Source organism: Enterobacter sp. BNK-29 (assembly GCF_048684785.1).
GTDB lineage: Bacteria > Pseudomonadota > Gammaproteobacteria > Enterobacterales > Enterobacteriaceae > Enterobacter > Enterobacter cloacae_M.
On sequence record NZ_JBLQTU010000001.1, the window covers coordinates 2,170,735 to 2,228,405 of the forward strand.

Here is a 57,671-nt window from a genome sequence, read left to right on the forward strand (position 1 = left end):
GGGCCTCCGGGGCAATTTGTACTGACCGGTGGCGTCTGACAGATAATGGCTTCGACCAGCACATTACCAAAACCTTCGCAGTCAGAACTTAACACTAAAAGGCGTGCCCCTTTAATCCAGGGATAGGGATTGGAATCGAACGGGCGGAAAACCGTTTTGTTTTCAATACCCAGCTCTTCTGCAAGCTGCTTGAGTTTGCGAATTTGAGCGTCAGATCCATTGCCCATCATGACCAGCGTGGTGTCAATTTTGCTCAGGGCGAACGCACGTAAGAGTCGGTCGTGGCGTTTGTGCTCATGGAAGCGGCCAACATGAATAATGTAATCCTTTCCCTGCATTTCGAAGGGCGCATCCGCCAGACGCTGAATTTCAGGAATATCGAAAGGATTATGGATAACCGCTTTGCGTCGAAGATTGAGCGCCAGCGTCTCGGAAAGATCTTTCAACACGGCGCCTGAGACGGCGACAACGTTGCGGTTTTCGTAGGTATGACGAATTTTAAGATGTTTAAACCAGCGCGAAAGTCCGCTGCGATGGCGAAGATAGGAAAACGAGAACATGCCGTGCACGCAGAACCAGACTTTGTCACGTTCCAGCGCGCGGCAATGCGCCACAATGCGGTCTGTCTTGTGCAGGTGAGAGAACACCACATCAAATTTGCCGCTGCGCTCAGCTCGCTCAATCGCCTGATCTAGCAGTTGGGCGCGGCGTGGGATCTCCGTGAGCTTTCGCCACGGTTTTTTACATGTGTCCTGAACAACCTGATAATCGATGCCTTCCGGGATGGCGTAGTCGCACACTTTCCGCAGAGAGAATAGAGAGACCTGATGCCCCATTTCTATTAACCCGCGGGAGAGTGTAAGAACCGTTTTTTCGGCTCCTCCACCGGGTAAACCATCAATAATCATTAGGATGCGCATTTTTAATCCAGTAATTTTTGATAAAGCGTAATAAGCTGACTTGATAGTTTTTCGGGAGTGGCGTCTTTTACACGTTCACGTGCCGCTCGTCCCATATTGTTATTTTTTTCCAGTGAAGGGATAGCGGCTACCGCTTCCTTCAATGTACTGATATCAAGTGCGTCACAATAAAATCCGTTCTGGCCTTGTTGAATAAATTCTGCACCACCGCAACTCTCTGAAGTAATGACGGGCAAGCCGCAGGCCATCGCTTCAAGAATGACGTTAGGAAAGGGATCATACAGCGTTGGCAACAGTAAACCATCGGATAGCTGATAAAAAGGCAGAGTTTCTTTTTGCATCCCCAGGAAACGGATTTGCCCCTCGCAGCCTAAAGAACGGGCGAGGTCGCGATAACGACGTTCTGCTTTATCTTGCCCAACCACAATCAGCCAGGCTGATGTTCCAGCGATAGCGCGTATGGCGCTGGCCAATCCTTTTCGTTCAAACCCTGAGCCAACAAAACAGAACACAACGGCATCGGCTGGCAAACCAAATTGTTGGCGCAAAATCGCACGCTGTGCCTCCTGGGCCGGAACGAAGCGGCTGGAATCAATAGAATTATAAATCACATGAATTTTCTTTGCGTCAATATCAAAGTCTTCAACGATTTCGCGTTTGATCATCTCCGCATTACAGATTACGGCTTTTAACTCAGGCGCCTGATACATTTCCCGTTCCGCACGCATCACATAGCGGTGATAGCGGTCATACATCAGCATTTGCGCGCGCCAGGCAGGTAAAATGCGCGCGCGCTGCAGCAGCCAGCGACGATGCACCCCATCACCCGCACGATAAATATCACACCCCGGGATGCGCTCATGGCTTTGAACAATATCAAACTGCTGTTGCTGCCATAGCGCGCGCGCGGCCTGTGCAAATCCGCGTTCTCGACTGATGCGGCCCCATTTTTGAGGGTTGCAAATGTGGATATGCCAGTCGTCTTGCTTCTCTCCCTGCCACTCGCGCGTGATGACGTTGAGCTCAAGGTTCTGATTGCTCAGTGCGGTGAGGGCGCGCGAAACGAAGCGTTCCGCTCCGCCATCAGGGCGATATTTTTGGCGAACAATGGCCAGACGATGGTGTTTCATGACAGGTATCTCCTTGCGGCGGAGACGACAGCATCAACGGGAATGGCGTCGAGATAGCGTTCTTTCGTTTTGGTATCAATGGCATCCGGATCGGGTAGCGGGCCGTAATCGCCGGCCCAGATCACTTCCCCTTTAACCTGCCACGGTGACCAGAACGTCAGTTTTGATGGACCAAACAATGCCACGCAGGGCGTTTGAAGCGCGGCGGCCATATGCATTGGAACGGAGTCAACGCCAATAAAAAGACACGCATGATCGATGAGTGAGGCCAGCTGGCGCAACGTTAGCTGGCCCGCCAGAGAGACGACCCCCGTCTTCGGCGAGGCGGCGAGAATGCGATCGATCATCGCCAGCTCTTTTTTATCCGGCCCCGCGGTGAGCACAACCGTATGGCCATCCTGCTGTAGTGCAGTAATGGTTTGCGCCATTTTGTCTTCGCTCCAGCATTTAAAGAACCAGCGGGACGTCGGCTGGATCACGATGTAGCGCTCGCCCACACCCGTCTGCGTCAGTCTTTGACGGGCATAATCCCAGTCTTCTGCGGCGTAGGCCATGGTGACGGCAGGCTGCGGCGCGACAGGTAATGGTGCCAGAATGGAGAGATTCTGTTCGACTGTATGCAGGGATTTGTGGCCGTCGACAGAGACCAGATCGGTATGACAAAAACGCCAGAATGCACTGTTGCGTTTGTTAAACGCGAATCCGAGGCGAACGGGTGCGCCGGTCAAACGGGTGACGATCGCGCTACGCCATTGATCGGCAAGGTTAATAACCAGATGATAATGCTGATTTCTTAACGCACACAGTAACTGCCACTCTTTTTGAAGATGCTTCAGCGTGCCTAGCTGCTTCCATTTACGATCGATTCCAAAAATTGTACCGATCGCCGGATGCGCGGCGAGCATATCGCGCGTTTCTTCATACAGCAGGACATCAATCTGCGCCTGCGGCCATTTTTGACGTAACGAATCAATGACGGGAGTGGTCAGCAACATGTCGCCATGATGGCGGAGTTTGATAAGTAAAATGCGCAAATCAGGTGTGTCAGGTAAGTTATTCATCATCATCTTATCGGCGTTGTACTGATGGCAATTCTAATAGACCTGATAGCGACTTGCACTCTTTCTCCATAATCTCAGTAATTTCCCAGGAAGGGTTTACTCACGCTTTGGAGAGTGCGTAACATAGCGCTAACTTTCCTGTCTTGCGGACTCATTATGAACAAACCAGCGTTTATCATCACAATTGATACTGAGGGCGATAATCTCTGGCAAAATCACCGCGTCATTAAAACGGAAAACGCGCGCTATCTGGCGCGGTTCCAGGCGCTTTGTGAGCGTTTCGGCTTTAAGCCCGTGTGGCTGACCAATTACGAGATGGCGATCGAGCCCGTTTTCATCGAATTCGCCAGGGACGCGATCGCCCGCGGTCAGGGCGAGGTGGGGATGCACCTTCACGCATGGAATAGCCCGCCGGAACACGATCTCACGGGAGATGACTGGCGCTGGCAGCCTTATCTGATTGAGTTTTCGGATGAGGTGATGCGCGAGAAAGTGCTGTTTATGACCCGCCTGCTGGAAGAGACATTCCAGACCAAAATGTTAAGCCACCGTGCCGGACGTTGGGCATTTGACAGTCGCTATGCAAAATTGCTCGTTGAACTAGGGTACCAGGTTGATTGCTCCGTGACGCCACGCGTGAACTGGCGCAATGCGAAAGGTGCTCCGCAGGGTAATGGCGGAACGGATTATCAGCATTTCCCCGACCACGCCTATTTCATGGATTTAGACAATATTTCCCGGGCAGGCAATAGCCCATTGCTCGAAGTTCCCATGAGCATCCAGTATAAACACCCGGCCTGGTTGAACACGATCAAACAGGGTTACGACAGGCTTCGCGGTAAATACCGCTCACCCTCGGTTAACTGGCTAAGACCGTCCGGTGGGAATGCGGCGCAGATGATTCAGGTTGCACAGCAATGCCTGTCTCAGGGAAGTGAGTACGTAGAGTTTATGCTTCATTCGTCGGAATTTATGCCTGGCGGAAGCCCCACGTTTAAAGATGAGGCGGCGATCGAAGGGTTGTATCGGGATTTAGAAATGCTCTTTAGCTGGTTGTCTGATAAGACGGTAGGAATGACGCTGGCGGAGTTTTATCAATACAAGAAAAAATAATGCCCGCGACGCGGGCATTATCATTAGCGTTGCCTGGTTTGCGAAAAAGGTGTACTCAGCGCAAACACGGTGACAAAGAAGATTAAGGCTTCTGAACTCAACAGTATGACGTCCGTCAGGCCATAGAGTAATAAAAGAAGCATGGTCGTCAGCAGCAGGCCATTCCTGTTTTTAAGTGCGTAAACGATCATCGATATATAGAAAAAGAATAATATCGCCAGCCCGGGGATCCCCTGCAGAGAATATTTTTCAATAAACTCATTATGTAGATGCACCCTGATATAATCGAGTGCGGATGCAAGATGTGGATGTCCATTTTTCACATATTGCTGTGTCCATACTTCGCGGTCTTCAACTGACTGCCCCAAAGGATGGGCAAGTCCGTTTTGAATACCAACACTCCACATAGAGAAACGTGCGCCGAGCGAGGTTGCATCATCACCTTTTTGGTAACTTTCGACTTCAACTTGTGTTTGTTGGATCTTAGGTAAAATTAATGGCTTGTAGCTAACGATAACAATGCCCGCCACAATACATAAGAAAATCAGCGTTGATTTAAGGTGTATTCTTTTGAAATGATAAAGCGTGAGTACAATCGCCAGGATCAAATATAGTCCCATTGCGGCACGCGTGCCCGTTAGAAGAATAACAAAATAAGATATTAAGATGATGAGTCCTGCGGCTACATACAGTTTTATATTTTTCTGTAGATAAAGGCTGTATACAAACGCCAGCGACAGTACAGAGTAAACATAGGCCGACACGGTCGCACGGTTTATGGCCATCTCAATACGTCCCATACCCTGTGATGCCTGCCATAAGCCATAGCCAGTGGCAAGTATAAACCCTGCGCCAGAGGCGTATAAGAAATATTTCTGAAAGGATATTTTGTCAATATAAGACTTAAACCGGTCAAGATAGAAAATGAGAATACTTGCCAGAATCAATTTTTTACTTGCACCAAGATAATCGCTATAAACGTTCAGACCTTCGCTATGGTATTCATACACCATGTACCAGCAAAGATTAAGTAACCCAATGAGCAAAATCGGTAGTGCGATAGAAAAAGGACGCACTGTGATTTTTTTATATTCGCACGCTAAGCCGATAATGCTGGCATAAATTGCAATATAGAAAAACTCTCGCTGCTTACCTGAACTCAGCAGCGCCAGCGCAAGCGAAATAAGGCTCAAAATCAGCGTCAGCTGATAAAGCCGCAGTTTTACTTTTTCCATAATGCCTCAATGACCCTTTTTTTGTAGCTGAAACGTACATCTCTGGAGAAGAAGAAAGAGAGAGAATAAAGTGCATTAACCCGCTGTTTAACCAGTTTGAGTTGCAGGTCAGTCAGATGCTGCCGATGGTTTCTGTAGATATCAAACCAGTGACAATTAACAAGATGCGTAAAAGAACGAGGGAACGTTTTTTCCATTTGCAATGTGCAATCAACCAGCGTAGCGATTTTACTGGCGTCGAGACGACTCGACAAACTATCGTTACGTTTGATGTAATAATAGTGTCCCTGACGCTGATAGACTATTTTACTCGCTTGCATCAGCATGCCGGGAAATACGGCGAAATCTTCATAGCAAACCATCGAAGGAATCGGGTTATTTACGTACAATTTCCGATGAATAAATTGACCGATGAGATGTGCCTGAAAATCTTTGTGCTGCAGGAACCGCTTTATTGCCTCATGTTGTGACAAAGCAACAGGAGCGAACCCCTGCCAGTCGGCTGTCATTTTTTTGGTGTCGCGAATTTCCAGCAGGCGCGTCAGGAGCATATCAGGGCGCTCTGTTTTGAGAAACGCCACGGCGTCCCTGATGCTGCCCGGTTTCATCCGATCATCGCTATCCAGCATGGTAATGTATTCACCTGAGGCCAGCGAGAGGGCACTGTTTCGAACATGACCTACGTTACGGTACTCAACGTATCGGGATTGCGCATTCGGAAGCGTTGGCAGCCACGCTTCAATAATATCCTGTGTTGAGTCATTGGAACTGTCGTTAAAGATAATGATCTCTACATCATCGCCCGCTCCTTCAATCGCGTTTTGCAGGCTTTCTAACGTAGTGTGAAGCGTATCTTTGGCGTTATGCGCGGCAATAATGATGCTTAGAAAAGCCATAATAATTAGTTTTCCTGAGCATCAAAGGAGTATGCAGTTGCGTTAATTGTTGGTAACTCGCAAATAAAATTTTTGAGGTCACGTAGCGCTTCGTCTGTTACAGAGAAGAGTTCTTCCCGGCTCTGTGAGAAGTAATATCGTGTTTCAAAAACATATGAGCAAATGTTGTCATCATTACCAATCAGCAATACGTTGCCCAGCGGACGTTGTTCATAGTGACAACAAGGCCCAAACAGCAATACCACTGGTACATCAACAGCATCAGCAATATAGACATTCCCCGAGTCAGACGCGATATAGCAATCCATTTTAGAAATGGCCCACGGCAGCTCTTCAAGCGAGATTTTGCCAATCAGGTTAATAAAGTTGGGCAGTTCACCATAAGCGCGGGTGATATCGTCCATCCACGATTGTTCATTCGGGGCGCCAAACACATAAAATTCGCAAGGCAGGTCGGCGAGACGATCGGCAATTTGCTTCCAGATGACCGGCGGAACGGTTTTCGCTTTATTTCCCGCGGCTACGCTGATGCCAATGCGGATCACGCCGGGTTTATCGAGGATTGCCGGATAGGTCGCCGGTTTGAAAAGCGGCTTTGTGGCGTGCTTTGGCGAGTCTTTCCAGGTTAAGGTGCGATCGGCCAGTTTGAGATAGTTCGTGACCGACAGCGTCTTTCTGCCGTGTTCAACAGTGCCGTCTGCCGTTGCATAGAAAATACCGTGATACCATCTGCGCGTGTAAGTGCTTAAAAACTGTTTATTTTTAGCGTTACATACGGAGGCGAAAAAAAGGTTCACGCTGTTGGGTTGCAGGAGATAGACATTGTCATAGCGGTTCATGATCCGGCAGGCAAAGACCAGCTTTCGCCACAGGTTACGCTTATGCTGCTCGATAAAAAAAATCTTATCGATCGTCTCATCATGCTTTGCCAGCGCACTCACGCTACGACTGATAAGCACGTCGCTTTTTTGCAGGTATGCCAGGAGGGGCGTTGCATTAACAAAATCGCCGATTTTTGCTGTCTGAATGACCAGGTTTTTACCTGTCTCTTTGCGGAACAGCTTCCGGATAAGCTTCACCGGAAAGAGTAAAATCAGCAGAAATACGTAACTCATGCGTTAGATATCCCTGTTGGAAAGCCAACGGCTGCCCTGTAAAAATGAAAAAATAGCATCTGCGCTGATATCCTTTGTTTGCTGGGTCGGGCTGACCATCTGATGCTGGTTTTTGCCGTAACCCCCGATCAATCCAGGATCGGTCGGACCAAAAATCGTAATATTCGGACGATCCAGCGCCGCGGTTAAATGGCTTAGACCTGTATCAACGGAAACAACAGCATTCGCTCCCGCCAGCTGCGCGGCAACCTGCGCCAGCGTGAGTTTCGGCAATACCTCGACCTGTGAAAAACCTGCTGCCAGACGCTCTGCACGCTGCCGCTCATGTTCGGCACCCCACGGGAGTTTAATATGGATGCCGGTGGGTTGCATTAGTTCAATCAGGCTTCGCCAGTGCGATTCCGGCCAGTGTTTATCGTCGCGCGTTGTGGCATGCAGGAAGACAAGATAAGGCTGAACACAGGGATCTGTATTGCGCAAAAAGTGCTGCGCAATGGCGTAGTCGCCCTGGGTTTCCGGTTTCGCGTAGCCCAGGCTTTTTGCAAACAGCTCGCGGGTACGTTCGACGGCGTGCTGTTGCTTTGCGATGTGGTGGCGACGATTATAGAACAGGCTCGCCAGCGGTTCGCGGGCGGTGTGCCAGTCCATGCCGTGCTTTACGCCGTGTGCCAGACGCGTCACCAGCGCAGCGCTTTTCACCAGCCCCTGGGCGTCGATGATAGCGTCGTAACGCTGCGCCTGCACCGCCTCACGGAAGGCCTTGCGTTCGGCTTTAATCGGCGCGGAGAACCACGCTTTGCGCCAGCGGCGAATCGCCACCGGTATCACGCGGTCAACCGCTTCATGCCAGGTGGGGATCTGCGCGAAGCCTTCTTCCACCACCCAGTCAAAACGAATGCCGGGAACGGCCCGCATGGCGTCCGTCAGTGACGGGAGCGTATGCAGAACATCGCCCATCGAAGAAGTTTTAACGATAAGTACCCGCATTCGTTATCCTTCTTCGCTCAACAGCAGTTCGTTAAGCTCTTCGAGAACGCGCTCTGGCGTAATGTCGATCAGGCTCTGATGGTAGCCTTCTGCGGCATCGCCCTTGCGAACTTTATGGTAGCCGGTGATCAGGCGAATGACGCGCGCTTTATGAGAAAGCGGGGGCGTGAAGTCCGGGCTACTTGGGCCATACAGCGCCACCAGCGGGCGGTTGAGCGCGGCAGCGACGTGCATCAGGCCCGAATCGTTACTGACCACGGCCTTACAGGCGGCGATCAGAATAACCGCCTGTTCAAGCTGCGTTTCTCCCGCCAGGTTGCGGCACCAGGCCTGCTGTTCATTACTGAGCGTAGCGAGAATTTCGTTGCCTGCCTCGTGGTCCTTTGCCGAACCGAACAGGACAATCTGGTAGCCTTCGTCAATCAGCTGTTTCGCCAGCTCCGCATAGTGGTAGTGCGGCCAGCGTTTTGCCGGGCCGAACTCGGCGCCAGGGCAGAAGCCAATCATCGGGCGTTCAGACGAAAGACCAAACGCGTTACAGGTCTGGGATTTTTCACCGTCGTTGACCTGAAGCTGTGGCCATAGCAGAGGCTGCGGCAGATCTTTCGCACTGCGCATCACGCCTTTGTCGTAGGCCAGCGCCACATAGCGCTCCACCATCAGCGGCCAGGCCTCTTTATCCAGCACCCGCGCATCGTTCAGCAGGCCGTAGCGCATTTCACCGCGCCAGCCGGTGCGATGTGGAATACCCGCAAAAAAGGGCACCAGGGCGGATTTAAAGGAGTTTGGCAGGACATACGCCCGATCGTAGCGCTTCTCGCGCAGGCTATGGCCGAGTTTACGGCGTTCGCCAATTTCCAGCGCCCCGTGGCCAAGCGGCATCGGGATCGCCTCGTTCACTTCCGGCATACGCGACAACAGCGGACGGCACCATGCGGGTGCCATCACGTCGATTATCGCCTGGGGATAACGCGCCTTGAGCGTGCGATAGAGACTTTGCGACATCATCATGTCGCCCACCCATGACGGGCCGATCACCAGAATCTTCATACTTACGCGTCGCGGTTCAGCCAGGCCATATATTCCGTTACGCCTTCGGCAACGGTCTTGAACGGCTTGTCGTAGCCTGCGGCGCGCAGGTTGGTCAGGTCAGCCTGGGTGAACGCCTGATAACGGCCTTTCAGCTTGTCAGGGAACGGAATGTACTCGATGCTGCCTTTTTTGTGATACGCCAGCGTTGCGTCAGCCACCGCCTGGAAGGACTCCGCGCGACCGGTACCCAGGTTGAAGATGCCGGATACGCCGTTTTCCCAGAACCACAGGTTCACTGCGGCAACGTCGCCCACGTAAACGAAGTCGCGCTTAAAGCCGTCGCTGCCTTCGAACAGTTTCGGGCTTTCGCCGTTATTCAGCTGGGTGTTCAGGTGGAACGCCACGCTCGCCATGCTGCCTTTGTGGCCTTCGCGCGGTCCGTAGACGTTGAAGTAGCGGAATCCGACAATCTGCGAGTTCGCTTCTGGCAGCACCTGACGCACGTACTCGTCGAACAGGAATTTGGAGTAACCGTAGACGTTCAGCGGCTGCTCGTACTCGCGGGACTCGATGAAGTCAGAGGTGCGACCGCCGTAGGTTGCCGCGGAAGAGGCATACAGGAACGGAATTTCACGCTCCAGGCAGTAGTGCAGGATCTCTTTGGAGTACTGATAGTTGTTGTCCATCATGTACTTACCGTCCCACTCGGTGGTGGAAGAGCACGCACCTTCGTGGAAGATGGCTTCGATCTCGCCGAACTCTTCGCCTGCCATAATCTGGATAAGGAAGTCTTCTTTATCCATGTAGTCAGCGATGTTCAGATCCACCAGGTTGACGAACTTGGTGCCGTCTTTCAGGTTGTCAACCACCAGGATGTCGGTGATGCCTTTGTCATTGAGAGCCTTAACAATATTGCTGCCGATAAAGCCCGCGCCGCCGGTAACGATGATCATAACTGTAACCTTTGAAGTGTGGAGCCCGGGGACAATCCCGGACGCTAATGTCTCTATCATATCATTAGTATGGCTGCCCTTCAGCCATTCACCTTCACAGCGCAGGGGTACGCGTGATTTATGCTGCAAAAACGACAAGAGATGACGTGTCATCTCGTCATGAACTATAGGTTTGGGTAATATGTCCCGAAATTTGCCGAGTCTGGAGAATTGCAATGCGTGGTGATTTTTACAAACAGTTAAACAGCGACCTCGACACCGCACGTGCGGAAGGGTTGTTCAAGGAAGAGCGTATTATCACGTCTGCCCAGCAGGCGGACATCACCGTTGCCGACGGCAGCCATGTGATCAACTTTTGTGCGAACAACTATTTAGGTCTTGCGAATCACCCTGAGCTGATTGCCGCTGCAAAAAACGGCATGGACACCCACGGTTTCGGCATGGCCTCCGTACGCTTTATCTGCGGTACGCAGGACAGCCACAAGCAGCTTGAGCAAAAGCTGGCGAGCTTCCTCGGAATGGAAGACGCGATTCTGTACTCCTCCTGCTTTGACGCCAACGGCGGTCTTTTTGAGACTCTGCTTGGCGCAGAAGATGCCATTATCTCCGACGCCCTGAACCACGCCTCCATCATCGACGGCGTACGCCTGTGTAAAGCGAAGCGTTTCCGCTACGCCAACAACGACATGGTCGAGCTGGAAGCGCGCCTGAAAGAGGCTCGTGAAGCGGGGGCTCGCCACGTGCTGATCGCCACCGACGGCGTGTTCTCCATGGATGGCGTGATCGCCAACCTGAAGGGCGTTTGCGACCTGGCGGATAAATACGACGCGCTGGTGATGGTCGATGACTCTCACGCGGTCGGTTTTGTCGGCGAAAACGGCCGCGGTTCCCACGAATACTGTGACGTGATGGGCCGCGTGGACATCATCACCGGTACGCTGGGCAAAGCGCTCGGCGGCGCGTCCGGCGGCTATACCGCCGCGCGTAAAGAGGTGGTCGAGTGGCTGCGCCAGCGCTCCCGCCCGTATCTGTTCTCCAACTCCCTGGCGCCGGCCATTGTTTCTGCCTCCATCAAAGTGCTGGAGATGGTGGAGTCCGGCGCTGAGCTTCGCGACCGCCTGTGGTCCAACGCCCGTCTGTTCCGCGAAAAAATGAGCGCCGCAGGGTTTACCCTGGCCGGTGCTGACCACGCGATCATTCCGGTGATGCTGGGCGATGCCGTCGTCGCGCAGCAATTTGCCCGCGAGCTGCAGAAAGAAGGGATTTACGTCACCGGGTTCTTCTTCCCGGTGGTGCCAAAAGGTCAGGCGCGTATCCGCACCCAGATGTCTGCGGCGCATACGCCTGAACAAATTGAACGTGCGGTGGAAGCCTTTACCCGCATCGGTAAACAGCTGGGCGTCATTGCCTGAGGACGTGTGATGAAAGCGTTATCCAAACTGAAAGCGGAAGAAGGGATTTGGATGACCGACGTGCCGGAGCCGGAAGTCGGTCATAACGATCTGCTGATCAAAATTCGTAAAACGGCTATCTGCGGTACTGACGTTCATATCTACAACTGGGACCAGTGGTCGCAGAAAACCATTCCGGTACCGATGGTTGTCGGTCACGAATATGTCGGTGAAGTGGTGGGTATCGGCCAGGAAGTGAAAGGCTTCCAAATTGGCGATCGCGTCTCCGGTGAAGGCCATATTACCTGCGGCCACTGCCGTAACTGCCGCGGCGGACGTACGCACCTGTGCCGTAATACCATTGGCGTGGGCGTAAACCGTCCGGGCTGCTTCGCGGAATACCTGGTGATCCCGGCGTTTAACGCGTTCAAAATCCCGGACAATATCTCTGACGATCTGGCCTCCATCTTCGACCCGTTCGGCAACGCGGTGCACACGGCGCTCTCCTTCGACCTGGTCGGTGAAGACGTGCTGGTCTCCGGCGCGGGCCCAATCGGCATTATGGCCGCTGCGGTGGCGAAGCACGTGGGCGCGCGCAACGTTGTGATCACCGACGTGAACGAATACCGTCTGTCGCTGGCGCGCAAAATGGGCGTCACCCGCGCGGTGGATGTTTCGAAAGAGAGCCTGACCGACGTGATGGAAGAGCTGGGCATGACCGAAGGTTTTGACGTGGGTCTGGAGATGTCCGGCGCGCCACCGGCGTTCCGGACCATGCTCGACACCATGAATCACGGTGGCCGTATCGCGATGCTGGGTATTCCGCCGTCAGACATGTCTATCGACTGGAACAAAGTCATCTTCAAGGGGCTGTTCATCAAGGGCATCTATGGCCGCGAGATGTTCGAGACCTGGTACAAGATGGCGGCGCTAATCCAGTCCGGTCTGGATCTGTCCCCGATTATTACTCACCGTTTCTCCATCGATGAGTTCCAGCAGGGCTTTGACGCGATGCGTTCCGGCCAGTCAGGAAAAGTGATCCTGAGCTGGGATAAGTAATCAAAAAGGGGCCTGAGGGATCCCCACAAAATAATGCTTGCATGGACGACCCCCTCTCCCTTGAGGGAGAGGGTTGGGGTGAGGGGGAACATACAGCTCTGGTGGTCATTCCGTTCACTTTATGTTCCTTGCTACTCTATGATTCTTGTATCGGTGAACGTGCCAGGGTGGCTCAGTCGCCACCACCCTGGCAACCCGGGCTCCCGGCGGTAAATCGCCGCTTCGCGGTGCCCTCAGCTTATTCCTTCAGGCTATCGGGTCGGGCATGAGCCTGCATCCATGCAGGCCACGCCCTCTCGGCGCATCCCTGCGCCTCGCCCCGGCCTTACGGAAACGCTTCGGCGATTTACAGCCGGACCAGGGCATCGCTTAAAGCCTGCAGTCATTATGAAAGCAGCTTTATTGCTTCTGCTTATAGATTTCTGGGGATTCCTCTGAGCCTGAGCCCCTTTTTTACTGATTCTTTTTCTCTTCGTCCGTCAGGTAACGCACCTTGCGGGTGTAGTCCTGGCCTTTGAACAGCAGTTTGTTATCCGGCGATTCAAGATACTTCTGCCATTCGGAGAGAGGGAAGCCGCCGTGCGCGCCAATCACCTCTTTCGGTACAACGGCTTCCTGACCACCGATCTTCTTGGAGACCGGCCAGTTCATCCAGTCGCCCAGGTTAACCGTTTTTAGATCCAGCATGTCCAGTAGCGCGGCGAGGGGTAATTGATCGGTCGGCGGCTGCGTGTCGTCCATCAGCTCCCAGGTATCCTGGAACAGCGTCAGCCACAGCGGGCAGATACGGCGCCAGGTTTTTTTTGTTGCCGCAAGAAACGCGCCGTTAACGTGATCGACCAGATACGGGCGCACCGTCTCTTTGTAATACGCCGGCACTTTCTCCGCTGGCGCACCGTCCAGCTTGGCAATCATTTTGCCCTGACGGAAGCTGGAGTAGATATGCATATCGGCCATGTTGATCTCGGGCATTTTCAGCAGGTTGAGATCGGAATCGATCATCAATACGCCTTCACCGCGCGCCTGCAGCGGGGCGTTAAGCTTCACCAGACGGCTGAGGTAGATTTGCTTATAGCGGTAACCTTCCTCACGAACCGGAAGGTTAAGCGTCACTACGCGTGTTTTCGGCGGCAGTACCCCAAAGGCGGATTCAGGCTGATCGCTGACGATGACGATTTCGCTCACCCCGGTGGCATAGCGTTCCGCGAAGGTGGCAGAGAGTAATGCTTCTTCGACGAAATCTGCGCCGGTACACGGAATCACAATAGAATCCACCGCAGCAAGCGCGCCCGTCACGGGCAGAGAGCTGTAAGGAATGTTGTGTCGCCCGGTGATATGACGATAGCGAGCATTAAGAAATTTAAACATAGTTATCTCGTTTGGTTAGTGCGCGCCAAGCACGGCTTCGACACCGCTGACATAGTTTTCGATGGCATAGTTATGACAGACGTTCTGGTATGCAGCCGCAGCCAGTCGAGCCCGCAGCTCCGCATCTGACCAGATATTGTCCAGATGCTGTGCAAGCTGTGAAACATCGCTCCAGGGGAATAGCAGCCCTGTCGAATCATGATCAATCAATTCCGCCGTGCCGGTCACCTGAGAGCCAATCACGGGGATATTGAGAAGCATCGCTTCCAGCACCACGCGCGGCAGTCCTTCGCTTTTTGAGGCGAGAATAAAGGCGTCAAACGTAGCGAGGTAATCAAAGGGGGTATTCTGAAAACCGGTGAAGATGACGCGGGATTCAATTCCCAGCGCTCGGGCCTGTTCCGCTAAAGCGCTGCGTTCGGCACCTTCGCCGACCAGCACCATTTTCCATTTCGCCTGGGGATGCTTCTGGCTGAACTGTGCCAGCGCCTCCAGCGTGTGGTGGTTTGCTTTGCGAGAAATTAACGACCCGATACTGCCGAACACAAACGTGTCGTCATCAATGTTCAGGCGCTGGCGCATCGCGCGTCGGTCAGGTAAAGGCTGGTGGATGTCGATGGCATTATTGACCGTCGTACACAGTTCGGGCCGGACGCCATGCTCAAGCAACACGCGTTCAACGCCGTGCGAGACGGCGATGATTTTTGTGGCATGGGCATTAACCAGCTTTACCAGCGGCGGGGTTAAAACAGGCTCAATGCGGCAGTGCTGGATCAACCTCGCCTGCAGGTTCGCCGCCGCCAGATAGCCTTCCTCATTTGAGCCCGGCTGGTTATTCATATAGAGCGTATCGAAACCGCCCTGCGTGAAAAGGGTTTCGATTTTGCTGACGTTAGGCCTGATGCGCCACATGATATCCACATAACGTGTAAATGCCTTGCGGGCGCCGCGTGAGAAAAACAGCAGGCTACGTCCCGCTTCCTTCAGCAATTTGGCCCAGACCGGCTGCTGGCGTTGAGGGATAACGATGAGTGGGATCCCGATGCCGTTGAGCACCTGGCCAATCGTCTCACCTTCAGCACGACTATAATCACTGTAAAAACAACAGGTAATATCGAATTTATCGCGATTAATTCGCTTCAGGAGCTCAAGCATACTGTTGGTGCCTCCCCCCATTCTTTACCCGTATCCAGGAGGAGAATTTTACTTTTGTGCGGCATGTCTGAATCCGTGTGCTACCCTTCAACTGACTGCATTATAAAGAATCTGTTGAAATAAAATAGATTTTTCTATTTTATTGCGCTTCAGGATTAGACAACATTTCAAGCGTGCTTATTTGAAAAGTGCGATTCAGGACTTTAATCGTCTCTACTCATTTATATAGTATTAATAATATTAATTTAGGCTGCTATTGAGATTGGGAAAATGTTTAAAATAACGGTCTGCTTATTAACGTTTAATTCTGAAAGATTATTACACGATGTTATCCCGCCTCTTTTGAAAATAGCGGATGAAATTGTCGTGGTCGATTCTGGCAGTACGGACAAAACACGATATATTTGTGAAAGCTTTGGACTGCAACCCGTCTATAAAAAATTTGGCTGGCATGGCGAGCAGATGAACTATGCCATATCCTTAGCCAGCCATGACTGGGTCCTGTGCATCGACAGCGACGAAATTCTTGACCAGGAAACGGTTAATGCCATTTTAACGTTAAAAGCAGACGATGAGCCAGACCCGGGAATGGCATGGCAAATATGCCGCCACTGGTTTGTTCTGGGTGAGGAAGTCCGGACGATTTATCCTGTTTCATCCCCTGATTATCCTGTGCGTCTTTTTAACCGTAACCAGTCCCGGTTTAATAACCGACCGGTAGACGATCAGGTCGAAGGCTTTCTACGTTGTGAACGTATTCCGGGTTATGTAAAACATGATACGTTTCCCACGCTGCATGAGCTTTTTAACAAATTAAATTGTTATACAACCCGCCTGGTTCAACATCAAAAAATACGGTCCTCTATTGGGCGCGGCGTAATCAGCGCCATCGGGGCTTTTTTCAAATGGTATCTGTTTAGCGGCGCCTGGCGTAAGGGCAAAGTGGGGGTGGCAACGGGACTGTATGCCACAGCCTATAGTTTTTTGAAGTATTTCAAATCCTGGTATCAGCATCAGGAAAAAAAAGAGCCCGTTGCTAACGAGCAGACGGACTCTCAGATTGCGAAATAAGCGTCAGGCTTTCTTACCCCATCCCTGCCACTGCTGCTGGACGTAATTCACCAGCGTACTGTTACTGATGCTGTCTCCGATGACGGAGAAGAAGCGGGTTGCATAGACCGGTTCAAGCGGTTGCTTAGGTACACAGCGCTTCACGCCGCGGAACGGATTACGCGGCGCTGTCGGGACAGGCTGCGCAGAATTTGGTTTAGAGGTATCCACCTGCGGCTCGTTCAGCAGATCGCTCGGACGCACCAGCGTGATATCGTCAGGCAAGGTCGGCAGCATCTGCTGCAGAACGCGAACGGTAGACGGGTGCGGATGACCGATGGCGATGGCTGAGCCATTGCGGCGGGCCAGCTGTACCGCTCGATTAAACTGCATGCGGATATCGGCTTCGTTCTGGGTATCATCCAGGAACACCTTGCGCTTAATCACCTTTACGCCCGTTCCCTGAGCGGCACGCATTGCCTGGCTGTTGCCGATGGTCATGCTGTCGAGGAAGTAGAGGTTGTAACGCTCCAGCGCCTGCATCACTTTGAGCATCCCGTACAGGCTTGATGTCATCGCGCTGCCCATATGGTTGTTCAGCCCTACGGCATATGGCACTTTGTTGTAGGCGTCGCGGATGATGCGCTCGATCTCCTCGCTGCTCATATCCGGGCGCAGGGTATCTTTTTCCAGCGGCTGCTTGCTGAGCGGGGCCATCGGCAGGTGGATCAGCACCTGATGACCGCTGCTGTGGGCTTTGGTCGCCATTTCGCGCGCGTGGGGCGCATTTGGAAGAACAGCGACAGAGATGGCCGACGGCATCGCCAGCACCTGATTTTCATAGTGTGGACGATAACCGAAGTCATCAATCACGATAGCGAGTTTACCTGCGTATACCGGTGCAGCCAGCGCCAGCGCGCTGACGACGGAGAAAACCATTCGACGAAATTGAAGCAAAACTTATCTTCCCAACCACGGCTGTGGATTGACCGCCTGACCCTGGCGACGAATTTCGAAATAGAGTGACGGGCGGCCCTGACCGCCACTGCTGCCCACAAGGGCGATGGGTTGGCCTGCGCGCACCTGAGTGCCGACGCTGACCAGCGCGCTCTGGTTGTAGCCGTAAAGGCTCATGTCGCCTTTACCGTGTTCGACCACCACCACCAGCCCGTAACCCTGCAGCCAGTCGGCCAGAATTACGCGGCCATCGGCGATGGCTTTTACTTCGCTACCTTCAGACGCACCGATAACTATCCCTTTCCAACGTAGCTCACCCTGCAGCTGTTCGCCATAGCGATGCAGAATTGAACCGCGAACGGGCCAGAAAGCCTGACCGCGAGGAGAACCCAAACCGCCGGTACGCGACATCAGGGAACGTTCGCTCTCGCTTGGCTTGTAGGTAGTGCCTTTGCGGGACGCTTCCTGCTGCTTGTCGCGAACAGCCTGCGCCTCGCGCGCCTCTTTTTCGGCGCGCGCTTTCGCCGCCGCTTCCGCACGGGCGATGCTGTTACGCAGTTTTGATTCGTTGGCGCGCATTTCGCTTAGCTGACTCTGACCTTCCTGAATGGAGGATTCAAGGCCGGAAAGGGTTTTCTTACGCTCGTTGCGAGCCTGCTCAAGCTTCGCCTGCTGGGCCTGCTGATCGTAGAGCAGCGTCTGCTGCTGGCTCTGCTTCTCTTCCAGCTCGGCTTTTTGCGTTGAGACCTCTTCGCGCGTCTGCTTCAGCTGCGCGATCGTCTCCTGACGCGCCTGGTTGAGATAGCCAAAGTAGGCCTGCAGGCGCTGGCCGCGCTGGCTCTCTTCGCCGCTGAGGATCAGCTGGAGTCCGGTATGTTCACCCTGACGGAATGCGGCATCAAGCTGTGCGGCAAGATTGCGCTCCTGCGCGTCACGCTGGCGCTCGAGTTTGGCAATCGACGCGTTCATCTCGTCGATCTGTTTATTCAACTGGGCGAGGGTGTTTTGCGTTTCACGGAGTTTACGCGTGGCGGCGGAGATCGCCTCTTCCTGCTGCTTAAGCTGGGCGAGGAGGGCGGAGCGTTGCTGTTGCTGCTGGCGTACCGCACGCTCTTTGGCGGCGATATCGGCCTGAATGGATTTCAGCTGGTCGCGGTCATCCGCGTGGGCGGATGCGGCGCACAGCAATACGCCAGCGCTGAGTGCGCTGGCGTAAAACAGAGGTCTGACTGATAACCTAAGCGGCTTCACGACCCATGTGATTGAAAAAATCGCCTTTCCCCTCATGGGGAGCGATTATTCCACGATGAACAGCGGCTTACCAGTCATCTCTTCAGGGATCGGCATACCCATCAGCGACAGCATGGTTGGCGCGATGTCAGAAAGCTTGCCGCCTTCCACTGCTTTCAGTGATTTATCACCCACATAAATCAGCGGAACAGGCAGGTTGGTATGGGCCGTGTGCGCCTGGCCGGTCGCCGGGTCGCGCATCTGTTCAGCGTTACCGTGGTCAGCGGTGATCAGCAGCTGGCCGCCAACGGATTCAACCGCTTTCGCTACCTGCTCAACGCAGTGGTCCAGCGCTTCAACCGCTTTCACTGCCGCTTCCATCACCCCGGTATGACCCACCATGTCGCCGTTCGGGTAGTTACAGATGATGGTGTCGTACTTACCGCTCTCGATGGCCGCAACCAGTTTTTCCGTCAATTCTGCAGAGCTCATTTCTGGCTGCAGATCGTAGGTAGCCACTTTCGGGGAGTTGATCAGAATGCGGTCTTCACCTTTGAACGGCTCTTCAACGCCACCGTTAAAGAAGAAGGTGACGTGTGCGTACTTCTCGGTTTCAGAGATACGCAGCTGCGTTTTGTCGTTCTTCGCCATCCACTCGCCAAAGGTGTTTGCCAGAGATGCTGGCGGATACGCGCAAGGCGCTTTGATGTCTGCGGCGTATTCAGTCAGCTGGATGAAGTCCAGTTTTACCACTTTCTTACGGGCAAAACCGTCGAAGTCGCTGTTGACGAAGGCACGGGTGATTTCACGCGCGCGGTCAGCGCGGAAGTTCATGAAGATCAGCACGTCACCATCTTCCATGGCGGCGTCGGCCTGGCCTTCAGCGCGGATCACGGACGCTTTCACGAATTCGTCGTTTTCATCACGTGCATAGGCCGCTTCCAGCGCTTCAACGGCGGTCGCGAACTGGAATTCACCTTTTGCCAGGGTCATCAGGTCATAGGCCTGTTCAACGCGATCCCAGCGGTTGTCGCGGTCCATGGCGTAGTAACGGCCAATGATGGACGCTACGCGGCCTTTACCCAGCGCGGCGAACTTCTCTTCGAAGGCTTGCAGAGAGCCTTTTGCGCTGCGTGGTGGCGTATCGCGACCGTCCAGGAAGGCGTGCAGATAGATTTTTTCCGCACCGCGCTCGGCGGCCAGTTTAACCATCGCCATGATGTGATCTTCGTGGCTGTGAACGCCGCCAGCAGAGAGCAGGCCCATGATGTGTACGGCCTTGCCAGCGGCAACGGCTTTATCGACCGCGCAAGACAGAGTTGGGTTGGAGAAGAAGGTGCGTTCTTTGATTTCAACGTCCAGACGCGTCAGATCCTGATACACAATACGCCCGGCGCCCAGGTTTACGTGACCGACTTCGGAGTTGCCCATCTGGCGGTCCGGCAGGCCCACTTCCAGGCCAGACGCGTCAATCAGCGTATGCGGACGTTTCGCCCACAGGGCATCCATGACCGGGGTTTTGGCGTTGAAAATAGCGTTATCCTGGCTATCTTCACGGTAGCCATAGCCATCCAGAATCACCAGTACCATAGGTTTTTTAGAAACCGACATTGCGACAACCTCATGCTCAAGAGTCAAAATTTGCGTAATTTTACTACAGCTGAATCGATCAAATAGCCGCAGAAGATCAAAGAAAGCGCAGGGGCAAGATGTTCATCAGACCATTTTGAGGCATTTTTTTAGGTGGCATGCCGCAGAAAATGGATTAGGTTATGGTCGCTGGCTGTATTTGCCAGAACGCACAGGTATACTCCTGTCCTGGTTTTTTTTATCACTTAGTCGGGAGTAGTTACCCTCCATGCAAGAAATTATGCAATTCGTTAGCCGCCATCCGGTTCTGAGCATCGCGTGGATTGGCCTGCTGGCTGCTGTGCTGTTCACCACATTTAAGAGCCTGACGTCTAAAATTAAGGTTATCACCCGTGGTGAAGCGACGCGTCTGATCAACAAAGAAGATGCCGTCGTGGTCGATCTGCGTCAGCGTGACGATTTCCGTAAAGGTCACATTGCGGGCGCAATCAACCTGCTGCCAGCTGAAATCAAAGCGAACAACGTCGGTGAGCTTGAGAAACACAAAGCCCAGCCGATTATCGTTGTCGATGCGACCGGCATGCAGGCACAGGAATCTGCCAGCGCGCTTCATAAAGCAGGCTTCGAAAACGTAACGGTGCTGAAAGAAGGTATTTCCGGCTGGAGCGGGGAAAATCTTCCTTTGGTACGCGGTAAATAAGGAGTTCAGTCATGGCCAATATTGAGATCTATACCAAAGCGACGTGCCCGTTTTGTCATCGTGCGAAAGCGCTGCTGAACAGCAAAGGCGTCACGTTCCAGGAACTGCCGATCGACGGTGACGCGATTAAACGCGAAGAGATGATCAAACGTAGTGGTCGCACGACGGTTCCGCAGATTTTTATTGATGCGCAGCACATTGGCGGCTGTGATGACTTGTATGCGCTCGACGCCCGTGGTGGACTCGATCCGCTGCTGAGCTAAGAGACTTTAGGACAATTAAAAAAGGTATTTCCATGTCAGAACAAAACAACACCGAAATGACTTTCCAGATCCAGCGTATCTACACCAAGGACGTCTCTTTCGAAGCGCCAAATGCGCCACATGTTTTCCAGAAAGATTGGCAGCCAGAGGTTAAACTTGATCTGGATACCGCATCTACCCAACTGGCAGATGACGTGTATGAAGTCGTGCTGCGTGTGACCGTTACCGCGTCCCTGGGCGAAGAAACTGCATTCCTGTGTGAAGTACAGCAGGGCGGCATCTTCTCTATCGGCGGTATCGAAGGCAACCAGATGGCGCATTGCCTGGGTGCGTACTGCCCGAACATTCTGTTCCCGTATGCGCGTGAATGCATCACCAGCCTGGTTTCTCGCGGTACATTCCCGCAACTGAACCTTGCGCCAGTTAACTTTGATGCGCTGTTCATGAACTATCTGCAGCAGCAAGCTGGCGAAGGTGCTGAACAACATCAGGATGCCTGATGAGCACTGTTAATGCGTCAATGACTGTGATCGGTGCCGGCTCATACGGCACCGCTCTTGCCATCACGCTGGCAAGAAATGGTCACGAAGTGGTTCTCTGGGGCCACGACCCAAAACATATCGCAACGCTGCAACGCGACCGTTGTAACGTGGCGTTTCTTCCGGACGTTCCGTTCCCCGACTCCCTGCACCTTGAAAGCGACCTTGCGACCGCGCTGGCGGCCAGCCGCAACATTCTGATTGTGGTTCCGAGCCATGTATTTGGCGACGTGCTCCGTCAGATTAAGCCGCTGATGCGCCCGGATGCGCGCATTGTCTGGGCGACAAAAGGTCTGGAAGCCGAAACCGGACGCCTGCTGCAGGACGTTGCCCGCGAAGCGTTGGGTGATGAGATCCCGCTGGCGGTCATCTCCGGCCCGACCTTTGCCAAAGAGCTGGCCGCTGGCCTGCCGACGGCGATTTCGCTGGCCTCCACCGATCAGGCCTTCTCCGACGATCTTCAACAGCTGCTGCACTGCGGCAAGAGCTTCCGCGTTTACAGCAACCCCGATTTTATCGGCGTGCAGCTGGGCGGTGCGGTGAAGAACGTGATTGCGATTGGCGCCGGGATGTCAGACGGCATTGGTTTTGGTGCCAATGCGCGTACGGCGCTGATCACCCGAGGGCTGACCGAAATGTCCCGCCTGGGCGAAGCGCTGGGTGCCGATCCGGCCACCTTTATGGGGATGGCTGGCCTGGGCGACCTGGTGCTGACCTGTACCGACAACCAGTCTCGTAACCGCCGTTTTGGCATGATGCTCGGACAGGGCAGCGATGTTAAAGGCGCGCAGGAGAAGATTGGTCAGGTGGTTGAAGGCTACCGCAATACCAAAGAAGTCCGCGAGTTGGCGCACCGTTTCGGTGTCGAAATGCCAATAACCGAGGAAATTTATCAGGTATTGTATTGCGGAAAAAATGCGCGCGAGGCAGCATTGACCTTATTAGGTCGTGCGCGCAAGGACGAGCGCAGCAGTAACTAGTCGGAATCGTTGTCACCTGAATGACCCAGCCAGCGCAGAACTGGCTGGTCATTAACTATCGTCTGGAGTAAGCAATGCCGTGTGAAGAACTGGATATCGTCTGGAACAATATTAAAGCCGAAGCCCGGGCGCTGGCCGACTGCGAGCCTATGCTGGCCAGTTTCTACCACGCGACGCTACTCAAGCACGAAAATCTCGGCAGCGCGCTGAGCTATATGCTCGCCAACAAGCTGGCTTCATCGATCATGCCAGCTATCGCCATTCGGGAAGTGGTGGAAGAGGCTTACGCTGCAGACCCGGAAATGATCGCCTCTGCCGCCTGCGATATTCAGGCCGTGCGTACGCGTGACCCGGCGGTCGATAAATATTCTACGCCGCTGCTGTACCTGAAAGGCTTCCACGCCCTGCAGGCATACCGCATCGGCCACTGGCTGTGGAATGAAGGCCGCCGCGCGCTGGCGATCTTCCTGCAAAACCAGGTTTCCGTGACGTTCCAGGTCGATATTCACCCGGCGGCAAAGATTGGCCGCGGGATCATGCTTGACCACGCCACCGGGATTGTCGTCGGGGAAACGGCGGTGATTGAAGATGACGTCTCGATCCTGCAGTCGGTTACCCTGGGCGGTACCGGTAAAACCAGCGGCGATCGCCATCCGAAAATCCGTGAAGGGGTGATGATTGGCGCGGGTGCCAAAATCCTCGGCAATATCGAAGTCGGGCGCGGTGCGAAGATCGGCGCAGGCTCCGTGGTGCTCCAGCCCGTGCCGCCGCATACCACCGCCGCTGGCGTACCGGCGCGCATCGTCGGTAAACCAGACAGCGATAAGCCGTCCATGGACATGGATCAGCACTTCAACGGCATTCACCATACGTTCGAGTATGGTGACGGCATTTAACTTCTGAGAATGGCGCCCGGATACCCCAGCTGGCGCCAGGCTTCATACACCACCACCGACACCGCGTTCGACAGGTTCATGCTGCGGCTGTCCGGCATCATCGGAATACGGATTTTCTGCTCGGCGGGCAGGGCATCCAGGATCGTGGCCGGCAGGCCGCGGGTTTCCGGGCCAAACATCAGATAGTCACCTGCCTGATAGCTCACGGCGCTATGCGCTGGCGTGCCTTTGGTGGTCAGGGCGAACATGCGCTGCGGCTTCTCTGCTTCCAGAAACGCGGCGTAATCGTGATGGCGAACGACGGCGGTAAATTCATGATAATCCAGCCCTGCGCGACGCAGACGTTTGTCGTCCCACGTAAAGCCCATCGGCTCAATGATATGCAGACGAAAACCGGTGTTAGCACACAGGCGGATAATATTGCCGGTATTCGGCGGAATTTCTGGTTCGAATAAAACGATGTTAAGCATGCTGCCCCCTTAATTGCGGGGGCAGAATAGCAGAAAAGAGAGGAACTACGCGACGCCGGGTTCCTGCGAGCGGCTGTACAGCATTTTGTAGACGGTTGCCGCAGCGGCGACCAGAGCGGGCACGCTGAGGATCATTAAAATACTGTCTGCCTGCCACTGCATAGAGAGAAGCTGGGCGCTGGTCATGGTTCCCGCCACGCCGCCAAAGCGGCCGATCCCCTGCATCCAGGCGATACCCGTCGCGCGGCACTCGGTAGGGTAAAAGGTGGCGGCCAGGGTTTGCATGCCCGATTGCGCGCCGTTCATCGCGATCCCCATCAGGAAAATCAGCCCGCCAAACAGGGCGATATGGTTATGCTCAATGCCAAGCAAAAGAATGAGGCCCATTGTCAGCACGAAACCACACGCGACCACTCTGTGCGCTTCCCAGCGATCCATCATCCAGCCCGCGAGCAGAATGCCCGCGGTGCCGCCGAAGGTGAACAGCGAGGTGAGCCAGGCAGATTCCGCCAGAGCATAGCCCATCCCCTGCATCAGCGTTGGCATCCAGCTCAGCAGGACGTAGTAAATCACCAGCCCCATAAAGTAGGTCACCCACAGCATCAGGGTGCCGGGCAGCCAGGGCATGGAAAAGAGCTGTGACACGCTCCCTTTTTTAGAGGCGACTTTCTCCTCCGCCAGGAAAAAGCCCGTGACGCTATCCAGCGTGCTGCGGGCGAACCGGCTGGCGATACGGCGGACCTGCATGACGTCTTTCCCGCGCTGCACCAGAAACTTCACGGACTCCGGTAAAAACAGCGCCAGCAGCAGCGTTAAAACCAGCGGCGCAATCGCCCCGGTCAGCAGCACGCTTCGCCAGCCGTGATGGGGGATAAGCCAGGAAGAGATCGCGCCGCCGCCCGCCGCACCCAGAGGAAAGCCGCAGTACATGGTATTAATCGCCATGGCGCGACAGCGCTGGGGGGCAAACTCGGAGATCAGCGTGATGGCGTTAGGCATTGCGGCGCCGAGCCCCAGGCCCGTCAGAAAGCGCCACAGCGTGAGCGTATTCAGACTTTGCGCCCAGGCCGTCCCCAGGCTCGCAAGGCCGAAGAACAGGCACGAAAAGACCAGCACGCGCTTGCGCCCCATCCGGTCCGATACCGGACCGGCAATCAGCGCGCCCAGCGATAGCCCCAGCAGCGCCGCGCTCAGCACCGGCCCCAGATCCTGTTTGTGTATCCCCCATTCTGCCGACAGCGTAGGCGCGATGTAACCCATCGCCGCCGTATCAAAACCATCGATCGCCAGAACCAGAAAGCCCAGCACAATGAGCAGCCAGTGAAACCCTGAAAAGGGACTCTCATCGATCACCTGCTGAATATCCACCTTACCTGAATACGCCATACGCTCCACTCCGATCTGATGTTGTTTTTGTGTTCTTGTATTTGCTTGTCTATACAATTGCGGACGGCAGGTGGATGTCAAATTTTCTCATCCAATATGTTATCTGGATGTTATTTTTGGCGTAAAAAAGCGCCCGAGGGGGAAATCGGGCGCGTGAGAAAGGTGTATTAACGGAGGAGAATTTACGCCGCGTTTCCCTGAGCAAGTGGCGCCAGCGCCGCCGGTAATTTGCTTAACTCCTGCACTAGGGAATCCTTACTGATTTCGCTAATCGTTCTTGCTCCTGTCAGCGTCATCGCCACCTTCATCTCTTTTTCGATCAGGTTGAGCAGATTCGCCACCCCTGCCTGGCCCGCCGTCGCCAGCGCATACAGATACGCGCGCCCCAGCAGCACGCTGTCGGCGCCCAGCGCAATCATGCGCACCACGTCCAGCCCGTTGCGGATGCCGCTGTCGGCCAGGATCGCAATATCGCCTTTCACCGCATCGGCGATGGCCGGCAGGGCGCGTGCGGAAGAGAGCACCCCGTCAAGCTGGCGTCCGCCGTGGTTAGAGACCACAATCCCGTCTGCGCCAAAGCGTACCGCGTCGCGGGCATCTTCCGGATCGAGGATCCCTTTGATCACCATCGGGCCGTCCCAGAATTCTCGGATCCACTCCAGGTCTTTCCACGAGATCGACGGATCGAAGTTGTTTGCCAGCCAGCCAATGTAATCCTCCAGCCCGGTCGGTTTACCGAGGTATGCCGAGATATTGCCCAGATCGTGCGGACGACCGTTCAGGCCGACATCCCACGCCCACTGCGGGTGAGTAACCGCCTGCCAGTAGCGGCGGAGCGCAGCATTCGGGCCGCTCATGCCGGAGTGGGCATCACGATAGCGCGCGCCGGGAGTCGGCATATCGACGGTAAAGACCAGCGTGGAGCAGCCCGCCGCTTTGGCGCGCTCGAGCGCGTTACGCATAAAGCCGCGATCGCGCAGGACGTACAGCTGGAACCACATCGGTCGCTTGATGGTCGGGGCGACCTCTTCAATCGGGCAGACGGACACGGTGGAAAGGGTAAACGGAATGCCTTTGGCATCCGCCGCAGCGGCGGCCTGCACTTCACCCCGGCGGGCATACATACCGCACAGGCCCACGGGCGCGAGCGCGACGGGCATGGAAAGCGTTTCGTTAAACAGTTTTGTCTCAAGGCTCAGGTCAGACATATTCTTCAGCACGCGCTGGCGCAGAGCCACCTCCGACAGATCTTCCACGTTGCGGCGCAGGGTGTATTCGGCATACGCCCCGCCGTCAATGTAGTGGAACAGGAACGGAGGCAAAATGCGCTGCGCCGCGGCGCGATAGTCACTGGCTGCTGAAATAATCATGCTTTGTTCTCCCTGGAAATATCACTGTCGCCAGGCAGACGGGTTATACGCGCCTGTCGGGCCTGGTCTTCATCGAATCGTTTAATGGTGGTGTGCACGAAACCGAGATGCGCCATCATCGCTTTGCGGGCGGCCTCGGCATCGCCGGCCAGAATGGCGTTGAGCACCGCCTCGTGCTGTTCAGTCAGTTGGGCAAACACCGGCGGAACCAGATACATGCGCTGGCGGCTCTGTTTAACGGAGGATTGCAGCAGGTCGAAGAACCCGCGCATGGTCTGGAGCAGCACCACGTTGTGCGACGCCTCGGCAATCGCCAGGTGAAAACGCACGTCCGCCTGGGAGGCGATGTCCGGGTCGCTGCTTTGCGTGGCCTCAAAGCAGGCGATGAGTTTCTCTTTGTCGGCGTCGGTTGCCCGCATGGCCGCGTGCCAGGCGGTACTGGTTTCGATGGCGTGGCGCGCTTCAAGGATGTCGAAGCTGTAGTCTGGGTCGTTCTCCATCAGCGTCTTCAGCGGCTGCACGATGTTTTGCTCGGACCAGTCGTCATGCTGCCAGCGTACAAAGGTGCCGCCGCCGCGACGGCTCACCAGCACCCCTTCGCTGACCAGCGTCGCCAGCGCCTCGCGCAGTGAATTGCGCGACACGCCAAGCTGGGCGGCGAGCTGGCGTTCGGCGGGCAACTTCATGCCCGCTTCAAGCTGTTGTTCTTCAATCAGCGCCCGCACGCGAGAGGCAATCTCGTCGGACAGGCGTCTGGGCATCACTATCATGGGATCATCCAGGTTAAGACATAGGCCTGCAGGGTGGTGATCACCCCGACCATGCAGGTGAATATCAGGCTGTGTTTCACGGTAAAGCGGAACAGATCCGACTCTTTACCGACCAGTCCCACCGCCGCACAGGCAATGGCGATGGATTGTGGAGAGATCATTTTCCCGGTCACGCCGCCGGTGGTATTCGCGGCCACCAGCAGGACGTCCGACACGCCAATCTGCTGGGCCGCCGTTGCCTGCAGCGCGGCAAACAGGGCGTTAGACGAGGTATCTGACCCGGTCAGGAACACCCCCAGCCAGCCGAGGAACGGCGAGAAGAAGGTGAAGGCGTGGCTGGTATGGGCCAGCGCCAGCGCCAGCGTCGATGACAGGCCGGAGTAGTTCGAGATAAACGCGAACGCCAGCACCATGCCGATGGAGTAAATCGGCAGCATCAGTTCTTTAATGGTCGCCGCAAAGGTCTGCACCGCGGCCGCAGGCTTCATGCGCAGCCACAACACGGAAAGAATAGCGGCAAACAGGATGGCGGTACCGGTGGCGGAGAACCAGTCGAATTTATAGACCGCGGCATACGGCGTGGCAGCGTGCACCACCGGCGGCATACGAGCGACCATCTTGTCGAGGAACGGTACGGAGATGTTAATCACCATGTCGTACAGCGCGCCGCCCGGGGCGAACAGGGCTTTAAACGGCGGAATGCTCCACAGGGTGACCGTTGCGGTCAGGAACAGGAACGGCGACCAGGCGCGGATCACCTGTCCTGCGGTATAGCCCGTACGGGCCAGGGTTTGATCGACCTGCGAGGCGCCCATGTCGGCGAAGCGGAAGATACGCACCGGCTGCCAGCGCTTCAGGAACAGCGTCAGACAGACCAGCGACACCAGCGAGGAGATGATGTCAGGCAGCTCCGGGCCGAGGAAGTTCGAGCTGAGGTATTGAGCGATAGCGAACGAACCGCCCGCTACCATCACCGCAGGCCAGGTCTCCTTCACGCCGCGCCAGCCGTCCATAATCGCCATGATCCAGAACAGGACGATAATGGTCAGGAAGGGCAGCTGGCGGCCGACCATCTGGCCGATCTCGAAGCTGTCCAGTCCGGTGACCTGTCCGGCCACCAGAATCGGAATGCCCATCGCGCCAAACGCAACCGGCGCGGTGTTCACAATCAGGCACAGGCCCGCGGCATAGAGCGGGTTAAAGCCCAGACCGACCAGCAGCGCGGCGGTGATCGCCACCGGTGCGCCAAAGCCTGCCGCGCCTTCCAGAAACGCCCCGAAGGAGAAGCCGACAATCAGCATCTGCAGGCGCTGGTCCGGCGTGATGGAAAGAATCGACGAGCGGATTATGTCGAACTGCCCGGTTTTCACCGAGATTTTATAGACAAACACCGCCGCTATGATGATCCACGCAATCGGCCACAGGCCGTAGAAAAAACCGTAGACGACGGAGGCCAGCGCGCGATCGACCGGCATTTTATAGAAGAACAGCGCCACCATCAGGGCGATAGCAACGGTATACGTCGCGGCGAGGTAGCCCTTCAGCTTGAGCTTAATCAGCGCAAAGAAGAAGAACAGGATCGGAAGCGATGCGATTAGGCTCGACAGCCAGATATTACCGGCCGGGTCGTAGTTTTGTTGCCAGAGGCTCATGCAGGTCTCCTGGGGACCAGACAGCCTGCGCTGCGGGTGAGTCTCCGCTCTACTCTGCGTCACAGGTTGTGTAAAAGTGGTCCTGCCAATGTTGTGTTGTAGGGTTAATGACAATGAATGGTTAACCAAATGTTATGGTCAGGCAATGAGTTTGTGAGCGGAAATAATGGAATTGTGAACCGGGGGAGGATTGATTGCGCTATTGGTTGGACCAATTCACGCGAAGGGGAAAAGAGTAGGCCGGGTAAGCGCAGCGCCACCCGGCATGAAATCAGAACGCGGTCTTACAAAAACCCGTCATCTCTTTCAGGCCCATTTCGCGGCCAAGCTCGGTCATCGGGTGTACCACCACCAGACCACGGACGCTTTTCTTCAGCTTGCCCATGTCGGCCTGTTCTTTTTTGGTGATCGCGCGGCGGTGCGGCATGTTCATCAGCTTCTGCGCTTCTTTGCTCAGCTTCTGGCCTTTCACTTCGCGCAGGCGCTCGATTTCTGTTTCCAGCGTGGCGGCTTCTTTTTCCAGCTCGGCGTACTTCTCGGCGGAATCAACCAGTGACAGGCCAGCCATCTGGTGGCGGATCAGATCCAGGCGGTCGCTCAGGCGTTTAATTTCGTTCTTTTCGACTTCTTTCATGACAAATAACTCTGAAAACGGGGAATTTACAGGGAAGGATACACCAATGTGAGCAGGCTTACTTCTGAAACGCTTTTTTTAAGCTGATTCGGGAAATCAGCTCAGTCAGGGAGAGAACCATCGTGGAACGGACAACCTGTTGATAACGCAGCTTTTGCATCGCGTAGAGCTCAGGGTCGCTGTTATCAAAATGGGGAGCAGGGGGCAGCGCGGTGACGCAGTGCAGCTCGCCGAAAGGCCCCAGGATCTCATCATCGGTAAAGGTGTACTCGTTACCGTCATGATTGAGCTCTTCGCGCAGCGCCATTAACAGCTCCGCATCTTCATACTCTTGTCGGTTGAGCACGCCAAGACCATAAATCAGCTTCAGACGCACGGATAGATCGCCCAGCGGTCCGTCTCCGTCCAGTAACGGTTCTACAGCATACTTTACCGCGTAGTCGTCTTTGCGAAACACCTGAAGCACCAGGATATTCACCGCCTCGGTTAACAGCTCGACGGCGGCAATCAGGAAGCTTCGTACGGTTTTGCCAGCATTCAGACGCTCAAGCACACGATTTTCAAAGGCCTGGGTTTGTTCCATTATTGCCTGCATATCTGACAATCTATTATCTGGGCGCAGGTTAACCTGCGCCGCACTGTGCATCATTTGGTTGCGTTGTATGCGTTAACCGCCTCCACAACCACGTCGCTGTTGGCGTCCAGACCGGAAATCTGCGCCAGCGCAGCCTGCGCGCCTTTGTCATCAATCAGCTGAGCCAGTTCCTGCGCCTGTGGGTCCTGCTCGCTGCGGTAGTGCATCGCGGCGGCAATGCCTTTCACCAGATTGGCGTGCGGCAGGCCGTATTCCAGCGTGCCCAGCAGCGGCTTAATCAGACGGTCGCCCGCGCTCAGTTTGCGCAGAGGCTGACGGCCCACGCGCTCAACGTCATCTTTCAGATACGGGTTTTCAAAGCGACCGAGGATTTTCTGGATGTATGCTGCGTGTTTATCAGCATCAAAACCGTAGCGTTTGATCAGCACCGCGCCGCTCTCTTCCATTGCCCCTTTTACCACCGCGCGGATCTTCTCATCGAGGATCGCATCACGAATGGTCTGATGACCGGCCAATTTTCCGAGGTACGCGGTTATAGCATGCCCGGTGTTCAGCGTGAAGAGTTTGCGTTCGACAAATGCCATCAGGTTATCGGTTAATTCCATTCCCGGAATGGTCGGCAGGGCGCCTTTAAACTGGGTTTTATCAACGATCCACTCGCTGAAGGTTTCCACGGTCACTTCCAGCGGATCGTTGGTGGCGGATTCAGACGGCGGAACGATGCGATCCACGGCGGAATCCACAAACCCGACGTGCGCTTCAACCCAGGCTTTGTCTTCGTCTGCTACAGCGTTGAGCACGTGGCCTTTCAGCTGCGTGGTGCCGCGCACCATGTTTTCACAGGCGATGATGTTCAGCGGGGTGTCGATGCCCTGCGCTTTACGTTTTGCCAGGCCTTTCGCAACCGCAGGGGCGATGCGCTCAAGAACGACCGGACCCACGGCCGTGGTGACCAGATCGACGCTGGCGATCAGGTCGATAACGTCTTCCCCGATGCTGCTGACCGCGTTGACGCCGGATACCGTCTCAACCTGCTCGTTTTCACCGACTACATGGACCTGATAGCTATGACGCGCATTCAGGGCATCCAGGACCACCTGATTCACATCGGCGAATGTCAGCGTAATGCCCGCGTCTGCCAGCAGTTTACCGATAAAACCACGACCGATGTTACCTGCGCCAAAATGTAATGCTTTCATAGTGTTAACCTTCATCAATGTTTTTACCCGAGAGGGCTGGGGTGAGGAACTTTTCCCCTCACCCTAGCCCTCTCCCCAGAGGGGAGAGGGAAGAGGACTTATTTGTTAAGAAGTGCCAGGACTTCTTCCACGCTGGTGGTGCTCGCCAGACGCGCAATGACAGATTCATCATCCAGCGCGTTGGTCAGGCTGGTAATCACCTGAATGTGCTCGTTGTTGCGAGCGGCGATACCAATCACCAGACGGGCGATGTCGTCTTCTTCTTCACCGAAGCGCACGCCCTGCGGATACTGACAGAATACGACGCCGGTTTTCAGGACGCGATCTTTCGCTTCAACCGTACCGTGCGGCACTGCGATGGATTCGCCCAGGTAGGTTGGCGTCAGTTTTTCGCGTTCCAGCATCGCGTCAACATATTCAGGCTGAACGTAGCCGCCTTTCACCAGCTGCTCGCCGGCAAAGCGAATCGCTTCTTCTTTGGTTGCCGCTGTGCGACCGAGGAAGATGTTTTCCGCACCCAGTTTGAACAGGTGGGCGTTGCTCTCGTCAAAGCTGTCCTGCAGGCTTGAGCGCACTTTCACTTCGTTGTCTTCGTGACGCTGCGCCGCAACCAGACGTTCGGTCAGACTGGTGTACAGGCCGCTGTCGAGGAAGTTAGTTAGCGAGATGTGCTGTGCCTGCGGTACCTGGCGCATGGCGCGTTCGGTCAGGTCGCGGTGCGTGATGACCAGGTCAACGTCCGGCGGCAGGCTGTTAATGGCGCTGTTGGTGACGGAGATGTTGGTCAGGCCCGCATCCTGCACTTTCTTACGCAGCACGCCTGCACCCATTGCGCTGGAACCCATACCGGCGTCACAAGCAACGATGATTTTACGCACGTGGCTCAGGTCGTTAGACACATCACCAGCCGCCAGCGGGGTCGCGCCTTTGGATTCGGCTTTCATGTCGTGCATACGACGGGTCGCCGCTTCGATATCGTCGTCTTCTTTCACTTTGCTGGTTTTCAGCAGGATAGAAGAGACCACGAAGGAGACCGCCATTGCCGCACAGATGGCCGCGATGTTCGCGAAGTACGCCCCTTTTGGCGTCATCGCCAGCACCGCCAGGATAGAACCCGGAGAAGCTGGAGACACCAGACCGCCGCCCAGCACGCTCAGGGTGAACACGCCGGTCATACCGCCAAGGATAACGGCCAGGATCAGACGTGGGTTCATCAGCACGTACGGGAAGTAAATTTCGTGGATACCGCCCAGGAAGTGAATGATTGCCGCACCGCCAGCAGACTGCTTAGCGCTGCCGCGACCAAAGAACATGTACGCCAGCAGAACGCCCATACCCGGACCCGGGTTAGCTTCAATCAGGAAGAAGATGGATTTGCCGAGATCGTGAGACTGCTGAATACCCAGCGGCGAGAAGATGCCGTGGTTGATGGCGTTGTTCAGGAACAGGATTTTCGCCGGTTCAACGAAGATAGACGCCAGCGGCAGCATGTCGTGCGCAACCATGAAGTTAACGCCCGCCGCCAGAATTTTGGACAGCACTTCAACCGCAGGGCCAATGCCGAGGAACGCCAGAATCGCGAGGATCATCCCGATGATGCCCGCAGAGAAGTTGTTCACCAGCATTTCGAAGCCGGATTTGATCTTACCATCAACCCAGACGTCGAATTTCTTAATCGCCCAGCCGCCAAGAGGACCGGCAATCATTGCACCGAGGAACATCGGCATATCCGCACCGACGATAACACCCATGGTCGTGATAGCGCCCACTACGCCACCACGGTCACCGCCCACCAGACGACCACCGGTGAAACCGATGAGCAGCGGCAGGAGATAGGTAATCATTGGGCCAACAAGTTTCGCCAGCGTTTCGTTAGGCAACCACCCTGTCGGAATGAACAATGCAGTGATGATACCCCACGCGATAAACGCGCCGATATTTGGCATCACCATGTTGCTGAGGAAACGACCAAAGCTTTGAACTTTGATCTTGAAATCGGATGACATAAAACACCCCTTCTTCTGTTTACGCTTAGGCTTGCGGCCCGAGGTTTATTGTTAATGAGGCGGCAGAGGTAGCCGGACCCTGTTCTGATGCTGTGAAATCTGGCACTGAATCGTTCAACTGTCCAGACAGCGAAAATTTGTGTGACGCATGTCACGTAAATGTAGGGGGTATGGATGTCAATGAGGTGATCCTGGTCACAAAAAAGGTGGGCAAAAAAAATACGATGGCGAGAAATGCGGCAAAAACCACCCTTTTATGTGACGGTTGTCACGCTTTGATTTTGTATGTTTGTTTCTGGATTGTGACTGATTTCACAAAATATTTTTATGCAGATTTCTCCGGCTGTGATCGCCGGCAAACTCTGCTTATCGATTCGGCGTCAGGATGGCATAGCGCGACACGTTAAGCTAAAAAACCACTTTTGATGTGTGGTATGGCGAAAAGTTTAAACGTGGATTACGCTCATATTGTAAGGTTAAGTATATTATTATTCAGGATATATTTTGACACGCTTATAAACTTGCATGGAGATATTATAAAAACCGATACTCCCCGGCTCTGAAATAACCAGCACACCTTATGTATTTCAAAATAAATTAATTAGGTTGCGTACTGTTTTATTAATTCAATGAGTTGCCGTTGTTTAAGTGAGGAGAATATGTTTCTCAACTATTTTGCGCTGGGCGTATTGATTTTTGTATTTCTGGTTCTGTTTTATGGAATCATCGCCATCCATGACATTCCTTATAATATGGCCAAAAAGCGTAACCATCCGCATGCCGATGCGATTCATACGGCAGGCTGGATTAGCCTGTTTACGCTCCATGCCATCTGGCCGTTCCTGTGGATATGGGCCACGCTGTACCGTGAAGATCGCGGCTGGGGGATGCAAAACCACATCACCAAGCCTGATGAGGTTCCGGGCATGGATGCGCTGGCCAAACGCGTGGCCGAATTAGAACAAAAGCTGGCAGCGGTACAGCCCGCTGCTGATAAAAACACGCTGGAGCGCTAATCATGGATCTGTTGATTATTTTGACCTATGTGGCATTTGCCTGGGTGATTTTTAAAATATTCCGCATTCCGGTAAACCAGTGGACCCTTGCCACCGCGACATTAGGCGGGGTGTTTATTGTTGCCGGACTTATTCTGTTAATGAACTATAACCATCCGTACACCTTTACGGCGCAAAAGGCGGTTATTTCTATTCCGATTACGCCGCAGGTTACCGGGGTGGTCAGTGAAGTGACCGATAAAAATAACCAGCTTATTAAAAAAGGCGAAGTGTTATTTAAACTGGATCCGGGCCGCTACCAGGCGCGCGTCGACAGACTCCAGGCCGACCTTGTGACCGCGACGCACAATATCGACAATCTGAAAGCGCAGCTTTCGGAAGCGGTCGCCAATACCACCCGCGTGTCGGCTGAACGCGATCGTCTGTTTAAAGATTATCAGCGCTACCTGAAAGGCAGCCAGGCAAAGGTGAATCCGTTTTCTGAAAGCGATATCGACAACGCGCGGCAAAATTATCTCGCACAGGATGCGATGGTGAAAGGCTCCGTTGCCGAACAGACGCAGATTCAAAGCCAGCTGGACAGCATGGTGAACGGCGAGCAGTCGCAGATTGCCTCCTTACGCGCGCAGCTTGCTGAAGCGAAATACAATCTGGATCAGACCGTGGTCCGTGCGCCAAGCGATGGTTACATCACCCAGGTGCTGATCCGTCCGGGGACGTACGCAGCCGCGCTGCCGCTGCGTCCGGTGATGGTCTTTATTCCTGAACAGAAGCGTCAGATCGTGGCCCAGTTCCGTCAGAACTCGCTGCTGCGCCTGAAGCCGGGCGATGAAGCGGAGGTGGTGTTTAACGCGCTGCCGGGCCAGGTGTTTACCGGTAAACTCACCAGTATTCTGCCGGTGGTGCCGGGAGGCTCCTATCAGGCGCAGGGCGCGCTGCAGTCGCTGACGGTGGTGCCGGGAACGGACGGCGTGTTGGGTACGATTGAGCTGGATCCGAATGCGGAAGTCGATGCGCTGCCAGACGGTATCTATGCCCAGGTGGCGGTCTACTCGGACCATTTCGCCCACGTCTCGGTGATGCGTAAAGTATTGCTGCGCATGACCAGCTGGATGCACTACCTCTACCTCGATCATTAATCCTTCCAGGGCAGGAATGCGACACGCGTACCTGCCCTTTTTTCATCGCTTGATCCATACTGACTTTTTTCCGGCATCAAGGATCAGGCAATGAAACTCATCGGTAGCTACACCAGTCCCTTCGTGCGAAAGATCTCGATTCTCCTGCTGGAGAAAGGGATTGAATTTGAATTCATCAATGAACAGCCCTACAACGCTAAAAACGGCGTCGCGCAGTACAACCCGCTGGGGAAAGTCCCGGCGCTGGTGACGGACGAGGGCGAATACTGGTTCGATTCCCCGATTATTGCGGAGTATATCGAGCTGCTGGGCGTTGCCCCGGCAATGCTGCCGGCTGACCCAAAAGCGGCGCTGGCCGTGAAGCAAATTGAAGCCCTGGCCGATGGCATTATGGATGCGGCGTTAACCTCCGTGCGTGAACAGGCAAGGCCCGCCGCCCAGCAGTCGGAAACGGAACTGTTACGCCAGCGGGAAAAAATCAGCCGCAGCCTGGACAGGTGCGAACAGCTTATCCGGGAGGGAAAGATTCAAACCGACAGCCTGAACCTGGCAACCATCGCTATCGCCTGCGCCATCGGCTATCTCAACTTCCGCCGGGTTTCCCCTGGCTGGTGCGTTGACCGTCCGCTGCTGGTGAAACTTGCAGACACGCTTTTTAGCCGCGAGAGCTTTGCCCGTACCGAACCGCCAAAGGCTTAAAGGCTTGACGCGGGTTATAACACTTCGGCGTCGGAGGCGGTACAATCCCTCCACATGTTAACTCCCTCTCCCGTCGGGAGGGGGGAAGATATTTACTCGCCAGGCGCCTTCATGACTACTCATCATTCGCTGTACAGCCAGATCCCCGCTACCGACCGTCTCCTTCGCGAGCCCCGCATTCATGCTGCCGTTGAGCGTTTTGGCCATACCGCGACGGTGGAGATATTACGCCTGCTTCAGGACGAAGCCCGATGCGCTATTCAGTCAGAAAACGCCTTGCCCGAATGGTGCGCGGCGTGGGAGCAGGAAGTTGAGCACCGGCTGGATGAGAAAGCGCAAAGCGCGTTACGCCCGGTGATTAACCTGACCGGTACCGTACTGCATACCAACCTGGGACGCGCGCAGCAGGCGGAAGAGGCGGTTGCTGCGGTTGTGCAGGCCATGCGGGCGCCCGTGACGCTGGAGTACGATCTGGACGGCGCCGGACGCGGGCATCGTGACCGGGCGCTGGCGGACCTGCTGTGCCATCTGACCGGCGCGGAAGATGCCTGCATTGTGAATAACAACGCCGCAGCGGTGCTGCTGATGCTGGCTGCCACCGCCAGCGGCAAAGAGGTGGTGGTTTCCCGCGGCGAGCTGGTGGAGATTGGCGGGGCGTTTCGTATTCCGGACGTGATGCGCCAGGCGGGCTGTACGCTGCATGAGGTGGGCACCACTAACCGTACCCATGCGAAAGATTATCGCGCGGCGGTGAATGAAAATACCGCCCTGCTGATGAAGGTTCACACCAGCAATTATCATATTGAAGGCTTCACCAAAACGGTTGAAGAGGGCGAGCTGGCGGCGATTGGCCGCGAACTGAATATTCCGGTGATTGCCGATCTTGGCAGCGGCTCGCTGGTGGATCTGAGCCTTTACGGGCTGCCGAAAGAGCCGATGCCGCAAGAGATGATTGCGGCGGGCGTCAGCCTGGTCAGCTTTTCCGGCGACAAGCTGCTTGGCGGGCCGCAGGCCGGGATTATCGTCGGCAAGCGCGAGCTGATTGCGCAGCTGCAGCAGCATCCGCTTAAGCGCGCCCTGCGAGCCGATAAAATGACGCTTGCCGCGCTGGAGGCGACGCTGCGTCTTTATCTCCATCCGGAGAAACTGGCCGACCGCCTGCCCACGCTGCGTCTGTTAACCCGCGATGCCGCTTCGATTCGCGCCCAGGCCGAATTACTGCTGCCGCGCATTGCCCCGCACTATCCCGATTTTGATGTTCGCATTGAACCCTGCCAGTCGCAGATTGGCAGCGGTTCGCTGCCGGTGGACAGGCTGCCGAGTGAAGCGCTCACGTTCACCCCGCGTGACGGGCGCGGCAGCCACCTTGAAGCCCTGTCGTCGCGCTGGCGTGGCCTGCCCGCGCCGGTTATCGGGCGGATTTACGATGGCCGAATGTGGCTGGATCTGCGCTGCCTTGAAGATGAAGAGCGATTTCTGGAGATGTTGTTGAAATGATTATTGCCACCGCCGGTCACGTCGACCACGGAAAAACCACGCTACTGCAGGCGATTACCGGCATAAACGCCGACCGCCTGCCGGAAGAGAAAAAGCGCGGCATGACCATCGATCTGGGCTATGCCTACTGGCCCCAGCCTGACGGTCGCGTACTGGGTTTTATTGATGTTCCGGGGCATGAAAAGTTTCTGTCCAACATGCTGGCGGGCGTGGGGGGCATCGATCATGCCCTGCTGGTGGTGGCCTGCGATGATGGCGTCATGGCGCAAACCCGTGAGCACCTGGCGATCCTGCAGCTGACCGGCAACCCGCAGCTGACCGTGGCGCTGACCAAAGCCGATCGCGTGGATGACGCACGCGTCAGCGAAGTGCGCGAAACGGTACAGGCGACCTTGCAGGAGTATGGTTTTGCCGATGCTCCGCTTTTTGTCACCGTGGCGACAGAAGGGCGCGGTATCGATGAACTTCGCCACCACTTACGGCAGCTTTCGTCGCGTGACCATGCCAGCCACCACCGCTTTCGTCTGGCGATTGACCGGGCGTTTACCGTCAAAGGCGCGGGGCTGGTGGTGACCGGTACGGCGCTGAGCGGTGAAGTGAACGTAGGTGATACGCTCTGGCTGACGGGCGTTAACAAGCCGATGCGCGTGCGTGGCTTACATGCGCAAAACCAGCCCGCAGAGCGCGCTCATGCCGGGCAGCGGATCGCGCTGAACATTGCCGGGGATGCGGAAAAAGAGCAGCTTAACCGCGGCGACTGGCTGCTGGCCGATGCCCCACCAGAGCCGTCTGAACGCGTCATTGTCTCCCTGCAGACAAACGTGCCCCTGACCCAATGGCAGCCGCTGCATATTCACCATGCGGCGAGCCATATCACCGGGCGCGTGTCGCTGCTGGAAAACGACCTTGCCGAACTGGTATTCGATTCTCCGCTCTGGCTTGCAGACAACGATCGTCTGGTACTGCGTGATATTTCCGCGCGGGAAACGCTGGCCGGGGCACGGGTGGTCGCGCTGAATCCACCGCGACGCGGCAAGCGTAAACCTGAATATCTGCAGTGGCTGGCTGCTCTGGCGCAGGCCAGCGATGATAACGCCGCGCTGCGGGTGCATCTTGAGCGCGGTGCGGTGAGCCTGCGTGATTTTGCATGGGCACGCCAGCTGAGCGAGGAAGGGTTACGCCTGCTGGCCCAGCAGCCGGGCTTTATTCAGGCTGGAAACAGTCTGCTAAACGCCCCGGTTGCCGCACACTGGCAGCGTAAGATACTGAGCACGCTCGCAACGTACCATGAACAGCATCAGGATGAGCCTGGCCCGGGCCGTGAGCGTCTGCGGCGCATGGCGCTGCCGATGGAAGACGATGCGCTGGTGCTGCTGCTGATTGAAAACATGCGCGAAAGCGGGGCGATCAAAAGCCACCACGGCTGGCTGCATCTGCCGGATCACAAGGCCGGGTTTACCGCAGAGCAAGAAGCGGTATGGCAAAAAGTGGCCTCGCTGTTTGGCGATGAGCCATGGTGGGTTCGCGATCTGGCCCGCGAAACGAATACCGACGAGCAGGTGATGCGTCAGGTATTGCGCCATGCGGCGCAGCAGGGGCTGATAGTCGCGATCGTGAAGGATCGTTATTACCGTAACGATCGCATTGTGGCGTTTGCGAACCTGATCCGCGAGCTGGATCAGGAGCGAGGCTCTACCTGCGCAGCCGATTTCCGCGACCGGCTGAACGTGGGCCGCAAGCTGGCGATTCAGATCCTGGAGTATTTCAACCGCATCGGCTTTACCCGCCGTCGCGGTAACGATCATTTATTGCGCGATTCGTTATTATTTCCTGAAACTCCGTGACCCCCGTCGTAAAGCCGTTACCGGTTGGCGAGAAAATCGCCAGCCGGAACTACCCTTGATGTACACCAACAGCAAGGAGACGGTCATGACAAACAATCCTCCCTCATCGCGTATCCAGCCCGGCGAGTATGGTTTTCCCCTCAAGCTGAAGCCTCGTTATGACAACTTTATTGGCGGCGACTGGGTAGCTCCCGTCGACGGCGAATACTATTCCAACCTGACCCCCGTAACCGGCCAGCCGCTGTGCGAAATAGCCAGCTCCGGCAGGCGTGATATCGATCTGGCGCTGGATGCGGCGCACAAAGCGAAAGATAAATGGGGCCATACCTCCGTTCAGGACCGCGCGGCTATTTTGTTCAAAATCGCTGACCGGATGGAGCAGAATCTGGAGCTGCTGGCGACGGCGGAAACCTGGGATAACGGTAAGCCGATCCGGGAAACGATGGCGGCAGACGTGCCGCTGGCCATCGACCACTTCCGCTATTTTGCCTCCTGCATTCGCGCTCAGGAGGGTGGAATAAGCGAGGTAGACAGCGACACCGTGGCGTATCATTTCCACGAACCGCTGGGCGTCGTCGGGCAAATCATTCCGTGGAACTTCCCGCTGCTGATGGCGAGCTGGAAAATGGCGCCCGCGCTGGCGGCCGGCAACTGCATTGTGCTGAAACCGGCGCGTCTGACCCCGCTCTCGGTGCTGCTGCTGATGGAAATCGTTGGCGATCTTCTGCCGCCGGGCGTGATTAACGTGGTCAACGGTGCGGGCGGTGAGATAGGGGAATATCTGGCTACCTCGAAACGGATCGCTAAAGTGGCGTTTACCGGGTCGACGGAAGTGGGCCAGCAGATTATGCAGTACGCCACGCAGAACATCATTCCCGTGACCCTGGAGCTGGGCGGGAAATCCCCGAACATCTTCTTCGCGGACGTGATGGAGGAAGAGGATGCCTTCTTCGATAAAGCCCTGGAAGGGTTTGCGCTGTTTGCGTTTAACCAGGGCGAAGTCTGCACCTGCCCAAGCCGCGCGCTGGTGCAGGAGTCCATCTATGAGCGCTTTATGGAGCGGGCCATTCGCCGCGTCGAATCTATCCGCAGCGGTAACCCGCTCGATAACGTCACGCAGATGGGGGCGCAGGTCTCGCACGGACAGTTGGAAACCATCCTCAACTACATCGATATCGGCAAGAAAGAGGGGGCGGATATTCTGACCGGCGGTCGCCGTAAGGTGCTCGGTGGGGATCTGCAGGAAGGATATTACCTGGAGCCAACGATCCTGTTCGGTCAGAACAACATGCGCGTCTTCCAGGAGGAAATTTTCGGACCGGTACTGGCCGTGACCACCTTCAAAACGATGGAGGAGGCGCTGGAGATTGCCAACGACACACCGTATGGCCTGGGAGCGGGCGTCTGGAGCCGCAACGGTAATCTGGCCTATAAAATGGGTAGAGGCATTCAGGCCGGTCGCGTCTGGACCAACTGCTACCACGCCTATCCTGCCCACGCGGCATTTGGCGGTTATAAGCAATCGGGCATTGGGCGTGAAACCCACAAGATGATGCTGGAGCATTATCAGCAAACGAAATGTTTGCTGGTCAGCTACTCCGATAAACCGCTGGGGCTGTTCTAATCGCCCAGCTCAGGCCGTCCATGGGCGGCCTGAGCTATTTGCTGGCGCAGGCAGTTCAGAACGCCATCCAGAACGTATTGCACGCGCCAGGGCTGGTATTCGCGTTTGCGGAAGATGGCCGTTAGATCGAGCCACCACTCTTCCTGATGCGGGAAGCAGGGAACCAGCATCCCTTGCGTTAATTCTTTTTTCAGACTCTCTTTTGGCGCAAAAACAATCCCAAGATTATTTCTTGCCAGCTCCAGGGCCGTCTGCGTATTGTCGCAAATATAATTACCGGTCACCCGGTAGTCATGCACGCTATCACTGCCGTGCACGCGGAAACGCCAGATATTTGCATCATCGACCAGCATGGAGTCAATGAGAATACAGGAATGATTAATTAAATCTTCAGGTCCCTTTAAGGGATGCTTATTTAAATAATCAACGGTTGCAAATGCCGTAACGGAATATTTTGTTAACACGCTGGCAACCAGACTTTCGTCTTTTGGTTGCGCATAGGTAATTAAAACGTCGCAGTCATCCGGAAAGGAAACGCCTTCTGAAAATTCATTCCGGTCGAGGTTGTAGGTTTTCAGGGAGATGCGGATGTCACCGATATCTTCTATCTGATGGATCACGTGGCGCGCGAGATAGGTTACGATACCTGTAGGGGCATAGATCGTGACCTTTCCACGCTTCTCATGCTTATAATCAGCAATAAAATTAACGAGTTGACTGTTCCTGTCCAGCGTGGTATTCACGTAAGGGAGTAACGCTTCACCAAACTGGGTCAGGGCCAGCTGGCGCGTGGTGCGCTCAAAAACCTTGAGTCCAACCCGCGTTTCAAAATCAGACAGATATTTACTGACGTTGGCCTGCGCCATGCCCAGCAGGGCGGCGGCATCGCCAATGCTGTGGGTTGCTGCGATGACGGATATAATTTTTAATTCGCGTGGTTTTAGCTGTAATTTATTCATCATGCGCACTCATCTATATGATTTTATATATAATATTATATAAACCGCAGCGTTGCATTGGCAAATTTGTAACCATTATTATGCGCCTCGCTTGTTTGGCATTTTATGGATTACATGTAATGACTATTAAATACAATTTACTCATCGCTGCCACGTTATTTGCAACATCCTCAGCAATGGCCGGTGACTTTTCACTAGGAGCGGGGGCTGTATTTAATGAGTCTCCTTACAAAGGCTATAACGAAAATACTACCGCAGTACCGTTAATTAGCTACGAAGGCGATCGTTTTTATGTTCGCCAGACCACGGGTGGATGGATCCTGTGGAAAGATGCAAAAAATGAACTCAGCCTGACCGCATCGTGGATGCCGCTGCATTTCGATCCAGATGACAACGACGACCATCAGATGAAACAGCTTGATGAGCGTAAAGCCTCTGCTTTCCTCGGCGGCGCGTACTACCGCCACGAAAGCTGGGGTTCTCTGAAAGTGGCGATCTCTGGTGATGCCACGGATGAAAGCGGCGGTATGATCGGCGAGGTTTCTTACTTCCGTCCAATCAGGATGGAACGCCTGACCCTGACGCCCTCTGTCGGTATTTTCTATAGCGACGAAAGCTATAACGACTACTACTACGGCGTATCCGGCAGCGAGTCTCGCCGCTCAGGTCTGGATGAATACACCGCCGGTGACAGCTGGACGCCATACGTTGGCCTGGCGGCCAAATATCAGTTAACCCAGAAGCTGTATCTCAACGCCAGCGCGGTCTACACCGTATTGCCTGACGACGTGAAGAACAGCCCGATGATCGACCGCGACGACAGCTTCGCGCTGATGACCGGCCTGACCTGGCGTTTCTGATGCGTTAAAGCCGGGTGGCGGCTTCGCCTTACCCGGCCTACATGGACTGCCATCGCAGTTTTACGTAGGCCCGAGCAAGCGAAGCGCCGCCGGGCATATTTGAGAGTACCAATCTCCCGTTTTCCCTTACCGTCATGACTTCCTCATTAATATTCCTGATACGCTAATGCGATCTGCGCCATCAATAAAGGTGTGCATCATGTGTATCATTCTTAAAGAAAATCAAACCGGGCACTCTCGCCCGTATTTGGCGACGGGCGGGAATTAAGCACGGATATCAGGAGTCGTTATGTTTTATCCGGCTTACATTCATTCTGATTCAGACGGTAGCGCCAGCGGCTATCTCAAAAGAACTGGATTTTAACGTGCGCGAGGCGTAACAGATGAACCGATTTATCGTGGCGGATGCGGAAAAATGCATTGGGTGCCGCACCTGCGAAGTGGCCTGCGCGGTGTCGCATCAGGGCGCCGTCTCTGCTAATGCCTTTTCGCCCCGCCTTCGGGTGGTTAAGGGGGACAACTACACAACGGCAGTGGGTTGCCATCAGTGCGAGGACGCGCCGTGTGCTAACGTCTGCCCAACCCATGCCATCAGTCGTACGGCGGGAGCCTGGCTCGTTGAGCAGACGCGCTGCATTGGGTGCAAAAGCTGTATGGTGGCGTGTCCGTTCGGGACGATGCAGGTGCGCCTGGAGGGAAGTAGGGCGCAGGCGCTGAAATGTGATTTATGCCTGCATCGCGAAGGCGGACCGGCCTGCGTGGAGGCCTGTCCAACCCACGCGTTGCGATGCGTTGATCCTGCCAGACTACGCGCCGAACGGCTGCATAATCTGGCGTAAGAACTTACTGACCGTCTTCGCGCCAGGCTTTTTCAATTTCTTCGGCGAGAATTTTAACACCCGCTTCGATTTTTTCCGGATCGGGCACGTAGTTCATGCGCATGCACTGGTGTGTATGCGGCCACGGCTTATCCAGCCCCGGGAAGAAATAATCGCCCGGTACCATCAGCACGCCGCGCTTTTTCAGGCGCTGGTAGAGCAGTTCGGTGGTGATAGGCAAATCCTTAAACCACAGCCACAGGAAAATCGCCCCTTCAGGCTTGTGGATCAGGCAGCGTTCTTCCGGCAAGTAGCGGCGAAGTATCGCAATCGTCTCCTGTACGCGCTGGTAATAGAATGGCTTAATCACGTCATTGGACAGACGCAGCAGGTCATTGCGCTTAATCATTTCGCACATCATCGCCGGGCCAATGCCGCCCGGTGAAAGGCTGATAATGCCGTTCATATTGGTAATGGCGGTGATGATTTTCTCGTTGGCGATGATGATACCGCAGCGGCTGCCCGGCAGACCCAGCTTAGAGAGGCTCATGCACAGGACAATGTTCGGGTTCCACAGCGGACGTGCTTCGCTGAAGATAATGCCCGGGAACGGCACGCCGTAGGCGTTATCGATCACCAGCGGAATGCCGTGCTGATTCGCGAGAGCATCCAGCTTCATCAGTTCGTCGTCGGTGATCACGTTGCCCGTTGGGTTAGTCGGGCGCGATACGCAGATCATGCCCGTCTCTTCACCAATATGCAGGTGTTCAAAATCGACGTGATATTTGAACTGGCCTTCCGGCAGCAGCTCGATGTTCGGGCGCGCGGAGACGAACAGATCCTCTTCCAGGCCGGAATCGGCGTAGCCGATATACTCCGGCGCCAGCGGGAACAGCACTTTTTTGGTGGTGCCGTCGGCGCGACGCCCTGCGAACAGGTTAAACAAGTAGAAAAACGCGCTCTGGCTACCGTTTGTCAGTGCAATATTCTGTGGTTCGATATCCCAACCCAGCTCGTCACGCAGCATTTCGGCGAGGAGTGCCAGCAGTTCAGTTTTCCCCTGCGGGCCGTCGTAATTGCAAAGCGCATCGGTTGCTTTGCCGCTTTCCAGCATCTGAGCGAGCAGCGTCTGGAAATAGGTATTCATCTCCGGAATTTGAGCCGGGTTTCCGCCGCCGAGCATGATTGCGCCCGGTGTGCGCAGCCCGTCGTTGAGGTCCTCCATCAGGCGAGTAATGCCTGAATGGCGGGTAAATTTGTCGCCGAAAAGTGAAAACGTCATAGCAGGTGATCTGTCGAGCTTATTTTGAAAGTGGGTAACCATAACGCTAGCACCGTGCTGGTGCAAATCGGGTGATGTGGTCGGATTTGTTGTTTTGTATGGCGGAATTGGATTTATACAGTGAATAGTTCTGGTGGATTTTCCCTCACCCCGACCCACTCCCAAAAGGGAGAGGGGGAAAAGACGGCGCCGTGCGGTTCCCTCTCCTCTGCGGGGAAGAGGTTTGGGGTGAGGAGGAGAATTATTGATTACCTGCCCATACCACCATCACCTTATCGCCCTTGTGCTCGCGCACGAAGCCATATCCCTCTTTCAGCGACAATGTGGTTTGCTTGCCTTCACCGATCGCCGGATGGCGGGCGCGGAACTGACCCAGCGTCTGCCAGTGGGCGACGGTTAGGGCCTGCTTGCCCGTGACGTCCTGCCAGTTCATATCTGATCGGGTGCCCTGTAATGGGTCAGAACCTGTCGGCCCGAACGGACGCTCGGATTCATCCCCGTAATAGATTTGTACGCTGCCCGGTGCTAACAGAAGCAGCTCCGCAGCTCGCTGGCCCCCTTCGCGGAACAGACGCGTATCGTGTGATGAGAGATAGCTCAGCACGTTGAAGCTTTGCAGCTTCTCCGCCATCTGCTGCCAGGTGAGATCCATATCTGCCAGACAATCCACTGCTTTTGCCGCCTGCTCCTGATAGTCAAAGTTGATCATCGCATCAAAACCGTGGCGGTAATAATCGCTTTGCATCACCCCGTGGCCCCAGGATTCCCCGGTCATCCAGAAGGGTGCGTTGTCGAGCTTTTTGTCCGGATTCGCCCCTTTCCAGGCCGCCAGCGCCTGGCTTGCCTGGTCTTTCAGCTGTTGCCAGGCCGCAAGCTCAACGTGTTTCGCCGTATCCACCCGGAAACCGTCGATGCCGTAGTCACTGACCCACTGGCTCAGCCAGTGGGTCAGATAATCGCGCGGGGTATATCCGGGGATGGCCTTCGCGTGGGTGTCGGGCTTGTGTTGGTAAAAGTTAGGCAATCCGGAAGGCGTCGTGGATTCCGTTTTCAGATCCGGCAGAAATGCCAGCGACATGGTCAAATCGTCGAAGCCAGGGTTGTCGTAATCGCCGATGTCCGTGCGGATCCATTTCTTGCCCCACCATTTTTCCCATGCGGCTTTGTCGCTAAAGTTGATGTAGTCGTTAAAGCTGTGCCAGCTTTGGCCCGCGCCCGGCTTCCAGTCCGTCCAGCGTTCTCCCAGCGTCTTTTTCAGTTCATCACCCTGAAGGTACAGGGCACCAAACTGAAATTCCTGCATGTCTGCCAGCGTGGCATAGCCAACGTGGTTCATAACGATATCAAACAGAACGCGGATCCCGCGCTTGTGCGCTTCGTCGACAAGATGGCGTAAATCATCTTCGGTGCCCATGTTGGCGTCGAGCTTGGTCCAGTCCTGGGTGTAGTAGCCGTGATAGGCGTAGTGAGGGAAATCTCCTTTGGTGCCACCGCCTACCCAGCCGTGGATCTGCTCAAGCGGGGAGCTTATCCAGAGTGCGTTGACGCCCAGTTGCTGCAGGTAGTCGAGCTTGCCGGCGAGTCCCTTGAGATCCCCGCCGTGGAAGGTGCCAATCTCCTGCATACCGTCTTTATGGCGACCGTAGCTGTTGTCGTTGCCCGGGTCACCATTCACATAACGGTCGGTCAGAACAAAATAGACGGTGGCGTTTTGCCAGCTAAACGGCGCAGGCTTGTCGGTTTCGGCGCGCTCAAGCAGCAGCAGGCCGTTACTGTTGGCGGCTGGCTGCAGGGTGATTTTTCCATTCTGCACCGTCGCCGTCTGTTTACTGTAGTAGTCGCGCACCACGGAGCCTTCCGGGAAGGTACTGCTGACGTCCAGCGTCAGCGGTTTGCCGTCCCACTTCGGACACTGGCGAATGACGTTTGCAACCGGCTGTTCTGCGGCACTCTGAATCGTCAGCATGAGGGTGGGCGTGCCGGAGCGGGTATCAATCCGCATCTGGTAGTCACCGTCGCGGAAAAGGCGCCACTGCGGCGGCGTGCCGTCACAGGGCTTGAGCGACAGCATCTCATTGAGTTTTATCGCATCTGCAGGCTGCCAGCACGTCTTGTCAAAACTCAGCGTCAGAGGACGCGTACCCTTCGCAAGCTTTGCCTGGCTGGTGAAGACACCGGTGCCTTCGGCGCTAAATGCGTTAAACCCCGGCGATGACCAGTCGGCATGCGCCAGTGCGGGTAACATCAGAAAGGCTAATGCGGTACGTTTCATTCCTTTTTCCTGTCGCGGCATTTTTGACCAGTGTGCCATCAGGCGGGGTGCTGAAACTCATCCCCTGTCGCTTTCTGCCAGGAGGATGCGTGAGGATGAGTGATCTCGCGCAAAATTAGGCAGTTATCTGCGATAGCGCACACAGTTTTTGTGGAATGATGTTTTTATGAGCAAGTTTCAGGTGACATAGTTTCGGAATTGGACTATTTCTATACGTGCTCTTGAAGTCTATTTTTGATATGATTTGAGATTCCGCTCTCAAATTTGTGAAAAAATAAGGTGTTGGGATGATTACATCCGACCAGGAGACCTAATGATATCGACTCCCATTCGACGATATGGGGCTGCGATACTCATGTTACTCACCACGGCATTTTCGGGTGAGGTGCTTGCGAAGACGCACACGGATACAACGAGTAAGAAAGCCCACGTAATAAAGACGACAAGTAGTAAGGTTAGCAGTAAACAAGAGTATTCTCGCAATAGTGCAAAGAGTAGTTCACTTCCTGATTTGCGAAAATACCCTTCCGGAACACCAAGGAAAAAAGCGTTTCTCCGGACGGTAATGCCTTACATCACGAGTCAAAATGCCGCGATTACTGCGGATCGTAACTGGCTGATTTCCAAACAGTACGATAGCCGCTGGTCGCCGTCAGAGCGCGCGCGTCTGAAAGATATCACGAAGCGCTACAAGCTGAGCTGGAACGGTAACACCCGTCGTGTGCCGTGGAATGCTCTCCTTGAGCGTGTAGATATCATCCCGGGCAGCATGGTTGCTACCATGGCTGCTGCCGAAAGCGGCTGGGGTACTTCTAAGCTTGCGCGTAGCAACAACAACCTTTTCGGCATGAAATGTGTGAAAGGTCGTTGTAATAATGCCCCTGGCAAGGTGAAAGGCTATTCGCAGTTTGAATCTGTGAAAGATTCCGTCAGCGCCTATGTGGTGAATCTGAACACGCACCCGGCCTACTCATCGTTCCGTAAATCACGCGCTCAGCTGCGTAAAGCGGACCAGGAAGTGACGGCCAGTACGATGATCCACAAGCTGAAAGGTTATTCGACAAAGGGACAGAGCTATAACAACTATCTGTTCGCCATGTACCAGGATAACCAGCGCTTAATCGCCGCCCATATGTAATCTAAAAAAACGCCTTCCACTGGAAGGCGTTTTCTTTTCTATATCAGCACCTCGCTGTGGCGATCCCGATACTCCTTCGGCGTGGTGTCATACTCTTTGCGGAACACCGAATAGAAGTATTGCAGAGACGGATAACCGCACATCTGCGAGATTTCGTTGATCGACAGTGACGTAGAAATGAGCAGGCTGCGTGCTTTCTCCAGCTTTTCAGCATGGATGACGGCATGAATGGTTTCGCCTACCTCTTCTTTAAAACGCTTCTCCAGATTCGAACGCGAAATGCCCACCGAATCCAGCACCTGATCGACCTTAATCCCTTTGCAGGCGTGGTTGCGAATGTAGTGCATGGCCTGAATGACGGCCGGGTCGCTTAAGGAGCGATAATCGGTTGAGCGACGTTCCACCACGCGGACAGGAGGCACGAGCAAACGCTGAAGCGGCAGAGATTCTTTATCGAGCAGACGATGCAGCAGCTTCGCCGCCTGATAGCCCATCTGACGCGTGCCCTGAGCAACGGAGGAGAGCGCCACGCGAGACAGATAGCGGGTCAGTTCTTCGTTATCTATGCCAATCACGCACAGCTTTTCGGGCACCGGAATGTGTAAGTGTTCGCAGACCTGCAGCACGTGCCGCGCGCGCGCGTCCGTCACGGCGATAATACCGGTTTGCGGCGGCAGCGTTTGCAGCCAGTCCGCCAGGCGGTTTTGCGCGTGCTGCCAGTTTTCCGGCGCGGTTTCCAGCCCCTGATAGACCACGCCGCGATACTTCTCCTGCGCGACCAGCTGGCAAAACGCGTGTTCTCGCTCAACGGCCCAGCGCTTGCCGCTGGTGGCCGGTAACCCATAAAACGCGAAGCGATGGACGCCTTTCTCTTTTAAATGGAGAAAGGCAGCCTCGACCAGGGCATGGTTATCGGTGGCAATATAGTGGACCGGCGGATAGTGTTCGGGCGCATGATAGGAGCCGCCGACGCCCACTATCGGGACATCGACGTCGGTCAGCAGCTGCTCGATGACGGGATCGTCATAGTCGGCAATGACGCCATCGCCCAGCCAGTCTTTGATGTTCTCCAGACGGGTGCGAAAATCTTCTTCAATAAAAATATCCCATTCGGATTGCGACGCCTGCAAATATTCACCAACACCTTCCACCACCTGACGGTCGTAGGCCTTATTGGCATTGAATAACAACGTAATGCGGTGACGCTTTTCAAACATGGCTCACTTCCCAATTAAGTCACAATACGGTTATCAGGCCCGTCGCTTGGTGGCCGAGTCCATCCAGACTGCCAGTAAAAGAATGGCCCCCTTGACGATATACTGCCAAAACGTCGGGACGTCCATCATACTCATCCCGTTATCCAACGACGCCATGATAAATGCCCCCATGACCGCGCCCGCCACGCTACCGATACCCCCAGCGAGGCTAGTACCGCCAATGACGCAGGCGGCGATAGCATCCAGCTCGGCGATGTTACCGGCGGAGGGAGAACCGGCGCCCAGACGCGAGCTGAGGATCAGCCCGGCGATAGCGACCATCAGGCCGTTAATGGCGAAGACCGCCAGCTTGGTACGTTCGACATTGATACCCGAGAGGCGGGCAGCTTCAAGGTTGCCGCCAATGGCATAAATACGGCGGCCAAATGCGGTGCGCGTCGCCATAAACATACCGGCCAGCAGTAAAAGCGCCAGCAGCAGGACGGGTGTCGGGACACCGCGATAGTCGTTTAAAAGCCAGATGGCGCCCAGCACAATGACCGCCGTGAGCGCCTGACGCCCCACCACCGAAGTTGACGCCGGAGAAGCCAGCCCCAGCGCCTGACGACGCATGCGTCCACGCCACTGCCACGCGACAAACCCCAGCAACCCCACCACACCGATGGTAAAGCCCACGCTATCCGAGAGGTAACTCTGACCAATCTGCGACATGGCTGCACTGGTCGGGGAGACGGTGGTGCCGTTAGTGATGCCGATTAAGATCCCGCGGAAGGCCAGCATCCCCGCCAGAGTGACAATGAACGATGGCACCTTACGGTAGGCAACCCACCAGCCGTTCCAGGCACCCAGAACCAGACCCAGCACCAGCGTGACCGCCACGGTCAGCGGCAGCGGCCAGCCGAGCCAGACGTCGAAAATCGCCGCCACGCCGCCGAGGAGCCCCATCATCGACCCGACCGACAGGTCGATCTCCGCGGAGATAATCACGAACACCATGCCCACGGCTAGAATGCCGGTGATGGCGGTCTGGCGGAGCAGGTTGGAGACGTTACGCGCGCTTAAGTACGAGCCATCGGTCATCCAGGTAAAGAACAGCATGATGACGATAATGGCCGCGATCATCACGAAAACCTGCAGGTTAAGCGCTTTTAGCCCCGCGAACGCACCGGGCGTCGGAACAGCGACTTTGATATCAGACGGATTGCTTTTCGACATGACGTTCGCTCCTTAAAGCGGCTTCCATCACCTGCTCCTGCGTCAGGTTCTGGTTAATCAGGTTGGCTTTCAGTTTTCCCTCGTGCATGACCAGCACGCGGTCGCTCAGGCCGAGCACTTCGGGTAACTCAGACGAAATGACAATGACGGCAATCCCTTGCTGTACAAGCTGATTAATCAGTTTGTAGATTTCATACTTGGCACCGATATCAATCCCGCGCGTCGGCTCATCAAGGATTAATATGCGTGGATTGAGAAGCAGGCAGCGCGCCAGAATCGCCTTCTGCTGGTTTCCCCCGCTCAGGCGGCCTATCGCCAGCTCCGGCGAGGAGGTTTTGACCTTCAGCCGGGCAAGCGACTGGAGGATGCACTGCTGCTCGGCGGCGTCGTCCAGGCTGCTCAGCGCGCCGGAGAATCGATCGAGTGCCGCAAGCGTAATGTTTTTACCCACTGCCATCACCGGTACGATGCCGTCTTTCTTACGATCTTCCGGCACCATGGCAATGCCGTGGGCAATCGCCTGCTGGCAGTTGTCGATTTTCACCGGCTGGCCGTCGATATAAACCGTGCCCTCCCAGCGCCCCGGCCACACGCCAAACAGGCACTGTACGGCTTCGGTGCGCCCGGCACCGACGAGGCCGGCAATCCCAAGAATTTCACCGCTGTGAAGAGAAAACGAGACGTTATTGACGCGCTTGATGTGGCGGTTAACGGGGTGCCACGCGGTCAGGTTTTCCACGCGCAGCACTTCATCACCCATGGCGTGAGGCTCATTCGGGTAGAGCGCCGTCAGCTCGCGGCCCACCATCATGGTGATGATGTCATCTTCACTCATGCCTGCGGCTTCACGCGTGCCGATGTGCTGCCCGTCACGGATCACGCAGATGGTGTCCGAAATGGCTTTGACCTCGTTCAGCTTGTGCGAAATGTAGATACAGGCGATGCCGTGGTTTTGCAGATCGCGGATGATGTTGAGCAGAACCGCGGTTTCCTGTTCGGTAAGCGAGGCCGTGGGCTCATCAAGGATCAGCAGCCTGACCTGTTTATTAAGCGCTTTCGCTATTTCGACCAGCTGCTGTTGACCCAGGCCCAGATCCCCCACGCGGGTATCCGGTGAAATGTTGAGGCTCACCTGCGCCAGCAGCTTTTCGCAGCGGAGCGTCATGGTGTCGTAATCCAGCACGCCGCGGTGGGAAATTTCGGCCCCGAGGAAGATGTTCTCCAGCACGGTGAGATGCTTCACCAGCGCCAGCTCCTGGTGGATGATGGCGATGCCTTTGCGTTCGGTATCGCGGATGTGTGTCGCCTGAATCACTTCGCCGGCAAAGACGATTTCGCCTTCGTAGCTGCCGTGTGGGTAGATCCCGCACAGCACTTTCATCAGCGTCGACTTGCCCGAACCGTTCTCGCCGCACATCGAAACCACTTCGCCGGGGTTCAACCGGAGGCTGACGTTGTCGACGGCTTTCACCGTGCCGAAGCGCTTGGTGATGCTTTTCATTTCAAGTAAATAGGGCATAACCGCTCCACATAACCCGAGGGAAGAACAGTACAACGTGATGCGCCCCCGCAGAGCAGGGGCTGCGCCGGATTACAGTTCGCTCTTCTTGTGGAAACCGTCTTTAACCACGGTGGCGTCAATGTTATCTTTATTGACTTCAATCGGCGTGAGCAGGCGAGCCGGAACGTCTTTCAGGCCGTTATTCAGCGTTGCGTCTGCTTTAGGTTGTTTGCCATTGCCCAGCTCCACGGCGATTTCCGCCGCCGTATTGGCCAGCTGGGTAATCGGTTTGTAGACCGTCATGGTTTGGGTGCCTGCGATAATGCGTTTTACGCCAGCGAGATCGGCATCCTGTCCTGAAATGGCGACTTTTCCGGCCAGCCCCTGTGCGCTCAGGGCCTGGATAGCACCGCCTGCAGTGGCATCGTTGGAGGCCACAACCGCATCAATTTTGTTGTTGTTGGCCGTCAGCGCGTTTTCCATAATTTTCAGCGCGTTTTCTGGCAGCCAGCCGTCGGCCCACTGATCGCCAACCACTTTAATTTTCCCGTTATCGATGTACGGCTTAAGGACTTTCATTTGCCCCTCGCGGAACAGTTTGGCGTTGTTATCTACCGGAGATCCGCCCATCAGAAAATAATTGCCCTGAGGCACTTTGTCGATCAGGCTTTGCGCCTGTAATTCCCCGACTTTTTCATTGTCGAACGAAATATAATAATCAATATCCGCATTATTAATCATGCGGTCATAGGCCAGGACTTTTATGCCTTCCTGTTTGGCTTCTTTCACCACGTTACTTAATACCTGGCCGTTATAGGGGATAATGACCAGAACATCGACGCCACGGTTGATCATATTCTCGATCTGCGACATTTGTGTTTCTTCATTGCCGTTAGCCGACTGAACAAACACGCTGGCGCCGAGGGATTCTGCTTTCTTCACAAAAATATCGCGATCTTTTTGCCAGCGCTCCAGGCGGAGGTCGTCAATCGCCATGCCAATTTTGACCTCTTTGGCATGTCCTGCAAAGCTTGCAAGGAGGAGCGTAGCGCAGAGCGTTAGAGTCAGGTTCTTTATCTTCATAATTATTAGGCCTTTTTGTAGGGGTATGTGTTGCTGAGATAAAAGAAACATTCACTGCTGAGACGCAGCAAATTTTTAACGCGGAAAGGCGGGCTGGCAATTACAGATTTTTATCTTCTCATTATGATATTTGGTTTATTTCTGAATTTATGACCGCGATCGGATTTTAAAATACGTAACGTCTTAATTACATTTGATTCTGGAATACGCGCCGAAAAAGAGTTTGTCTGCGCATTATTTTGCGAGCCAGCGCACAGTTGTGCATTCTCTCAATAGCAGTGTGAAATAACGTAATTGAGCAACCCAAAATGTCTATTCACTATTACTCCTGTATCAACGACTCGCCGCATACCCTGATTATGGAGCTCAATATGCAAGCTTATTTCGACCAACTCGATCGTGTTCGTTACGAAGGCCCAAAAACGACCAATCCTTTAGCATTTCGTCACTACAACCCGGATGAGCTGGTGCTGGGTAAGCGCATGGAAGATCATCTGCGCTTTGCCGCCTGTTACTGGCATACCTTCTGCTGGAACGGAGCCGATATGTTCGGCGTGGGTTCCTTTGACCGCCCGTGGCAGCAGCCGGGTGAGGCCATTGAGCTGGCAAAGCGCAAAGCCGATGTGGCGTTTGAGTTCTTCCACAAGCTGAACGTGCCGTACTACTGCTTCCATGACGTGGACGTGTCGCCGGAAGGGGCGTCGCTGAAAGAGTATCTGAACAATTTTGCGCAGATGGTGGATGTACTGGCGGCGAAACAGCAGCAAAGCGGCGTGAAGCTGCTCTGGGGCACGGCAAACTGCTTCACCAACCCACGCTACGGCGCGGGCGCGGCAACCAATCCGGATCCGGAAGTGTTTAGCTGGGCAGCCACGCAGGTGGTGACGGCAATGAACGCTACGCATCAGCTGGGTGGCGAGAACTATGTCCTGTGGGGTGGCCGTGAAGGTTATGAAACGCTGCTGAACACCGACCTGCGTCAGGAGCGCGAGCAGATTGGCCGCTTTATGCAGATGGTTGTCGACCATAAGCACAAAATCGGCTTCCGCGGCACGCTGCTGATCGAGCCGAAACCGCAGGAACCGACCAAGCACCAGTATGACTACGACGTGGCGACGGTGTATGGCTTCCTGAAGCAGTTCGGTCTGGAAAAAGAGATCAAAGTGAACATTGAAGCCAACCACGCCACGCTGGCGGGCCACTCTTTCCATCACGAGATCGCGTCTGCCATTGCGCTGGGCATTTTCGGCTCTGTCGATGCGAACCGTGGCGATGCACAGCTGGGCTGGGACACCGATCAGTTCCCGAACAGCGTGGAAGAGAATGCCCTGGTGATGTACGAGATCGTCAAAGCGGGCGGTTTCACCACCGGCGGCCTGAACTTTGACGCCAAGGTACGTCGTCAGAGCACCGACAAATACGACCTGTTCTACGGCCACATTGGCGCGATGGACACCATGGCGCTGGCGCTGAAAGTGGCCGCGCGCATGATTGAAGACGGCGAACTGGATAAGCGCGTGGCGAAGCGTTACAGCGGCTGGAACAGTGAGCTGGGCCAGCAAATCTTGAAAGGTCAGTTATCGCTGGCGGAAATTGCGAAGTACGCTGAACAACAGCAGCTGGCGCCGCAGCACCAGAGCGGGCACCAGGAACTGCTGGAAAATCTCGTAAACCACTATCTGTTTGATAAGTGATTGAGCTGAAGATGCACGTAGGCCCGGTAAGCGTTAGCGCCACCGGGCATTTCTGTTAAAGGAGTCACCGTAATGTATATCGGGATCGATCTTGGCACATCGGGTGTGAAAGCTATCCTGTTGAGCGAGCAGGGCGACGTGTTAGCAACGCAGACGGAAACGCTGCAGGTTTCACGTCCGCATTCGCTGTGGTCGGAACAGGATCCGGAACAGTGGTGGCAGGCGACGGATCGCGCAATCAAAGCCTTAGGTGAGCAGCACAGCCTTCGTGACGTGAAAGCGCTGGGAATTGCCGGACAAATGCACGGCGCTACGCTGCTCGATAGCCAGCATCGTGTGCTGCGTCCAGCGATCCTCTGGAACGATGGCCGCTGTGCGGAAGAGTGTGCGCTTCTTGAGGAACGCGTACCCAATTCCCGCGAGATTACCGGCAACCTGATGATGCCCGGCTTTACTGCGCCCAAATTGCTGTGGGTACAGCGCCATGAACCGGAGATTTTCCGTCAGGTGGCGAAAGTCCTGCTGCCGAAAGACTATCTGCGTTTTCGCATGACGGGCGATTTCGCCAGCGACATGTCGGATGCCGCTGGCACCATGTGGCTCGACGTGGCGAAGCGCGACTGGAGCGAGGCGATGCTGGATGCCTGCCATCTGACCCGGGAACATATGCCCGCGCTGTACGAAGGCTGTGAGGTGACGGGCGCACTGCTGCCAGCCGTTGCTGAGCGCTGGAATATGCCTGCCGTACCGGTGGTGGCCGGGGGCGGCGATAACGCGGCGGGCGCTGTCGGTGTCGGGATGGTTGAGGCGGGCCAGGCGATGCTGTCACTGGGAACGTCTGGCGTCTATTTTGCCGTCAGCGACGGGTATCGCAGTAATCCTGAAAGCGCTGTGCACAGTTTCTGTCATGCCCTTCCCGGGAAATGGCATTTGATGTCGGTGATGCTCAGTGCGGCATCCTGCCTGGACTGGGCGGCAAAACTCACCGGCATGGCCGACGTTCCGGCGCTCATTTCCGCAGCCCAGCAGGCGGATGACGCTGCGGGTACCGTCTGGTTTTTACCGTATCTTTCCGGCGAGCGTACGCCGCACAACAACCCGGAAGCGAAAGGGGTGTTTTTTGGCTTAACCTATCAACATGGCCCGGCAGAACTGGCGCGTGCGGTTCTGGAAGGCGTGGGCTATGCGCTGGCCGACGGGATGGACGTGGTGCACGACTGTGGCCTGAAACCGACGAGCGTCACCCTGATTGGCGGCGGTGCGCGAAGCCCTTACTGGCGACAGATGCTGTCGGATATCAGCGGTTTGCAGCTGGATTTCCGCACCGGAGGGGATGTCGGACCCGCGCTCGGTGCCGCGCGTCTGGCGCAGATAGCCATTCATCCGGAACAACCGCTTGCGCAACTGTTGCCGCAGCTTACGCTTGAACAGGCGCATTTGCCTGACGTGGAGCGCCATGCGCGGTACGCGGAAAGGCGCGACGTGTTCCGCAAAATCTACCAGCAGCTGCTGCCCCTGATGTCGTAAATACGCTTGTCCTGGAGAGGCACGAGGATGTCCTTTTTTGGTCTGTGCGTGCCTTCATTTCCTTGCCAGTATGGTGTTACACCCACTGGCGAGGAGATTTATCATGTCACGCATTGCATTAATCAACATCGATACTCAGCAGTCCTTCCATCACCGCAATTACTGGCAGGAAAACGAGATCCCTGCCTTTCAGCAGGCGATGCTGGGGCTGATTGAAGGCTGCCAGGCGCGCAATATTCCGGTCGTTGATATTTTTCACGTGGATGAAGACGGTCCTTTCACCCTGGAAAGCGGCTATGTCAAACCGATGGCCTTTTTGCGTCATCAGCCGGATGTGGTTTTCCAGAAACACGTCCATAATGCGTTTACGGATACCGGACTTGACCGCTGGCTGCGCGAGCGTGATATCAACAGTGTGATTATCTGCGGAATTCGTACTGAGCAATGCTGTGAAACCACCGCCCGGGTGGCTTCCGATCTGGGTTATGCTGTGACCTTTGTTAGTGAGGCAACGCTGACGTTTCCCATGACGTACAAGGGGATAACCCTTAGCGCAGCGGAAATTCGCCATCGTACCGAGACGG

General features: G+C 55.2%; 50 protein-coding genes and 1 pseudogene (2 of these 51 only partly in view). 21 read left to right on the forward strand and 30 right to left on the reverse strand.

Translation table 11 applies throughout. The annotated features are described in order from the left end of the window. The 3 genes in view from ACMGGX_RS10395 to rfaQ are tightly spaced (at most 2 nt apart) and all read right to left on the reverse strand, a layout consistent with a single transcriptional unit that may run on beyond the window. Positions 1 to 920, reverse strand: the 5' portion of a protein-coding gene (locus ACMGGX_RS10395) for a glycosyltransferase (protein WP_420298344.1). 181 nt of this gene lie to the left of the window's left edge; only the first 920 of its 1,101 coding nucleotides appear in the window; it begins with the start codon at positions 918 to 920; its stop codon lies off the left edge, out of view. A gap of 2 nt (positions 921 to 922) precedes the next feature. Continuing rightward, the gene (locus ACMGGX_RS10400) at positions 923 to 2,050 is read right to left on the reverse strand and encodes a glycosyltransferase family 4 protein (RefSeq protein WP_023309896.1); all 1,128 of its coding nucleotides are present in this window, start codon (positions 2,048 to 2,050) and stop codon (positions 923 to 925) included. After that, on the reverse strand, positions 2,047 to 3,117 hold the full coding sequence (rfaQ, locus tag ACMGGX_RS10405; protein WP_348562102.1) for a putative lipopolysaccharide heptosyltransferase III: 1,071 nt from the start codon (positions 3,115 to 3,117) through the stop codon (positions 2,047 to 2,049). Before rfaQ ends, ACMGGX_RS10400 begins: the two co-directional genes overlap by 4 nt. Positions 3,118 to 3,267: 150 nt before the next feature. On the opposite strand from rfaQ, the gene ACMGGX_RS10410 reads away from it, so the two are divergent. Further along, positions 3,268 to 4,224, forward strand: a complete 957-nt coding sequence (locus tag ACMGGX_RS10410) for a polysaccharide deacetylase family protein (protein WP_420298345.1) — start codon at positions 3,268 to 3,270, stop codon at positions 4,222 to 4,224. A gap of 23 nt (positions 4,225 to 4,247) precedes the next feature. Here ACMGGX_RS10410 and ACMGGX_RS10415 read toward each other — a convergent pair whose 3' ends face one another. Genes ACMGGX_RS10415 through rfaD form a run of 6 tightly spaced genes read right to left on the reverse strand, consistent with a single transcriptional unit; the run spans position 4,248 to position 10,442 of the window. Further along, positions 4,248 to 5,459 (reverse strand): O-antigen ligase family protein, encoded by a 1,212-nt coding sequence (locus ACMGGX_RS10415; protein ID WP_420298346.1) that lies wholly within the window; start codon positions 5,457 to 5,459, stop codon positions 4,248 to 4,250. After that, entirely contained in the window at positions 5,447 to 6,355 is a 909-nt protein-coding gene (locus ACMGGX_RS10420; RefSeq protein WP_420298347.1) for a glycosyltransferase family 2 protein, read from the reverse strand. Before ACMGGX_RS10420 ends, ACMGGX_RS10415 begins: the two co-directional genes overlap by 13 nt. Before the next feature lie 5 nt (positions 6,356 to 6,360). Continuing rightward, positions 6,361 to 7,470 (reverse strand): glycosyltransferase family 9 protein, encoded by a 1,110-nt coding sequence (locus ACMGGX_RS10425; protein ID WP_325760693.1) that lies wholly within the window; start codon positions 7,468 to 7,470, stop codon positions 6,361 to 6,363. Between the two features lie 3 nt (positions 7,471 to 7,473). Next, positions 7,474 to 8,457: a lipopolysaccharide heptosyltransferase RfaC gene (gene rfaC / locus ACMGGX_RS10430; protein WP_325760694.1), complete on the reverse strand. Its 984-nt coding sequence runs from the start codon at positions 8,455 to 8,457 to the stop codon at positions 7,474 to 7,476. A 3-nt stretch (positions 8,458 to 8,460) separates the two neighbouring features. Then, positions 8,461 to 9,507: an ADP-heptose--LPS heptosyltransferase RfaF gene (gene rfaF, locus ACMGGX_RS10435; protein WP_032661897.1), complete on the reverse strand. Its 1,047-nt coding sequence runs from the start codon at positions 9,505 to 9,507 to the stop codon at positions 8,461 to 8,463. Between the two features lie 2 nt (positions 9,508 to 9,509). Continuing rightward, positions 9,510 to 10,442, reverse strand: a complete 933-nt coding sequence (rfaD, locus tag ACMGGX_RS10440) for an ADP-glyceromanno-heptose 6-epimerase (protein WP_008502707.1) — start codon at positions 10,440 to 10,442, stop codon at positions 9,510 to 9,512. A gap of 215 nt (positions 10,443 to 10,657) precedes the next feature. On the opposite strand from rfaD, the gene kbl reads away from it, so the two are divergent. Beyond that, entirely contained in the window at positions 10,658 to 11,854 is a 1,197-nt protein-coding gene (gene kbl, locus ACMGGX_RS10445; RefSeq protein WP_032661893.1) for a glycine C-acetyltransferase, read from the forward strand. A 9-nt stretch (positions 11,855 to 11,863) separates the two neighbouring features. Next, positions 11,864 to 12,892 (forward strand): L-threonine 3-dehydrogenase, encoded by a 1,029-nt coding sequence (gene tdh / locus ACMGGX_RS10450; RefSeq protein ID WP_023309906.1) that lies wholly within the window; start codon positions 11,864 to 11,866, stop codon positions 12,890 to 12,892. A 453-nt stretch (positions 12,893 to 13,345) separates the two neighbouring features. On the opposite strand, the gene ACMGGX_RS10455 is transcribed toward tdh, so the two are convergent. Both ACMGGX_RS10455 and ACMGGX_RS10460 read right to left on the reverse strand, forming a co-directional pair. Next, on the reverse strand, positions 13,346 to 14,260 hold the full coding sequence (locus tag ACMGGX_RS10455) for a hypothetical protein (RefSeq protein WP_032661890.1): 915 nt from the start codon (positions 14,258 to 14,260) through the stop codon (positions 13,346 to 13,348). A gap of 15 nt (positions 14,261 to 14,275) precedes the next feature. Beyond that, a pseudogene (locus ACMGGX_RS10460) lies at positions 14,276 to 15,480 on the reverse strand (glycosyltransferase). Positions 15,481 to 15,685: 205 nt separating this feature from the next. Between ACMGGX_RS10460 and ACMGGX_RS10465 the strand changes: the two are divergent. Then, positions 15,686 to 16,486, forward strand: a complete 801-nt coding sequence (locus tag ACMGGX_RS10465; protein WP_181594133.1) for a glycosyltransferase family 2 protein — start codon at positions 15,686 to 15,688, stop codon at positions 16,484 to 16,486. A gap of 3 nt (positions 16,487 to 16,489) precedes the next feature. On the opposite strand, the gene ACMGGX_RS10470 is transcribed toward ACMGGX_RS10465, so the two are convergent. From ACMGGX_RS10470 to gpmM, 3 genes are read right to left on the reverse strand one after another with little or no spacing between them, the layout of a single operon-like run. Next, complete coding sequence (locus ACMGGX_RS10470; RefSeq protein ID WP_181594134.1) at positions 16,490 to 17,422, reverse strand: divergent polysaccharide deacetylase family protein; 933 nt, start codon at positions 17,420 to 17,422, stop codon at positions 16,490 to 16,492. A gap of 3 nt (positions 17,423 to 17,425) precedes the next feature. Then, positions 17,426 to 18,685, reverse strand: coding sequence for a murein hydrolase activator EnvC (gene envC, locus ACMGGX_RS10475; RefSeq protein WP_229231479.1), 1,260 nt, complete (start codon positions 18,683 to 18,685; stop codon positions 17,426 to 17,428). A gap of 33 nt (positions 18,686 to 18,718) precedes the next feature. After that, positions 18,719 to 20,263 carry a 2,3-bisphosphoglycerate-independent phosphoglycerate mutase gene (gpmM, locus tag ACMGGX_RS10480; RefSeq protein WP_181594135.1) on the reverse strand — a complete coding sequence of 515 codons (1,545 nt, stop codon included), beginning with the start codon at positions 20,261 to 20,263 and terminating at the stop codon, positions 18,719 to 18,721. 247 nt (positions 20,264 to 20,510) lie between these two features. Here gpmM and ACMGGX_RS10485 point away from each other — a divergent pair, with 247 nt between their 5' ends. The 5 genes from ACMGGX_RS10485 to cysE all read left to right on the forward strand — a co-directional run bounded on the left by ACMGGX_RS10485 (position 20,511) and on the right by cysE (position 23,620). Continuing rightward, the gene (locus ACMGGX_RS10485) at positions 20,511 to 20,942 is read left to right on the forward strand and encodes a rhodanese-like domain-containing protein (protein WP_023309913.1); all 432 of its coding nucleotides are present in this window, start codon (positions 20,511 to 20,513) and stop codon (positions 20,940 to 20,942) included. Between the two features lie 11 nt (positions 20,943 to 20,953). Further along, positions 20,954 to 21,205, forward strand: coding sequence for a glutaredoxin 3 (gene grxC, locus ACMGGX_RS10490; protein WP_023309914.1), 252 nt, complete (start codon positions 20,954 to 20,956; stop codon positions 21,203 to 21,205). A gap of 32 nt (positions 21,206 to 21,237) precedes the next feature. After that, positions 21,238 to 21,705 (forward strand): protein-export chaperone SecB, encoded by a 468-nt coding sequence (secB, locus tag ACMGGX_RS10495; RefSeq protein ID WP_003860835.1) that lies wholly within the window; start codon positions 21,238 to 21,240, stop codon positions 21,703 to 21,705. Next, a complete protein-coding gene (gene gpsA, locus ACMGGX_RS10500) occupies positions 21,705 to 22,724 on the forward strand; it encodes an NAD(P)H-dependent glycerol-3-phosphate dehydrogenase (RefSeq protein WP_023309915.1) in 1,020 nt (339 codons plus the stop codon). The genes secB and gpsA overlap by 1 nt, the downstream gene beginning before the upstream one ends. A gap of 74 nt (positions 22,725 to 22,798) precedes the next feature. Next, the gene (gene cysE, locus ACMGGX_RS10505) at positions 22,799 to 23,620 is read left to right on the forward strand and encodes a serine O-acetyltransferase (protein WP_008502718.1); all 822 of its coding nucleotides are present in this window, start codon (positions 22,799 to 22,801) and stop codon (positions 23,618 to 23,620) included. Here the strand turns inward: cysE and trmL are convergent. The 9 genes from trmL to ACMGGX_RS10550 all read right to left on the reverse strand — a co-directional run bounded on the left by trmL (position 23,617) and on the right by ACMGGX_RS10550 (position 33,702). Next, entirely contained in the window at positions 23,617 to 24,090 is a 474-nt protein-coding gene (gene trmL / locus ACMGGX_RS10510; protein ID WP_033147028.1) for a tRNA (uridine(34)/cytosine(34)/5-carboxymethylaminomethyluridine(34)-2'-O)-methyltransferase TrmL, read from the reverse strand. The genes cysE and trmL overlap by 4 nt on opposite strands. 45 nt (positions 24,091 to 24,135) lie before the next feature. Further along, positions 24,136 to 25,476, reverse strand: a complete 1,341-nt coding sequence (locus ACMGGX_RS10515; protein ID WP_063438990.1) for an MFS transporter — start codon at positions 25,474 to 25,476, stop codon at positions 24,136 to 24,138. 182 nt (positions 25,477 to 25,658) lie between these two features. Continuing rightward, complete coding sequence (gene lldD, locus ACMGGX_RS10520) at positions 25,659 to 26,846, reverse strand: quinone-dependent L-lactate dehydrogenase (protein ID WP_029740822.1); 1,188 nt, start codon at positions 26,844 to 26,846, stop codon at positions 25,659 to 25,661. Continuing rightward, a complete protein-coding gene (gene lldR, locus ACMGGX_RS10525) occupies positions 26,843 to 27,616 on the reverse strand; it encodes a transcriptional regulator LldR (protein ID WP_023294814.1) in 774 nt (257 codons plus the stop codon). The genes lldD and lldR overlap by 4 nt, the downstream gene beginning before the upstream one ends. Then, a complete protein-coding gene (gene lldP, locus ACMGGX_RS10530; protein WP_348562113.1) occupies positions 27,613 to 29,268 on the reverse strand; it encodes an L-lactate permease in 1,656 nt (551 codons plus the stop codon). Before lldP ends, lldR begins: the two co-directional genes overlap by 4 nt. 271 nt (positions 29,269 to 29,539) lie before the next feature. Further along, positions 29,540 to 29,902, reverse strand: a complete 363-nt coding sequence (locus ACMGGX_RS10535; RefSeq protein ID WP_010436679.1) for a YibL family ribosome-associated protein — start codon at positions 29,900 to 29,902, stop codon at positions 29,540 to 29,542. A 58-nt stretch (positions 29,903 to 29,960) separates the two neighbouring features. Continuing rightward, positions 29,961 to 30,551 carry a mannitol operon repressor MtlR gene (mtlR, locus tag ACMGGX_RS10540; protein ID WP_032661869.1) on the reverse strand — a complete coding sequence of 197 codons (591 nt, stop codon included), beginning with the start codon at positions 30,549 to 30,551 and terminating at the stop codon, positions 29,961 to 29,963. After that, entirely contained in the window at positions 30,548 to 31,696 is a 1,149-nt protein-coding gene (gene mtlD / locus ACMGGX_RS10545) for a mannitol-1-phosphate 5-dehydrogenase (RefSeq protein ID WP_023309921.1), read from the reverse strand. The genes mtlR and mtlD overlap by 4 nt, the downstream gene beginning before the upstream one ends. Positions 31,697 to 31,794: 98 nt before the next feature. Then, positions 31,795 to 33,702, reverse strand: a complete 1,908-nt coding sequence (locus ACMGGX_RS10550; protein ID WP_023309922.1) for a PTS mannitol transporter subunit IICBA — start codon at positions 33,700 to 33,702, stop codon at positions 31,795 to 31,797. Between the two features lie 659 nt (positions 33,703 to 34,361). Here ACMGGX_RS10550 and ACMGGX_RS10555 point away from each other — a divergent pair. The 6 genes from ACMGGX_RS10555 (at position 34,362) to aldB (ending at position 41,521) form a co-directional block, all read left to right on the forward strand. Next, on the forward strand, positions 34,362 to 34,718 hold the full coding sequence (locus ACMGGX_RS10555) for a DUF3302 domain-containing protein (protein WP_023334046.1): 357 nt from the start codon (positions 34,362 to 34,364) through the stop codon (positions 34,716 to 34,718). A gap of 2 nt (positions 34,719 to 34,720) precedes the next feature. Further along, positions 34,721 to 35,857, forward strand: a complete 1,137-nt coding sequence (locus ACMGGX_RS10560) for an HlyD family secretion protein (RefSeq protein WP_033147023.1) — start codon at positions 34,721 to 34,723, stop codon at positions 35,855 to 35,857. Positions 35,858 to 35,947: 90 nt separating this feature from the next. Then, on the forward strand, positions 35,948 to 36,556 hold the full coding sequence (locus tag ACMGGX_RS10565) for a glutathione S-transferase (RefSeq protein WP_348562115.1): 609 nt from the start codon (positions 35,948 to 35,950) through the stop codon (positions 36,554 to 36,556). Between the two features lie 111 nt (positions 36,557 to 36,667). Further along, a complete protein-coding gene (gene selA, locus ACMGGX_RS10570; RefSeq protein WP_420298348.1) occupies positions 36,668 to 38,053 on the forward strand; it encodes an L-seryl-tRNA(Sec) selenium transferase in 1,386 nt (461 codons plus the stop codon). Continuing rightward, complete coding sequence (gene selB / locus ACMGGX_RS10575) at positions 38,050 to 39,897, forward strand: selenocysteine-specific translation elongation factor (protein ID WP_420298349.1); 1,848 nt, start codon at positions 38,050 to 38,052, stop codon at positions 39,895 to 39,897. Before selA ends, selB begins: the two co-directional genes overlap by 4 nt. Positions 39,898 to 39,982: 85 nt before the next feature. Beyond that, on the forward strand, positions 39,983 to 41,521 hold the full coding sequence (aldB, locus tag ACMGGX_RS10580) for an aldehyde dehydrogenase AldB (protein WP_029740992.1): 1,539 nt from the start codon (positions 39,983 to 39,985) through the stop codon (positions 41,519 to 41,521). Here the strand turns inward: aldB and ACMGGX_RS10585 are convergent. Beyond that, positions 41,518 to 42,483, reverse strand: coding sequence for a LysR family transcriptional regulator (locus tag ACMGGX_RS10585; RefSeq protein WP_420298755.1), 966 nt, complete (start codon positions 42,481 to 42,483; stop codon positions 41,518 to 41,520). The two genes, aldB and ACMGGX_RS10585, sit on opposite strands and share 4 nt — an antisense overlap. Before the next feature lie 116 nt (positions 42,484 to 42,599). Here ACMGGX_RS10585 and ACMGGX_RS10590 point away from each other — a divergent pair, with 116 nt between their 5' ends. After that, positions 42,600 to 43,340 (forward strand): MipA/OmpV family protein, encoded by a 741-nt coding sequence (locus tag ACMGGX_RS10590; protein ID WP_063438996.1) that lies wholly within the window; start codon positions 42,600 to 42,602, stop codon positions 43,338 to 43,340. Between the two features lie 383 nt (positions 43,341 to 43,723). Next, positions 43,724 to 44,179: a 4Fe-4S dicluster domain-containing protein gene (locus ACMGGX_RS10595; RefSeq protein ID WP_348562119.1), complete on the forward strand. Its 456-nt coding sequence runs from the start codon at positions 43,724 to 43,726 to the stop codon at positions 44,177 to 44,179. A 4-nt stretch (positions 44,180 to 44,183) separates the two neighbouring features. On the opposite strand, the gene avtA is transcribed toward ACMGGX_RS10595, so the two are convergent. Continuing rightward, positions 44,184 to 45,440 carry a valine--pyruvate transaminase gene (gene avtA, locus ACMGGX_RS10600; RefSeq protein ID WP_023309932.1) on the reverse strand — a complete coding sequence of 419 codons (1,257 nt, stop codon included), beginning with the start codon at positions 45,438 to 45,440 and terminating at the stop codon, positions 44,184 to 44,186. 241 nt (positions 45,441 to 45,681) lie between these two features. Continuing rightward, entirely contained in the window at positions 45,682 to 47,712 is a 2,031-nt protein-coding gene (locus ACMGGX_RS10605) for an alpha-amylase (protein WP_420298350.1), read from the reverse strand. 313 nt (positions 47,713 to 48,025) lie between these two features. Between ACMGGX_RS10605 and ACMGGX_RS10610 the strand changes: the two genes are divergently transcribed. Further along, positions 48,026 to 48,850, forward strand: a complete 825-nt coding sequence (locus ACMGGX_RS10610) for a protein bax (protein WP_032661838.1) — start codon at positions 48,026 to 48,028, stop codon at positions 48,848 to 48,850. Positions 48,851 to 48,888: 38 nt separating this feature from the next. Here ACMGGX_RS10610 and xylR read toward each other — a convergent pair whose 3' ends face one another. The 4 genes from xylR to xylF all read right to left on the reverse strand — a co-directional run bounded on the left by xylR (position 48,889) and on the right by xylF (position 53,866). Next, positions 48,889 to 50,067 (reverse strand): D-xylose utilization transcriptional activator XylR, encoded by a 1,179-nt coding sequence (xylR, locus tag ACMGGX_RS10615; RefSeq protein ID WP_023309935.1) that lies wholly within the window; start codon positions 50,065 to 50,067, stop codon positions 48,889 to 48,891. Between the two features lie 33 nt (positions 50,068 to 50,100). Beyond that, a complete protein-coding gene (xylH, locus tag ACMGGX_RS10620) occupies positions 50,101 to 51,282 on the reverse strand; it encodes a xylose ABC transporter permease XylH (RefSeq protein WP_121932616.1) in 1,182 nt (393 codons plus the stop codon). Next, entirely contained in the window at positions 51,260 to 52,801 is a 1,542-nt protein-coding gene (locus ACMGGX_RS10625) for a xylose ABC transporter ATP-binding protein (protein WP_420298351.1), read from the reverse strand. The genes xylH and ACMGGX_RS10625 overlap by 23 nt, the downstream gene beginning before the upstream one ends. Before the next feature lie 72 nt (positions 52,802 to 52,873). Continuing rightward, on the reverse strand, positions 52,874 to 53,866 hold the full coding sequence (xylF, locus tag ACMGGX_RS10630; protein ID WP_420298352.1) for a D-xylose ABC transporter substrate-binding protein: 993 nt from the start codon (positions 53,864 to 53,866) through the stop codon (positions 52,874 to 52,876). 371 nt (positions 53,867 to 54,237) lie between these two features. On the opposite strand from xylF, the gene xylA reads away from it, so the two are divergent. From xylA to ACMGGX_RS10645, 3 genes are all read left to right on the forward strand, one after another. Then, positions 54,238 to 55,560 carry a xylose isomerase gene (gene xylA / locus ACMGGX_RS10635; RefSeq protein ID WP_087823749.1) on the forward strand — a complete coding sequence of 441 codons (1,323 nt, stop codon included), beginning with the start codon at positions 54,238 to 54,240 and terminating at the stop codon, positions 55,558 to 55,560. A gap of 72 nt (positions 55,561 to 55,632) precedes the next feature. Then, positions 55,633 to 57,087, forward strand: a complete 1,455-nt coding sequence (xylB, locus tag ACMGGX_RS10640; RefSeq protein WP_420298353.1) for a xylulokinase — start codon at positions 55,633 to 55,635, stop codon at positions 57,085 to 57,087. A 103-nt stretch (positions 57,088 to 57,190) separates the two neighbouring features. Further along, positions 57,191 to 57,671, forward strand: partial view of an isochorismatase family protein gene (locus ACMGGX_RS10645; RefSeq protein WP_420298354.1) — the 5' portion only. It continues 59 nt past the right edge of the window; only the first 481 of its 540 coding nucleotides appear in the window; it begins with the start codon at positions 57,191 to 57,193; its stop codon lies off the right edge, out of view.

Bases quoted from the DNA above. Each gene is read 5' to 3' on its own strand.
- ACMGGX_RS10400 (WP_023309896.1), bottom strand. From the start codon at position 2,050: ATGAAACACCATCGTCTGGCCATTGTTCGCCAAAAATATCGCCCTGAT.
- rfaQ (WP_348562102.1), bottom strand. From the start codon at position 3,117: ATGATGATGAATAACTTACCTGACACACCTGATTTGCGCATTTTACTT.
- ACMGGX_RS10410 (WP_420298345.1), top strand. From the start codon at position 3,268: ATGAACAAACCAGCGTTTATCATCACAATTGATACTGAGGGCGATAAT.
- ACMGGX_RS10415 (WP_420298346.1), bottom strand. From the start codon at position 5,459: ATGGAAAAAGTAAAACTGCGGCTTTATCAGCTGACGCTGATTTTGAGC.
- ACMGGX_RS10420 (WP_420298347.1), bottom strand. From the start codon at position 6,355: ATGGCTTTTCTAAGCATCATTATTGCCGCGCATAACGCCAAAGATACG.
- ACMGGX_RS10425 (WP_325760693.1), bottom strand. From the start codon at position 7,470: ATGAGTTACGTATTTCTGCTGATTTTACTCTTTCCGGTGAAGCTTATC.
- rfaC (WP_325760694.1), bottom strand. From the start codon at position 8,457: ATGCGGGTACTTATCGTTAAAACTTCTTCGATGGGCGATGTTCTGCAT.
- rfaF (WP_032661897.1), bottom strand. From the start codon at position 9,507: ATGAAGATTCTGGTGATCGGCCCGTCATGGGTGGGCGACATGATGATG.
- rfaD (WP_008502707.1), bottom strand. From the start codon at position 10,442: ATGATCATCGTTACCGGCGGCGCGGGCTTTATCGGCAGCAATATTGTT.
- kbl (WP_032661893.1), top strand. From the start codon at position 10,658: ATGCGTGGTGATTTTTACAAACAGTTAAACAGCGACCTCGACACCGCA.
- tdh (WP_023309906.1), top strand. From the start codon at position 11,864: ATGAAAGCGTTATCCAAACTGAAAGCGGAAGAAGGGATTTGGATGACC.
- ACMGGX_RS10455 (WP_032661890.1), bottom strand. From the start codon at position 14,260: ATGTTTAAATTTCTTAATGCTCGCTATCGTCATATCACCGGGCGACAC.
- ACMGGX_RS10465 (WP_181594133.1), top strand. From the start codon at position 15,686: ATGTTTAAAATAACGGTCTGCTTATTAACGTTTAATTCTGAAAGATTA.
- gpmM (WP_181594135.1), bottom strand. From the start codon at position 20,263: ATGTCGGTTTCTAAAAAACCTATGGTACTGGTGATTCTGGATGGCTAT.
- ACMGGX_RS10485 (WP_023309913.1), top strand. From the start codon at position 20,511: ATGCAAGAAATTATGCAATTCGTTAGCCGCCATCCGGTTCTGAGCATC.
- grxC (WP_023309914.1), top strand. From the start codon at position 20,954: ATGGCCAATATTGAGATCTATACCAAAGCGACGTGCCCGTTTTGTCAT.
- secB (WP_003860835.1), top strand. From the start codon at position 21,238: ATGTCAGAACAAAACAACACCGAAATGACTTTCCAGATCCAGCGTATC.
- gpsA (WP_023309915.1), top strand. From the start codon at position 21,705: ATGAGCACTGTTAATGCGTCAATGACTGTGATCGGTGCCGGCTCATAC.
- cysE (WP_008502718.1), top strand. From the start codon at position 22,799: ATGCCGTGTGAAGAACTGGATATCGTCTGGAACAATATTAAAGCCGAA.
- trmL (WP_033147028.1), bottom strand. From the start codon at position 24,090: ATGCTTAACATCGTTTTATTCGAACCAGAAATTCCGCCGAATACCGGC.
- ACMGGX_RS10515 (WP_063438990.1), bottom strand. From the start codon at position 25,476: ATGGCGTATTCAGGTAAGGTGGATATTCAGCAGGTGATCGATGAGAGT.
- lldD (WP_029740822.1), bottom strand. From the start codon at position 26,846: ATGATTATTTCAGCAGCCAGTGACTATCGCGCCGCGGCGCAGCGCATT.
- lldR (WP_023294814.1), bottom strand. From the start codon at position 27,616: ATGATAGTGATGCCCAGACGCCTGTCCGACGAGATTGCCTCTCGCGTG.
- lldP (WP_348562113.1), bottom strand. From the start codon at position 29,268: ATGAGCCTCTGGCAACAAAACTACGACCCGGCCGGTAATATCTGGCTG.
- ACMGGX_RS10535 (WP_010436679.1), bottom strand. From the start codon at position 29,902: ATGAAAGAAGTCGAAAAGAACGAAATTAAACGCCTGAGCGACCGCCTG.
- mtlR (WP_032661869.1), bottom strand. From the start codon at position 30,551: ATGATGCACAGTGCGGCGCAGGTTAACCTGCGCCCAGATAATAGATTG.
- mtlD (WP_023309921.1), bottom strand. From the start codon at position 31,696: ATGAAAGCATTACATTTTGGCGCAGGTAACATCGGTCGTGGTTTTATC.
- ACMGGX_RS10550 (WP_023309922.1), bottom strand. From the start codon at position 33,702: ATGTCATCCGATTTCAAGATCAAAGTTCAAAGCTTTGGTCGTTTCCTC.
- ACMGGX_RS10555 (WP_023334046.1), top strand. From the start codon at position 34,362: ATGTTTCTCAACTATTTTGCGCTGGGCGTATTGATTTTTGTATTTCTG.
- ACMGGX_RS10560 (WP_033147023.1), top strand. From the start codon at position 34,721: ATGGATCTGTTGATTATTTTGACCTATGTGGCATTTGCCTGGGTGATT.
- ACMGGX_RS10565 (WP_348562115.1), top strand. From the start codon at position 35,948: ATGAAACTCATCGGTAGCTACACCAGTCCCTTCGTGCGAAAGATCTCG.
- selA (WP_420298348.1), top strand. From the start codon at position 36,668: ATGACTACTCATCATTCGCTGTACAGCCAGATCCCCGCTACCGACCGT.
- selB (WP_420298349.1), top strand. From the start codon at position 38,050: ATGATTATTGCCACCGCCGGTCACGTCGACCACGGAAAAACCACGCTA.
- aldB (WP_029740992.1), top strand. From the start codon at position 39,983: ATGACAAACAATCCTCCCTCATCGCGTATCCAGCCCGGCGAGTATGGT.
- ACMGGX_RS10585 (WP_420298755.1), bottom strand. From the start codon at position 42,483: ATGATGAATAAATTACAGCTAAAACCACGCGAATTAAAAATTATATCC.
- ACMGGX_RS10590 (WP_063438996.1), top strand. From the start codon at position 42,600: ATGACTATTAAATACAATTTACTCATCGCTGCCACGTTATTTGCAACA.
- ACMGGX_RS10595 (WP_348562119.1), top strand. From the start codon at position 43,724: ATGAACCGATTTATCGTGGCGGATGCGGAAAAATGCATTGGGTGCCGC.
- avtA (WP_023309932.1), bottom strand. From the start codon at position 45,440: ATGACGTTTTCACTTTTCGGCGACAAATTTACCCGCCATTCAGGCATT.
- ACMGGX_RS10605 (WP_420298350.1), bottom strand. From the start codon at position 47,712: ATGAAACGTACCGCATTAGCCTTTCTGATGTTACCCGCACTGGCGCAT.
- ACMGGX_RS10610 (WP_032661838.1), top strand. From the start codon at position 48,026: ATGATATCGACTCCCATTCGACGATATGGGGCTGCGATACTCATGTTA.
- xylR (WP_023309935.1), bottom strand. From the start codon at position 50,067: ATGTTTGAAAAGCGTCACCGCATTACGTTGTTATTCAATGCCAATAAG.
- xylH (WP_121932616.1), bottom strand. From the start codon at position 51,282: ATGTCGAAAAGCAATCCGTCTGATATCAAAGTCGCTGTTCCGACGCCC.
- ACMGGX_RS10625 (WP_420298351.1), bottom strand. From the start codon at position 52,801: ATGCCCTATTTACTTGAAATGAAAAGCATCACCAAGCGCTTCGGCACG.
- xylF (WP_420298352.1), bottom strand. From the start codon at position 53,866: ATGAAGATAAAGAACCTGACTCTAACGCTCTGCGCTACGCTCCTCCTT.
- xylA (WP_087823749.1), top strand. From the start codon at position 54,238: ATGCAAGCTTATTTCGACCAACTCGATCGTGTTCGTTACGAAGGCCCA.
- xylB (WP_420298353.1), top strand. From the start codon at position 55,633: ATGTATATCGGGATCGATCTTGGCACATCGGGTGTGAAAGCTATCCTG.